The organism is Streptococcus sp. 2020WUSS089, assembly GCF_044427405.1.
Lineage (GTDB): Bacteria > Bacillota > Bacilli > Lactobacillales > Streptococcaceae > Streptococcus > Streptococcus hashimotonensis.
In genome coordinates this window covers 1-57671 of record NZ_JAOTGD010000010.1, presented here as the reverse complement: position 1 = coordinate 57671, position 57671 = coordinate 1, and the positions used below count along the sequence as shown (strand labels likewise).

The 57671-nt window shown below is 40.9% G+C and carries 60 protein-coding genes and 3 pseudogenes; 12 read left to right on the top strand and 51 right to left on the bottom strand.

Features of this window, described 5'->3' with window-relative positions; all coding sequences use genetic code 11:
* Positions 1–152 precede the first annotated feature (152 nt).
* From ODU46_RS08040 to ODU46_RS08025, 4 genes are read right to left on the bottom strand one after another with little or no spacing between them, the layout of a single operon-like run.
* Positions 153–440, bottom strand: a complete 288-nt coding sequence (locus tag ODU46_RS08040) for a DUF1905 domain-containing protein (protein WP_398579482.1) — start codon at positions 438–440, stop codon at positions 153–155.
* Between the two features lie 8 nt (positions 441–448).
* Complete coding sequence (locus ODU46_RS08035) at positions 449–1102, bottom strand: DNA alkylation repair protein (protein WP_398579481.1); 654 nt, start codon at positions 1100–1102, stop codon at positions 449–451.
* The gene (locus ODU46_RS08030) at positions 1092–1601 is read right to left on the bottom strand and encodes a GNAT family N-acetyltransferase (protein ID WP_398579480.1); all 510 of its coding nucleotides are present in this window, start codon (positions 1599–1601) and stop codon (positions 1092–1094) included. The genes ODU46_RS08035 and ODU46_RS08030 overlap by 11 nt, the downstream gene beginning before the upstream one ends.
* Positions 1602–2219 carry a DUF5052 family protein gene (locus ODU46_RS08025; RefSeq protein ID WP_024395172.1) on the bottom strand — a complete coding sequence of 206 codons (618 nt, stop codon included), beginning with the start codon at positions 2217–2219 and terminating at the stop codon, positions 1602–1604.
* Positions 2220–2487: 268 nt separating this feature from the next.
* Between ODU46_RS08025 and ODU46_RS08020 the strand changes: the two genes are divergently transcribed.
* Entirely contained in the window at positions 2488–3219 is a 732-nt protein-coding gene (locus tag ODU46_RS08020; RefSeq protein WP_228380983.1) for a PrsW family glutamic-type intramembrane protease, read from the top strand.
* Positions 3220–3488: 269 nt separating this feature from the next.
* Here the strand turns inward: ODU46_RS08020 and ODU46_RS08015 are convergent.
* A pseudogene (locus ODU46_RS08015) lies at positions 3489–4805 on the bottom strand (FAD-containing oxidoreductase).
* Between the two features lie 215 nt (positions 4806–5020).
* Between ODU46_RS08015 and ODU46_RS08010 the strand changes: the two are divergent.
* Positions 5021–5830, top strand: coding sequence for a PrsW family glutamic-type intramembrane protease (locus ODU46_RS08010; protein WP_114866538.1), 810 nt, complete (start codon positions 5021–5023; stop codon positions 5828–5830).
* Positions 5831–5873: 43 nt separating this feature from the next.
* Here ODU46_RS08010 and ODU46_RS08005 read toward each other — a convergent pair whose 3' ends face one another.
* On the bottom strand, positions 5874–7544 hold the full coding sequence (locus ODU46_RS08005; protein ID WP_398579479.1) for a formate--tetrahydrofolate ligase: 1671 nt from the start codon (positions 7542–7544) through the stop codon (positions 5874–5876).
* Positions 7545–7843: 299 nt separating this feature from the next.
* Here ODU46_RS08005 and ODU46_RS08000 point away from each other — a divergent pair, with 299 nt between their 5' ends.
* The 4 genes from ODU46_RS08000 to ODU46_RS07985 all read left to right on the top strand — a co-directional run bounded on the left by ODU46_RS08000 (position 7844) and on the right by ODU46_RS07985 (position 11445).
* Positions 7844–8539, top strand: coding sequence for a phosphopantothenate--cysteine ligase (locus tag ODU46_RS08000; RefSeq protein WP_161942353.1), 696 nt, complete (start codon positions 7844–7846; stop codon positions 8537–8539).
* Entirely contained in the window at positions 8532–9080 is a 549-nt protein-coding gene (gene coaC, locus ODU46_RS07995) for a phosphopantothenoylcysteine decarboxylase (protein WP_136628477.1), read from the top strand. The genes ODU46_RS08000 and coaC overlap by 8 nt, the downstream gene beginning before the upstream one ends.
* Positions 9067–9636: an ECF transporter S component gene (locus ODU46_RS07990; RefSeq protein ID WP_336380560.1), complete on the top strand. Its 570-nt coding sequence runs from the start codon at positions 9067–9069 to the stop codon at positions 9634–9636. The genes coaC and ODU46_RS07990 overlap by 14 nt, the downstream gene beginning before the upstream one ends.
* A 90-nt stretch (positions 9637–9726) precedes the next feature.
* Entirely contained in the window at positions 9727–11445 is a 1719-nt protein-coding gene (locus ODU46_RS07985) for a phospho-sugar mutase (protein WP_395329206.1), read from the top strand.
* A gap of 449 nt (positions 11446–11894) precedes the next feature.
* On the opposite strand, the gene ODU46_RS07980 is transcribed toward ODU46_RS07985, so the two are convergent.
* The 42 genes and pseudogenes from ODU46_RS07980 to ODU46_RS07775 all read right to left on the bottom strand — a co-directional run bounded on the left by ODU46_RS07980 (position 11895) and on the right by ODU46_RS07775 (position 48993).
* Positions 11895–12497 (bottom strand): hypothetical protein, encoded by a 603-nt coding sequence (locus ODU46_RS07980; RefSeq protein WP_024411247.1) that lies wholly within the window; start codon positions 12495–12497, stop codon positions 11895–11897.
* A gap of 225 nt (positions 12498–12722) precedes the next feature.
* Positions 12723–13622: an AraC family transcriptional regulator gene (locus ODU46_RS07975; RefSeq protein ID WP_024412812.1), complete on the bottom strand. Its 900-nt coding sequence runs from the start codon at positions 13620–13622 to the stop codon at positions 12723–12725.
* Between the two features lie 525 nt (positions 13623–14147).
* Positions 14148–14762 carry a hypothetical protein gene (locus ODU46_RS07970; RefSeq protein WP_202848239.1) on the bottom strand — a complete coding sequence of 205 codons (615 nt, stop codon included), beginning with the start codon at positions 14760–14762 and terminating at the stop codon, positions 14148–14150.
* Positions 14763–15013: 251 nt separating this feature from the next.
* On the bottom strand, positions 15014–15187 hold the full coding sequence (locus tag ODU46_RS07965; RefSeq protein ID WP_002779755.1) for a cysteine-rich KTR domain-containing protein: 174 nt from the start codon (positions 15185–15187) through the stop codon (positions 15014–15016).
* A gap of 51 nt (positions 15188–15238) precedes the next feature.
* Entirely contained in the window at positions 15239–17158 is a 1920-nt protein-coding gene (gene tet(O), locus ODU46_RS07960; protein WP_014636291.1) for a tetracycline resistance ribosomal protection protein Tet(O), read from the bottom strand.
* A gap of 366 nt (positions 17159–17524) precedes the next feature.
* Positions 17525–17899, bottom strand: coding sequence for a TnpV protein (locus ODU46_RS07955; protein WP_001129922.1), 375 nt, complete (start codon positions 17897–17899; stop codon positions 17525–17527).
* Positions 17880–17963 (bottom strand): annotated as a pseudogene (locus ODU46_RS07950) (helicase); the annotation flags it as partial. The gene ODU46_RS07955 and the pseudogene ODU46_RS07950, both read right to left, overlap by 20 nt.
* The gene (locus tag ODU46_RS07945) at positions 17951–18148 is read right to left on the bottom strand and encodes a relaxase/mobilization nuclease domain-containing protein (protein ID WP_024407616.1); all 198 of its coding nucleotides are present in this window, start codon (positions 18146–18148) and stop codon (positions 17951–17953) included. The pseudogene ODU46_RS07950 and the gene ODU46_RS07945, both read right to left, overlap by 13 nt.
* 18 nt (positions 18149–18166) lie before the next feature.
* Positions 18167–19342, bottom strand: a complete 1176-nt coding sequence (locus ODU46_RS07940) for a recombinase family protein (RefSeq protein WP_398579485.1) — start codon at positions 19340–19342, stop codon at positions 18167–18169.
* 14 nt (positions 19343–19356) lie between these two features.
* A pseudogene (locus ODU46_RS07935) lies at positions 19357–20367 on the bottom strand (recombinase family protein); the annotation flags it as partial.
* A gap of 222 nt (positions 20368–20589) precedes the next feature.
* Positions 20590–22059: a LysM peptidoglycan-binding domain-containing protein gene (locus ODU46_RS07930; protein WP_024412679.1), complete on the bottom strand. Its 1470-nt coding sequence runs from the start codon at positions 22057–22059 to the stop codon at positions 20590–20592.
* Positions 22060–22065: 6 nt separating this feature from the next.
* The gene (locus ODU46_RS07925; RefSeq protein ID WP_014636353.1) at positions 22066–22461 is read right to left on the bottom strand and encodes a holin family protein; all 396 of its coding nucleotides are present in this window, start codon (positions 22459–22461) and stop codon (positions 22066–22068) included.
* The gene (locus ODU46_RS07920) at positions 22439–22807 is read right to left on the bottom strand and encodes a hypothetical protein (protein ID WP_024412680.1); all 369 of its coding nucleotides are present in this window, start codon (positions 22805–22807) and stop codon (positions 22439–22441) included. The genes ODU46_RS07925 and ODU46_RS07920 overlap by 23 nt, the downstream gene beginning before the upstream one ends.
* Before the next feature lie 5 nt (positions 22808–22812).
* Positions 22813–23019, bottom strand: coding sequence for a hypothetical protein (locus tag ODU46_RS07915; protein WP_105143033.1), 207 nt, complete (start codon positions 23017–23019; stop codon positions 22813–22815).
* Positions 23020–23031: 12 nt separating this feature from the next.
* A complete protein-coding gene (locus ODU46_RS07910) occupies positions 23032–27513 on the bottom strand; it encodes a phage tail spike protein (protein ID WP_398579478.1) in 4482 nt (1493 codons plus the stop codon).
* A complete protein-coding gene (locus ODU46_RS07905; RefSeq protein ID WP_029180492.1) occupies positions 27513–28235 on the bottom strand; it encodes a phage tail protein in 723 nt (240 codons plus the stop codon). The genes ODU46_RS07910 and ODU46_RS07905 overlap by 1 nt, the downstream gene beginning before the upstream one ends.
* Complete coding sequence (locus ODU46_RS07900; protein ID WP_099809780.1) at positions 28232–31090, bottom strand: phage tail tape measure protein; 2859 nt, start codon at positions 31088–31090, stop codon at positions 28232–28234. The genes ODU46_RS07905 and ODU46_RS07900 overlap by 4 nt, the downstream gene beginning before the upstream one ends.
* Before the next feature lie 182 nt (positions 31091–31272).
* Positions 31273–31692: a hypothetical protein gene (locus ODU46_RS07895; protein ID WP_024407624.1), complete on the bottom strand. Its 420-nt coding sequence runs from the start codon at positions 31690–31692 to the stop codon at positions 31273–31275.
* A gap of 10 nt (positions 31693–31702) precedes the next feature.
* Positions 31703–32272, bottom strand: a complete 570-nt coding sequence (locus tag ODU46_RS07890; protein ID WP_024376948.1) for a major tail protein — start codon at positions 32270–32272, stop codon at positions 31703–31705.
* Between the two features lies 1 nt (position 32273).
* The gene (locus ODU46_RS07885; RefSeq protein ID WP_044688770.1) at positions 32274–32600 is read right to left on the bottom strand and encodes a hypothetical protein; all 327 of its coding nucleotides are present in this window, start codon (positions 32598–32600) and stop codon (positions 32274–32276) included.
* A gap of 6 nt (positions 32601–32606) precedes the next feature.
* A complete protein-coding gene (locus tag ODU46_RS07880) occupies positions 32607–32975 on the bottom strand; it encodes an HK97 gp10 family phage protein (protein WP_398579477.1) in 369 nt (122 codons plus the stop codon).
* On the bottom strand, positions 32968–33306 hold the full coding sequence (locus ODU46_RS07875; protein ID WP_099809781.1) for a head-tail adaptor protein: 339 nt from the start codon (positions 33304–33306) through the stop codon (positions 32968–32970). The genes ODU46_RS07880 and ODU46_RS07875 overlap by 8 nt, the downstream gene beginning before the upstream one ends.
* On the bottom strand, positions 33306–33563 hold the full coding sequence (locus ODU46_RS07870; RefSeq protein ID WP_044688773.1) for a head-tail connector protein: 258 nt from the start codon (positions 33561–33563) through the stop codon (positions 33306–33308). The genes ODU46_RS07875 and ODU46_RS07870 overlap by 1 nt, the downstream gene beginning before the upstream one ends.
* A gap of 2 nt (positions 33564–33565) precedes the next feature.
* Complete coding sequence (locus ODU46_RS07865) at positions 33566–34771, bottom strand: phage major capsid protein (RefSeq protein ID WP_044763609.1); 1206 nt, start codon at positions 34769–34771, stop codon at positions 33566–33568.
* An 18-nt stretch (positions 34772–34789) separates the two neighbouring features.
* On the bottom strand, positions 34790–35485 hold the full coding sequence (locus ODU46_RS07860; protein WP_024416040.1) for a head maturation protease, ClpP-related: 696 nt from the start codon (positions 35483–35485) through the stop codon (positions 34790–34792).
* Entirely contained in the window at positions 35478–36761 is a 1284-nt protein-coding gene (locus ODU46_RS07855; RefSeq protein ID WP_099832202.1) for a phage portal protein, read from the bottom strand. The genes ODU46_RS07860 and ODU46_RS07855 overlap by 8 nt, the downstream gene beginning before the upstream one ends.
* Positions 36762–36901: 140 nt before the next feature.
* Entirely contained in the window at positions 36902–37273 is a 372-nt protein-coding gene (locus ODU46_RS07850; protein ID WP_099832203.1) for a type II toxin-antitoxin system death-on-curing family toxin, read from the bottom strand.
* Positions 37270–37527, bottom strand: a complete 258-nt coding sequence (locus ODU46_RS07845; RefSeq protein WP_018374772.1) for a type II toxin-antitoxin system Phd/YefM family antitoxin — start codon at positions 37525–37527, stop codon at positions 37270–37272. The genes ODU46_RS07850 and ODU46_RS07845 overlap by 4 nt, the downstream gene beginning before the upstream one ends.
* A 70-nt stretch (positions 37528–37597) precedes the next feature.
* The gene (locus ODU46_RS07840) at positions 37598–39190 is read right to left on the bottom strand and encodes a terminase large subunit (RefSeq protein ID WP_099832204.1); all 1593 of its coding nucleotides are present in this window, start codon (positions 39188–39190) and stop codon (positions 37598–37600) included.
* Positions 39187–39660: a phage terminase small subunit P27 family gene (locus tag ODU46_RS07835; RefSeq protein WP_003058374.1), complete on the bottom strand. Its 474-nt coding sequence runs from the start codon at positions 39658–39660 to the stop codon at positions 39187–39189. The genes ODU46_RS07840 and ODU46_RS07835 overlap by 4 nt, the downstream gene beginning before the upstream one ends.
* Before the next feature lie 50 nt (positions 39661–39710).
* Positions 39711–39929, bottom strand: a complete 219-nt coding sequence (locus ODU46_RS07830) for a hypothetical protein (RefSeq protein WP_099832205.1) — start codon at positions 39927–39929, stop codon at positions 39711–39713.
* A gap of 13 nt (positions 39930–39942) precedes the next feature.
* Positions 39943–40155 (bottom strand): DUF4314 domain-containing protein, encoded by a 213-nt coding sequence (locus ODU46_RS07825; protein ID WP_099832206.1) that lies wholly within the window; start codon positions 40153–40155, stop codon positions 39943–39945.
* The gene (locus ODU46_RS07820; protein WP_099832207.1) at positions 40136–40405 is read right to left on the bottom strand and encodes a hypothetical protein; all 270 of its coding nucleotides are present in this window, start codon (positions 40403–40405) and stop codon (positions 40136–40138) included. Before ODU46_RS07820 ends, ODU46_RS07825 begins: the two co-directional genes overlap by 20 nt.
* A 96-nt stretch (positions 40406–40501) precedes the next feature.
* Positions 40502–41755, bottom strand: a complete 1254-nt coding sequence (locus tag ODU46_RS07815) for a site-specific DNA-methyltransferase (RefSeq protein WP_398579476.1) — start codon at positions 41753–41755, stop codon at positions 40502–40504.
* Positions 41727–42188 (bottom strand): hypothetical protein, encoded by a 462-nt coding sequence (locus tag ODU46_RS07810; RefSeq protein ID WP_014638126.1) that lies wholly within the window; start codon positions 42186–42188, stop codon positions 41727–41729. The genes ODU46_RS07815 and ODU46_RS07810 overlap by 29 nt, the downstream gene beginning before the upstream one ends.
* Positions 42189–42486: 298 nt before the next feature.
* Entirely contained in the window at positions 42487–42852 is a 366-nt protein-coding gene (locus ODU46_RS07805) for an HNH endonuclease (protein ID WP_398579475.1), read from the bottom strand.
* 1 nt (position 42853) lies between these two features.
* Complete coding sequence (metK, locus tag ODU46_RS07800) at positions 42854–43891, bottom strand: methionine adenosyltransferase (RefSeq protein ID WP_398579474.1); 1038 nt, start codon at positions 43889–43891, stop codon at positions 42854–42856.
* Positions 43892–43938: 47 nt separating this feature from the next.
* Positions 43939–44121, bottom strand: coding sequence for a DUF6900 domain-containing protein (locus ODU46_RS07795; RefSeq protein WP_024412697.1), 183 nt, complete (start codon positions 44119–44121; stop codon positions 43939–43941).
* Between the two features lie 194 nt (positions 44122–44315).
* Positions 44316–44792: a hypothetical protein gene (locus tag ODU46_RS07790; protein ID WP_024412698.1), complete on the bottom strand. Its 477-nt coding sequence runs from the start codon at positions 44790–44792 to the stop codon at positions 44316–44318.
* Positions 44785–46161 (bottom strand): SNF2-related protein, encoded by a 1377-nt coding sequence (locus ODU46_RS07785; protein WP_024412699.1) that lies wholly within the window; start codon positions 46159–46161, stop codon positions 44785–44787. Before ODU46_RS07785 ends, ODU46_RS07790 begins: the two co-directional genes overlap by 8 nt.
* Complete coding sequence (locus ODU46_RS07780; RefSeq protein WP_024412700.1) at positions 46142–46423, bottom strand: VRR-NUC domain-containing protein; 282 nt, start codon at positions 46421–46423, stop codon at positions 46142–46144. Before ODU46_RS07780 ends, ODU46_RS07785 begins: the two co-directional genes overlap by 20 nt.
* A 284-nt stretch (positions 46424–46707) precedes the next feature.
* Positions 46708–48993 (bottom strand): phage/plasmid primase, P4 family, encoded by a 2286-nt coding sequence (locus tag ODU46_RS07775; RefSeq protein ID WP_099832213.1) that lies wholly within the window; start codon positions 48991–48993, stop codon positions 46708–46710.
* Between the two features lie 277 nt (positions 48994–49270).
* Here ODU46_RS07775 and ODU46_RS07770 point away from each other — a divergent pair, with 277 nt between their 5' ends.
* The 5 genes from ODU46_RS07770 (at position 49271) to ODU46_RS07750 (ending at position 53560) form a co-directional block, all read left to right on the top strand.
* On the top strand, positions 49271–49405 hold the full coding sequence (locus tag ODU46_RS07770; protein ID WP_398579473.1) for a hypothetical protein: 135 nt from the start codon (positions 49271–49273) through the stop codon (positions 49403–49405).
* Positions 49380–49703, top strand: coding sequence for a hypothetical protein (locus ODU46_RS07765; RefSeq protein ID WP_018374789.1), 324 nt, complete (start codon positions 49380–49382; stop codon positions 49701–49703). Before ODU46_RS07770 ends, ODU46_RS07765 begins: the two co-directional genes overlap by 26 nt.
* On the top strand, positions 49696–50817 hold the full coding sequence (locus ODU46_RS07760) for a DUF2800 domain-containing protein (RefSeq protein WP_018374790.1): 1122 nt from the start codon (positions 49696–49698) through the stop codon (positions 50815–50817). Before ODU46_RS07765 ends, ODU46_RS07760 begins: the two co-directional genes overlap by 8 nt.
* 4 nt (positions 50818–50821) lie before the next feature.
* Positions 50822–51370 (top strand): DUF2815 family protein, encoded by a 549-nt coding sequence (locus ODU46_RS07755; RefSeq protein ID WP_018374791.1) that lies wholly within the window; start codon positions 50822–50824, stop codon positions 51368–51370.
* Between the two features lie 234 nt (positions 51371–51604).
* A complete protein-coding gene (locus ODU46_RS07750; RefSeq protein ID WP_398579471.1) occupies positions 51605–53560 on the top strand; it encodes a DNA polymerase in 1956 nt (651 codons plus the stop codon).
* A gap of 38 nt (positions 53561–53598) precedes the next feature.
* On the opposite strand, the gene ODU46_RS07745 is transcribed toward ODU46_RS07750, so the two are convergent.
* The gene (locus ODU46_RS07745) at positions 53599–54168 is read right to left on the bottom strand and encodes a hypothetical protein (protein WP_398579470.1); all 570 of its coding nucleotides are present in this window, start codon (positions 54166–54168) and stop codon (positions 53599–53601) included.
* Between the two features lie 396 nt (positions 54169–54564).
* A complete protein-coding gene (locus tag ODU46_RS07740) occupies positions 54565–56451 on the bottom strand; it encodes an XRE family transcriptional regulator (protein ID WP_024376919.1) in 1887 nt (628 codons plus the stop codon).
* Between the two features lie 129 nt (positions 56452–56580).
* On the opposite strand from ODU46_RS07740, the gene ODU46_RS07735 reads away from it, so the two are divergent.
* Positions 56581–56883 (top strand): helix-turn-helix transcriptional regulator, encoded by a 303-nt coding sequence (locus ODU46_RS07735; protein ID WP_029743928.1) that lies wholly within the window; start codon positions 56581–56583, stop codon positions 56881–56883.
* Positions 56884–56916: 33 nt separating this feature from the next.
* Here ODU46_RS07735 and ODU46_RS07730 read toward each other — a convergent pair whose 3' ends face one another.
* Positions 56917–57597, bottom strand: a complete 681-nt coding sequence (locus tag ODU46_RS07730) for an IS6-like element IS1216 family transposase (RefSeq protein ID WP_029180466.1) — start codon at positions 57595–57597, stop codon at positions 56917–56919.
* Positions 57598–57671: the final 74 nt, after the last annotated feature.

Here is a 57671-nt window from a genome sequence, read left to right as displayed (position 1 = left end):
CCGATGAGAATAGAAGGTTCACACAACTATTCAAGGTCCGCTCCTGCGTTTCAATTAAATGAAGACCTCCCTAGCGTCGAAAGTGACAAAGTCACTACTCGGCTCATCGCATGAATCTATTCTACCATAATTTCAAGGATTTGCAAGCCTGATTACTCCATTCGTTCTTGAATGGTTACTTGTACTCTATCACCAGCCTGTTTTCCAATAGCCGCTCGAATAGCTTTTTGTATACCAATAATGTAACAGATAGTGCCTGCTTCATCCTTTACTCCCATATTGACAATGGAGCCATCATAGGGTTGACCATCAAATCTGGCATGAACTTTTACTCTCCCCTTGCCAAACTCTTCTCGTATATCATAGGGAAAGATGACATAGGCTCCACCCTTGTCTGGTACCGGATGGATAAGGGCTTCAAAATCATAGACTTTAGACATGGCTCCTCCTAGATGTACTTACTAGCCTCACGAATGGACAAACCTGCCATTTGGGAACGGTATGTGTCAAGGAAAGCCCGTACCCAGTCAGGATTGGTCTTAGAATAATCCCGCAAACTCCAGCCAATCGCCTTGTTGATAAAAAATTCAGTCTGATTGAGATTATTGATCAGGATTTGTTCCAACAGTTCCGTATCTGTCTTTTCTTTTTGCAAAAGTTGGTGGTCAATGGCAATTCGCCTCAACCAGAAATCATCATCCACACTCCATTCCAAGATTGTCTCCTTGGCCTCTGGATTGTCCAACACAATCTTACCAACTAACTTGTCCAGTCCGTCAATGCTATCCCACCAAGACTTGGTCTGAGCCAGCTTTTTCAAGCGGAGCAGGTCAGCGAAGACCAGGTCTTTTTTCTTGGTGACCAGGTAATCAATGGCGATATATTGAAATTCACGATAGGGCTTAGACCAGCAAGCCTCTACAAAATCCCAATCAATTCCCGGATCCTTAAAATCTTTGAAGAATTGCCTAGCAACTTTCCGTCGATCAGGTGTCCGAACACCTAGAAAGTCAAAGTGATTCTTCATATAGGCTTTCATGGGTTGAGCTTGACTGGCATCCGCCACAGCCAACAAGCGTTTTTCTAATTCTTCAATCTTCATTTTGCTTACCTACAAGAGATTTTTGAAGCCAGACAATATCATGCCATGTATCAAATTTATAACCAACTTTTTTGAAATGAGCTACCTGTTCATAGCCCCTCTTCTCATGGAGTGCTATAGAGGCTGGGTTTGGTAGGGCAATGCAGGCTAAGAAATTTTTAAAACCACGCGCGGTCAGTTCCCTTTCCAAAGCATTGTAGAGAAGAGTTCCAATTCCTTTTCCACGTGCTTCTTGCTGAATATATACAGATAATTCCACCGTCCAATCGTAAGCCGCACGGGCATAGTAGGTTGAAGCATAGGCATAACCTACAAGAGCTCCCTCTTCAACTGCGACTAGATAGGAAAACTTCTCCAAGGTCTTTTCAATTCGACTTGCAAAGGCTTCGACAGTCGGCACTTCTGTTTCAAAGGTAATAGCGGTCTTTTCTACATAAGGAGCATAAATTGCCACAAGGTCTGCAGCGTCCTCTATCCTTGCGGAACGAATATCTATCATTTAGTTCTCCAATAATTCTCTATCATAAATTGTATAATCACAACGGTAGATAATTAACCGTTTGCCATCAATCAAGAGTTCAGAAGTCTTAGGTGCATCAGATGCATAAAGAGACACTTTATCACCTACATAAGTAGCAAGCGGTGTTCCGTTTTGCGAACGAATCAAAACCACCTTTGCCTTACCTGTAAAATCATTTTTGAGACTAGATACCATACGGTTAACAAGCGGAATTGCACGATCGTAATTTGCAATATCTACTGTGGTCTGATATTTCGCATACAAGTCTTCCAAACCTTCTTCTGCTGCAATCAAAGATGAGCCTACGTGGTCAATTTCGTAATTCCCAAGTGTCACCTTCAAAACCGACGAATCCGCATTGGAATAGCCTTCGGCATCCACCGAGTCAAATTCCTGATTCCGCGAAATCGATAAGGACTTACCAGACATTTCATCTATCAATTGAGAATTTTCATCATAAGTCCGTACCGTCATCTCCAAACCAATCCATTCTTCCTTGGTATTTTTCCACCAGTTAGCAATCGACTGACAGGCTGATAAACTGACAAGGCTCAAGCCAAGAACAACAGATAACATGATTTTCTTTTGCAATTTCATATAATAGTCCTCCAACATATTTTACTTATTATATCATGGAATGCAAAAACCGAGAAAAAATAGATAGACCTGAGATAATAAAAAGATGGCTATGATAAACTATAGCACGGTAGGGATAGGTGACATCTACTAAATTAATATAAAGGAAGTCATTTTTATGAAACAATTCTGTGCTAAACACAAAATGAAGCTACTTATTTTTTTAGCCGTTTGGAGTTTTTTCTCTGGCTGTAAAGTTCTTCTTACCTTTTTTGGGAAACCAGATGGAATGGACGGAAAATATCCCCTCTTCTTTCTAACTATTTCCTTAGTTGCACTTTATGTCCTCCCTATGATTCTTATCATTCGTTATATAGCGAAACGTTTTGATATTTCTAAAAAAGTTATCCATCTCAGTTGGATTTTGGGTATAACAGCTAGTTTTTACTTCTCTGGTATTGGTCAAACACTTTTAGGAGCTTTTTGGTTATTCATCGTCAAACCACCTCAAACATTTATCCAAAACTGGGGAGCAGCTGTCACCGCCCCCTTCCACGAAGAATTTGGTAAGGGTCTAGTTGTACTACTCGTACTCCTATTGCTCAAAAAACTTACTCTAAAAAATGCCGTAGTCAGCGGTATGATTGTAGGTTTGAGTTTCCAAATTATTGAAGACGGCCTCTATGTCTTCCAACAAATCTTTAAATCTAAAGCAGATGGCTTCGCCACTCTTATCGAACGTATGCTTCACGCTGGCGGAACTCACTGGGCCTTCTCCCTTGCATTCGCAGTCGGTTTGGTCGCTCTCGTCTCAAAAAATAGTGGCATGTCTAAAAAACAAGGACTTTTCTGGATGCTGATGGCTGTCTTAGCACACTTTTTCTTGAATACTCCATTCAACGAAGGACTAACATCTAACTCTGGTGAAATAACCGTTCTCATGCTCTGCTTTAGCTTCTGCGTGGCACTTGCTGCATTTTTCAAAGTAGACCAAATCGAAACGACTCAGCACCACCAGTAACACATACTAAAACAAGCCTGCATTGACAGGCTTTTATTATGTTACAAACCAAGTATTCGAAATGGTTGTTGATTCATCAATATCTATTACCAATCTTTATCCCCTTCCAATCTGTCCAAGAAATCGCAGATAATTATAAAAAACCGCCCCTTACAGGCAGTCACGATTCATCAAAGAAAAATGGTCACTCGATGATCTTGATACTAGTCTAGGAAACGAAGCCGCAGATTATACTTGAGTATATGCAGACAGCTTCCCTCCCTAAAGTATTAAAAATTAAAAACATCATTCAAATTCTCAGCCATAGTCGGATGGGTGAAAATCTGCGTTTTGAAGTAGGTATAAGGAATCTTATTGTCAATGGCCATAGCAATCAAGTTAATCAGCTCCTCTGAATTGCGACCAAAGAGAGTCGCCCCCAAAACAAGCTTACTTTCCTTATCCACGATAACCTTGAAAATACCTTTGAGGTCATTATTGACATGGGCACGCGGCATATTGGCAACAGGCAGTTCATTGGCAATGTAGTCGTAACCTGCTTCCTTGGCTTCCTTCTCGGTCAGACCGACACGAGAAAGCACAGGCGTGATAAAGACACTGGTCGGAATAGACTTACGTTGGCTCAAGTTATAAGTTCCAGTCCCAGTCAACTTGCCGAAGACGATACGGAAGTCGTCTAGGGATGTGTAAGTGAATTGTGGACCGCCATTGACATCGCCCACTGCATAGACACCTGGAACTGTCGTTTCGCAGTAGTCATCCACCTTGACAGCACCATTTTCCAAAAGCTCAATCGCTGTATTTTCCAAGCCCAAGTCAGCAGTGTTTGGCACACGACCTGTCGCATAGAGGACAGCGTCAAAGACTGCCGTTTCGCCATTGACCGTCACGGCAACTTGATCGCCCGCAGCTGCTACTTGCTCGATTTTCGCACCCAAGACGAAGGTCACGCCAGATTCTTCCATATACTCCTTGGCTAACTTAGCAACCACTTCCTCTTCTCTTGGTAAAATAGCAGAGCTGGCTTCATATATCGTCACCTGACTGCCGAGTTTGCTGTAGAGTCCAGCAAATTCCAGACCGATGTTACCTCCGCCGATAATAGCCAACTTGTCAGGACGAGTTTCCAAGTTCTGAATACCTGTACTATCATACACGTGAGCTGTATCCAACAAACCTGGAATTGGTAGCACGCGCGACTTAGCACCTGTATTGATAATAATCGTTTCCGCAGTCAGTTGGAGGGATTCCTCACCAGCTGACACTTCCACAACATTATCCGCCACAAAACGCGCGTGTCCTTGATACAAACTAGCACCACTGCCTTTCAAGACTGCCTCGTTTTTGTTCCGCAGGCGAGTAGTGACGGTCTCTTTTTGTTCCATGACCTACTCGAAAGTCCAGTTTTTATCTGCTGCTACCAAGAGGGTCTTGGTTGGAATACAGCCAATATTGATACAAGTCCCGCCAAACATAGCAGGATTTTCCTCTACTAAGGCAACCTTCTTCCCAGCCGCAGAAAGCTTACCTGCCAAGGTCTTTCCTGCCTTGCCAAAACCAATGACTACTAAATCATATTGTTCCATAAAATACTCCTTTCATTTTTTCAACATTAGTCTATCAAAAAAGAAAATTTTTGGCACAATTCTGCTACGGCCTATTATGGAGGCCTAGTTACAAGAAAAAACATTACAATAACCGAGAAGGCTTAGATAAAAAATAGGCAGATTATAGACAAAACGTACTCATTTTTGATACAATGTATTCATACACCAGTTTATTAATACAGAAAGGTCAAACTATGAAAGAAAAATTTCAAATGTGTAAAACCTATCTTCCAGTCGTCTTAGCAACGATTGGATTTGTCAACGGTTGCAAAATTATCTTTGGAGAATTCGGTAAGCCAAATGGTATGGAGGCTAAATATCCTCTCTTTCTCCTCACAATTTCCTTGGTCGCTATTTACATCATCCCCCTACTAATACTGACATATTCCTTAGCTAAACGCTATAACATCTCAAAACAAGTTATAGGTCTTAGCTGGCTTTTAGGCTTAACAAGTAGCATCTCGTTTTCTGAACTTGGACATACAGCTATTGGATATTTCCTACTCGAAATTGTTAAAGCTAGTGATAATTTCCTAAATGACTGGGGCGCAGCTATTTCAGGTCCATTGGCAGAAGAAATCGGTAAAGGGCTAACTGTTCTACTTGTACTGCTTATTTGTAGAAAAATGACACTAAAAAATGCATTGGTAAGCGGAGTGATTGTTGGATTAGGTTTCCAAATCGTGGAAGACATCACCTTTGTTTTTAGAGATATGTTCATGAATAAGTTAGACGGCTTTGAAACCATTCTTGAACGCGTTGGTCAAGCTGGTTGGGCCCATTGGGTTTTCACGCTTCTCTTCGCCATTGGTTTAGTAGCCCTTCTCACGAAAAATACAGGCATATCAAAAGCACAGGGAGTATTTTGGATTGGTGCAAGCTTTGGAATCCATTTCCTCTTTAATTCACCATTCAACACTGGTATCTTCCAGACGGTGTTTCCTATCTTGAGTATTTTACTTGGCTTACTTGCCTATCAAACGGTTGAGAAACTATCTGAATAGATAAAAAATCCGCCTTTGAGCGGATTTTTTATATTCATTCTTGTTAGAACAAGCCGATAGCCGTCCCGTCTGCTGCCACATCCATGTTGAGAGCTGCGGGAGCTTTTGGCAAACCGGGCATGGTCATGACATCTCCAGTCAAGGCAACGATAAAGCCTGCACCTAATTTTGGCACAAATTCACGGACTGTAATGTCAAATCCTGTTGGTGCACCAATGGCAAACTGATCATCTGAGAAGCTGTATTGGGTCTTGGCCATGCAGACTGGCAACTTATCCCAGCCATTCTTAGCAAATTCAGCCAGCTGGTTACGAGCCTTCTTCTCAAAGACAACGCCTGTACCACCGTAGATTTGTGTAACAATCTTGGTCACTTTTTCTTCCAAACTATCCTCAGCCTTGTAGAGGCGTTGGTAGTTTGCTGCTTGGTTATCAATAGTAGCAACAACTGTTTCAGCCAGTTCAACACCACCATCAGCGCCATTTGCCCAAACACTTGCCAACTCGACAGGTACGCCAATTTCAGCACAAAGTTCTTTCAAAGCTGCAATTTCATCAGCTGTATCTGAGACGAATTCGTTGATAGCAACCACCGCTGGAATACCGTACTTCTGGATATTTTCAACGTGACGCTTCAAGTTAGAAAAACCAGCTTTGACTGCCTCTACATTTTCAGCAGAAAGTTCTGCCTTAGCTACACCACCGTGCATTTTAAGCGCACGCAGGGTCGCTACAATCACCACTGCATCAGGAGCCTTAGGTAAGTTCGGCACCTTAATATCAAGGAACTTCTCTGCTCCAAGGTCAGCCCCGAAGCCTGCTTCTGTGACGGTATAGTCGGCCAATCGCAGAGCGGTTGTTGTTGCCAGGACTGAGTTGCAGCCGTGGGCAATGTTAGCAAATGGACCACCATGAACAAAGGCTGGCGTGCCATAGATGGTTTGGACAAGGTTTGGTTTAATAGCGTCCTTCAAAATAAGGGTCAAAGCACCTTCCACCGCCAAATCACGCACGTAGACAGGACTGCGATCGAAACGATAACCGATAACAATATTTGCCAAACGTTCTTTCAAGTCATTGATGTCCGTCGCCAAGCACAAAATCGCCATGACTTCAGAAGCTACGGTAATATCGAATCCATCTTCACGCGGAATACCATTGAGCGGACCACCCAAGCCAACTGTTACCTTACGAAGGGCACGATCGTTGAGGTCCACAACACGTTTCCAGATAATACGACGTTGATCAATACCAATCACATTCCCCTGATGGATATGGTTATCAATCAAGGCTGAAAGGGCATTGTTTGCTGTGGTAATGGCATGCATGTCGCCTGTAAAATGCAAGTTGATGTCTTCCATTGGCAATACCTGAGCATAGCCACCACCTGCAGCTCCACCTTTAATCCCCATGACAGGTCCCAAAGAAGGCTCACGGAGAGCAATCATGGTTTTCTTGCCAATTTTAGAAAGAGCATCTGCCAAACCGATAGTAATAGTCGACTTACCTTCTCCAGCTGGCGTTGGGTTGATAGCTGTTACTAAAATCAACTTACCAGGCGCATTTTCCTTGACGGCATTGATTTTATCGAAAGACAATTTTGCCTTGTATTTTCCATAAAGTTCAATATCATCAAAGCTGATACCAACTTTTTCAACGATTTCTGTGATTGGTTTCAAGGTTACACTTTGTGCAATTTCAATATCTGTTTTCATGAGAGCTCCTAATTTCCTTATTTTTTATGGACATTATACCATACCACAACTTATTTTCGCATATTTTTTACTATTTATTCACTAACGTACGGAATTTTCAGAAAAACTACAGGTTCCCTTACTTAAACAGATACAAATTTTTAAAAACTGTATTCTCATCATATCATAGCTCTATACTTCCGTCTAAGACTGATCCTTATATTTTTTATTAGTGTTATCATTTTCCAATGTCACAGATTTATTAGCAAATGAGTTAGTGCAAACTTTACGAAAAATAGAAATTCTAGTAAAATATGAACATGAAACTATTGATTACATCAGGCGGAACAAGCGAAGCTATCGATCAAGTCCGCGCTATTACAAACCATGCTTCTGGAAATCTTGGAAAAATCATTGCCGAACAAGCCTTGAAACGTGGTCATGAAGTTACTCTTGTGACTACAAGACAGGCTGTCAAACCAAATTCTCAGAAGAATTTAACCATTATCGAAATCACAAATGTTGATAGTTTGAAAGAAACATTAGAACCTTTAGTCAAAACCCATCAGGCCCTGATTCATAGCATGGCTGTATCCGATTATACACCTGTTTATATGACTGGTTTAGATGAACTAAGAGCAACTGAAGACATCTCTAGCCTACTAAAAAAACAGAATACAGAAAGTAAGATTTCATCCAAGGATGACTACCAAGTTCTTTTCTTGAAAAAAACTCCCAAGGTCATTTCCTATGTAAAAACATGGAATCCAGCTATCACACTCTTTGGCTTCAAACTATTGGTTAATGTTCCTAAGGAGGAATTATTTGCCGTAGCTCGCCAAAGCATTGAGCGAAATGGCGCTGATTATATACTTGCTAATGACTTGAAGGATATTGGAGAAAATCAACATATTGCCTATTTAGTTGATAAAACAAGGGAAATTCAAGCACAGACAAAAGATGAAATTGCTCAGCTCATTTTAAATACCCTAGAAAAAGGAGAACAAAATGGCTAATATCACACTTGCCGTTACTGGCTCTATTTCAGCCTACAAAGCAGCTGACCTAACCAGTCAATTTACCAAGCTCGGTCATCAGGTTACAGTCCTCATGAGTCGCTCTGCTATGGACTTCATCACACCTTTGACTCTCCAATCCTTGTCAAAAAATCTGGTTCACACAGATGTCATGATTGAAGAAAATCCTACTCTTATCAAGCATATCGATATTGCCAAAGAAACAGACTTATTTTTACTTGCCCCTGCTTCTGCCAATACGATAGCTAAATTAGCTAATGGTATGGCTGACAACATTATTACTGCAACAGCCCTGGCTCTGCCAATTGGTACTAAAAAACTGCTGGCACCTGCTATGAATACTAACATGTACCTCAATCCTGCTACCCAGAAAAATATCAAAACCCTCATAGAGTATGGTTTTGAGGAAATCAAACCGCGTGAAGCTCTGCTTGCTTGCGGCGACTTTGGTACAGGCGCTCTGGCCGAGGTTGATGTGATTCTTAATAAAGTAATGGAGGTTCTAAATGAAAACAAATAAATCTAGGGACGTTGCGACTCTTGCAATATTTCTAACAATCATGATTGTCATTGAAGTGGTCAGTCAGATGATTTTTACTAATTTTATCTTGCCAATAAAACCGACTATTACACATATCCCCATCATCATCGCTTCCATTCTTTACGGTCCACGCTTAGGGGCACAACTGGGAGGTTTTATGGGAATAATGAGTATCATCCGCAATAGCATAATCCTTTCACCGATGAGTTATGTTTTCTCTCCTTTCGTAGAACATGGAAACTTCAATTCTATCCTGATTGCCTTAGTTCCACGTATTTTAATCGGAGTTACACCATATTTTGTTTACAAATTGATGAAAAACAAAAAGGGGCTCCTACTAGCAGGTCTTACTGGTACCTTGACAAATACAATTTTTGTCTTGACTGGTATCTTCTTCCTATTTTCTAATGTATATGCTGGGGATATAAAATTGTTACTAGCTAGTATCGTCTCATTCAATTCTATTGCAGAATTAACCATCTCCGGTCTCTTAACCATAGCTATCGTTCCAGTTTTACAGAAAGTTCAAAAATAAATATCAGAAAATCACGTGAAAGCGTGATTTTTCTTTTCAAACATGGTATAATGAAAGCGTTTAATAGAAAAATTTTTAAGGAGATATGCGATGACTTATCAAGAAACCTATCAAACATGGCTCGACTTTGCGGACCTTCCAGATTACTTGCGTGAAGAATTAGTCGCAATGGATGAAAAAACAAAAGAAGATGCCTTCTATACAAATCTTGAATTTGGTACAGCTGGTATGCGTGGCTATATTGGCGCTGGTACCAACCGAATCAACGTATTCGTAGTCCGTCAAGCTACTGAAGGATTGGCAAAATTGGTAGAATCAAAAGGTGAAGAAGCTAAAAAACGTGGTGTTGCCATCGCTTACGACTCACGTCACTTCTCGCCAGAATTTGCCTTTGAATCGGCTCAAGTTTTGGCAGCGCATGGCATCAAATCCTATGTATTTGAAAGCTTACGTCCAACTCCTGAGTTGTCATTCGCTGTACGCCATTACAATGCAATCGCAGGTATCATGGTGACTGCCAGCCACAACCCGAAAGAATTTAACGGCTACAAGGTTTACGGTGAAGACGGCGGACAAATGCCACCTGCTGATGCAGATGCATTGACCAACTTCATCCGTGCCATCGACAATCCATTTGCAGTTAAATTGGCTGACCTTGAAGCCAGCAAGGAAAATGGCTTGATTACGGTTCTTGGCGAAGAAACTGACGTTAAATATCTTGAAGAACTCAAAGACCTCAACATCAACCCTGAATTGATTGCTGAATACGGTAAAGACATGAAGATTGTCTACACACCGCTTCATGGTACGGGTGAAATGTTGGCTCGTCGTGCCCTTGCACAAGCTGGTTTTGAGTCTGTCCAAGTTGTTGAAGCACAAGCTACTGCTGACCCTGACTTCTCTACTGTCGCTTCACCAAACCCAGAAAGCCAAGCTGCATTTGCCCTTGCGGAAGAATTGGGCCGTGAAGTCGGTGCAGATGTCCTTCTTGCAACTGACCCTGACGCTGACCGTGTTGGTGTTGAAGTTCGTCAAGCTGACGGTTCATACTGGAACCTTTCTGGTAACCAAATCGGCGCTATCATTGCTAAATACATCCTTGAAGCCCACAAGCAAGCAGGCACACTTCCTGCAAACGCTGCCCTTGCTAAGTCAATTGTATCCACTGAGTTGGTAACTAAGATTGCTGAAAGCTACGGTGCTACCATGTTCAACGTCTTGACAGGTTTCAAGTTCATCGCTGAGAAAATCCAAGAGTTTGAAGAAAAACACAACCATACCTATATGTTTGGTTTCGAAGAGAGCTTCGGCTACCTCATCAAGCCATTCGTGCGTGACAAGGATGCTATCCAGGCTGTGCTTATGGTTGCTGAAATTGCTGCCTACTACCGTTCACGTGGTATGACCTTGGCTGACGGTATCGATGAAATCTTCAAAGAATACGGCTACTTTGCTGAGAAAACAATCTCTGTTACCCTTTCTGGTAAAGACGGTGCAGAACAAATCAAGGCAATCATGGCTAAATTCCGCGATAACTCACCAGCTCAATTCAACGCAACGGACATCGCAGTCTTTGAAGACTTTGCCCTTCAAACTAAGACAGATAAAGATGGAAACGTTGAAAAACTCACTACTCCTCCATCAGATGTCTTGAAATACACCTTGGCAGATGATTCTTGGTTTGCAGTTCGTCCTTCGGGAACAGAACCAAAAATCAAATTCTACATCGCAACAGTTGGTGAAACACTTGCCGAAGCGGAAGAAAAAATCGCCAACATCGAAAAAGAAATCAACGAGTTTGTTGGGTAATCATTTAAAACCAAAAAGAGTCGCTTTCGCGGCTCTTTTCTTTCTTAACTATGCGTATAGATTTTCTCGAACATAAATATACAAATATATAAATGATACAGATAATACCAAATTTTCAAAACTTGTAAAGTAGTTATACAAGAATAAAAGAGGTTACATTTTATCTAATTAGAGAAAATGGGTAATTCTCCTATGGAATCCCTTTCGTTCAAAGGTTTCTAGGCTTTTACGAGCAGAGCAACACACTCGACGTGATGCGTATTTGGGAATTCAAAGGTCCTGGGGACCTTTGAATTAGCTTGCTCAAAAACAGGAGAGCAAGCTGGACAATCTAATTGCGTTTTTTTAATAATCCCACAACTTCCACATGTGCTGAGAGCTTTCTTCTATACTAATAGACGAAAGGGATTGAAAGTTATTTTAGAATGATACTGTGGAACGGAATTTATTTACTCTTCTTTATAGTAATTACAGCAGCTATCACATAAAAATGGATAGTCATAATCACTAGGTGTACCAAAATCATAGCCGCCACAACGCTCACAGCCTGTCACCTCATTTATTTCTCCACAGTTCAAACACTTTCCTCTGTCAGTAAAAGCTTCGTCAATACATATCCAATACTCTCCACACTCTTGACATGGTAAATCTAAAATTGGATAAGAACCACCGTCTTTAATAATGGAATATTCGGAACTTCCCACCAAATCCTTATAGTCTATAAAATCACTATTTATTATATCAACCATTTTACTACCTAATCTAGACAGTTCGTGCTCTGAAACACCATCCATCTGGACCGGCATATAAGTACCTTGAAACTCATCGAATTCAACCTCTCCATTAGTATAGGACACTCTTCCAATTGATTCTGAACTTGAACTTCCATCTTTTTTATACTTTAAATATAGGAAACTTTCGGATCCTTCATAGGCGTTAATATCTGTATCAGCCTCAAAACTAATTAACTGACCATCTATTTTGTTTTCAATTTCGAATACAACACTATTTGAATTAAAATTCTTTAGTTCAGTATAATCGCTGAAATTCAAATACTCACTGAATCGGAAGGATTCTTCAATCGAATCATAAAGTCGACTAATATCTTATGACCTCCAAATTGTTCTACAATTTGATTCTACCACAAAAACGCAAAAAAGGCTGTAACCACAGTGGGTTCCCACTGTCGTCACAGCCTTTCTTTACTCTATAAATCTACCTCAGTTCCTTGCAGGAAGCGAACCGCGATTTCGCCTTTAAGTCCTATCGAGATATCGTTAAAAGGTATCAGATAGATTAACTGGTATTTTTTTAGCTTTAGTTATCGGAATCCAAAGCTCCATTTTATAATCTTTACTATCCATATCACCTTCATAATAATATTCAAAGTCAGGTTTTCCTGAATGAACATAACCATGCTCAGGGAAGAAAACTTCCAACGCATATTTCCATCCGTTATGAATACAATCCGGAACAGATCCTATTAATTCTACAACAGCATACTCCGCTTCTTCCACTTCCAAAACATCTAAGCCTATGCTTCTTGCTTTATCCACATCATTAACAATATAGCCTGCCATATAGCTAATTGTATTGGATTCTAAAACATCATGATTATCAAGGTTTAATATATCGTGGCAAACCCCAACAGATTCTCCTGTCCCAAATTTTGAGATTTCTTCATGGCTAACCTTAGAAAACAATTTCCCCCATATACCTGAACATAATGATGAATTGATGCTATTTTCATTGATCCCTGCAACTGTAAATGCTTTTTTCTTTTGAATTGTAATATTCATACTTCTTCCTCCTCTTACACTGAGTGATAATTGCACTCGTGATACTAATTTGAATGGTTTCCCGTTTCTTACCTCTGAAGGAGTAAATCCATGAAAATTCTTAAAAGCTGTTCCAAACGAATCCGATGACTCATATCCGAATTTGAAGGCAACATCAATAATCTTTTCGTCCGTATCTCTTAAAATAACGGCTGCTTCCGTCAATCTTCTGCTTCTTAAATATTCTGAGAGCGTTGTTTCGGTCAGAATAGAAAACAAGCGACTAAACATCGAGTACGAATATCCGGATAGCTGTGCTACTTTCTTTTCGTCAATTTCATCATCAAGAACTGTTTCAAGATAATCAATCGTATTGTTAAACGACTTGATAATATTCACTTCGATCCCCCTTTTCATTCGGTTTATTTTAGTATAGAGGAAGATTTCTTTTCCTACCCTACAATATCCGTACAAGTTTTATAGGTTTTATCTCTTAGAAACTTATAGTTTGCTAAGTTCGATAAACTTAGATTTTTCATAGTCCTATTTCAGCGTAAATTTTCTCTATGAATGGTGCTTTATAAGCAATATAGCTTTCTATATCGTTTGGGTAAAATTTTGCCGATAACGATTTGATACTGTTCATTCATCATTTTACCACAAAAACGCAAAAAAGGCTGTAACCACAATGGTTTCCCCCTGTAGTTACAGCCTTTGCAGACCATACCGCCCCAAAACAGGTACAACTTCAAGCCCTCATATCTAAAAAAACTGTTCTTACTTTCCTCAAGCTCCCGGATCTTCTGCTTCATCACGCTCGTAAGTGTATCAGACTGCTTCTCAAGAAGCTTTGTAGCCCTCTGTATAGCCTCTATATTCGCCTGTAACGCCTTTCTAACCTCTTGGACGGTGTTTTCCTTAACCTCATCTTTCAGGCTCCCAATCTCGCCCGATATAGCGTCTTGAAGCAATTCGTTGCTGTTCTTCAGCAGCTCTACGCTCTGCTTCAGCTCGCTGATGAGCTTCCTGTTCTGCTCTGCGTCTCTCTGCCTGTTCTGCTCTGCCCTCACTTGTTCTTGATTTGACTGCTTCATCAATTCCTCGCAGTTCTCGCTCGACATCGCCAACGCTTCTTTGAGCAGACTGTTTTCCAGCTCTGTCCGGCTCTGTCGGTTTAACTCTTGAAGCTGCTCTCTTGGACTGCTCTGCTTCTGCTGTTCGTGCATTTCTCTCAAACTCATGCTCCATACTCTCCTTTCCAAAATCCATATTGTAGTATTTTTCCAGCTTGTTATCCCTGATTTTACAAGCCTTTTCTCCTGCCTGTTCCCTGGCTAAGTCGGTATATGTGATGTACTTGTGGCTGTCCTGCCAGTCCACCCCGTACCCTCTTTCATTCATCAGCCGGATAAAGGTTTCCCGGCTGGTCGCTGTTTCCTTACAATCCAGCACCGCAAGGGCAATATCCTGCACATAGCTTTTGACCTTTCCCTGCTCTGCCTGTTTCAAAAGCTGGTAGGTGTCTTTGCTCCATGCCACCGTTTCTTCCCGGACTTCTCCAGCAAATGTCTTTCCTTTCTCCGGCACATGCAAGCCCTGTTCCCAGCTCTGCTCGTTGCACCGTTCCTTTAAGTCTTTAAGGTCGTGCTTACTCAGAGGGTAATTTAGGGTATAACAAAATAACCCACCCGAATATCGTTTTTTTTATTTGGTGAGTTTGTTCTTTCAAATACGAAACAAAAAGAGCCGATGATTCGTGAATTGTTCCACAATTTCATCGGCTCTGCGTCTTAAGCGTCTGGCTCTTTGATGACAGTTATCTTCAAGTTGTCAACTTTAATCAATCTTTCTTGTCTGCATTTTGGACAATAAAGGGGATAATTCTCCAAAACAGTGTCCTTCCTAATTTTATTACGGGTTTTGCTCCCACAAACAGGACACAATATCCATTCGCATTTCATCATAATTAGTCTCTAATCCTTTCAAATCTCATTTTATATGACTTTTGCAAGCTGTTAAGCTAACTTGTGGAACATATGCCGAACCTTATCTATACGGCTATTCGGGCGGCGGGGTTGGCAAATAAATTTACCAATAGCTGGCTGGTATCCTTTTAACTCTGTCAAGCAGACTCCCTGCCCATTTGTGAAATAAGTTAAATCGTTCCTGTATTCTTGAATACATCTAGCAGGGATTTCTCCTTTCAGAATGACCTCGTCATTCTTTATCTGAGTACTTACAATATCTGCACAATACCTTGGAGCATCATGATACGCCCGTGAGAGATATTCCTGCGGTGCATAAATTTCAAAGTGGAGATATGGCTCTAATAGTTCTGTCCCTGCTTTTTTTAAAGCCTGCTCCAATACGATAGGGGAAAGCAGCCGAAAGTCTGCGGGGGTACTTACAGGACTATAATACAATCCATATTCAAAACAGATTTTACAGTCTGTCACTTTCCATCCATACAGCCCCTGCTCGCAGCCATAAAGAACCCCCTCCATAACCGCATTTTGGAACGATTGATTTAAATATCCAAGTGAAACTCTGCTTTCATACTGCACTCCGCTTCCAATAGGGAGCGGCTCTATGGACAACCCGACAGAAGCCCAGAAAGGATTTGGCGGGACTTCTATGTGGATGGTATATTCTGCTTTTCTAAGCGGTCTTTCCATATATATAACAGTAGGCTCTTTTATTTCTGCCTCCACATGATATTTTTCCTCAAGGATGGCACAAATGACTTCCATCTGCACATTCCCCAAAAAAGAAAGTATAATCTCATGCGTTGTAGTATCCACATAATATTTTAAAAGAGGGTCGCCATCTGAAATTTCTGTAAGTGCCCCAAGCAATATTTCCCGCTGTTCAGATTTCTTTACTGCAATCGTTGTTTGGAGCATAGGGAGAGGATTTTCAATAAATTTTCTCTGCGGCAACAGCATTTCGTTCCCCAAAATACTGTTTAGCTGCAAAACATCATTTGGTAAAATTACAATATCACCAGAGCAGGCTGTATCGGATGAATATAATTCACCGTTTGTCGGAACACACATCTCTGTGATTTTTATTTTCTCTTTTTCAGATATTTTAATAACATCCCTCAAATGCAATGTTCCGCTATATATACGCACATAAACAAAACGCCGCCTTTTCTCTGAATATTCAATCTTAAAAACCTGCCCGCATAGTTCAGATTGACCTTCAGGCGTTGATGAATAAAACTTACTGGCAATCACTTCTATAAGCTGCCGAATCCCCAGATTGTTTTTAGCACTTCCGTGATAAACGGGAAATAACGTTCCGTTTTGGAATCTCCTGTTTTCTTCCTGTTCCAGTTCTGACATTTTAAACGGTTTCCCTGACATATATTTCTCTAATAGTTCATCGTTTCCCATAATTACCGCATCCCACTGTTCCATATCGTCATTGTCCGTTACATTTATATGGGGATGCTGCCCAACCTTTTGCTTCACTATAATTTCCGAAGAAAGCTTTGCTTTCATTTCTTGATATACCATTGGCAAATCAATCCCCTCTTGGTCAATTTTATTGATGAAAAAAATTGTCGGAATCTTCATTGTCTGTAGTGCATGAAACAGTATACGGGTCTGTGCCTGTATGCCATCCTTTGCAGAAACTAATAATACTGCTCCGTCTAATACGGATAAAGAACGGTATACTTCCGCCAAAAAATCCATATGGCCTGGCGTATCTATAATGTTGACTTTTACATCCTCCCACTGAAAAGATGTCACTGCTGTCTGGATAGTGATTCCCCTTTGACGCTCCAAATTCATTGTATCTGTCCTTGTTGTGCCTTTATCTACGCTCCCTGGTTCTGCAATTGCACCACTGGTATACAATAAACTCTCCGTTAATGTTGTCTTTCCTGCGTCAACGTGAGCCAGAATGCCTAAGTTAATTATTTTCATGTGATTTTCCTCCTATCAACACCCAAAAAAGGGCATAAAAATACCCAGTGATAAATACTCCTATCACTGGGTAAATAACTCCAATAGCCCCAAAACACTTATATGTTTTCGGGCATATAAAATTACATGATAAAAGTATTCTTAAACTGGGTACAAAAAACTAAGCCCCATATTAAAAGTGAAACGGGACTGCTACTTTTTGTTCCCACTATCAAATTGACAGTTTATTTAAGAATACCTTGCCGCATATTTATTAACTCCTTGTATAATACTGAATCTAATTATATTCCTTAACCCTTTATTTGTCAAGCTGACAAACTAAAGCAGAAAAAGCGGCAGGATTTCCCCCTGCCACTAATCATCTGTTTATGCAAAAATAATTTCCTTTTCCACAATCTCCCTCGCACAAGCCCTTATGTTATTGAGGCATCCTGTCCATTCTAAGGCGTTTTCTGCCTTTAGCTGTTCCGTTATGCCCTGTGCCTGTTTCATACCCTCTATGAGCCTTTCAAAGCGTTCCTGTGCCTGTCTGTTGATGTCGGCAAGGTAGGCGTTTAGCCTGCCGCTTGTAAGAAGATTGGTGTATGTAACTTTACGGTACTGTTTTAGATAATCTAAATGCCGTTGCCCCCAGATGCCTATTGCCTGTTCTTCTTCGGCGGGTACAGTTAAGCACGGTATCAAATAATCCCCTTGCCTTTCGTATTTGCCGCCCAGTTCCTCAAATAATGATTTTGCCATTGTCTGTTACCTCCACATTCTTTTTTATTTTGAATGTCCGCAAAATCCGTCCTACATCCATTGGAGCTTATGACCGTTCTCATAATTTACGGAATTGACAATAAAGTGCGTGTGTATATGCCCCTTGTCTATATGCGTGGCTATCAGAACTTCATGCCCTTTCCATGCCTTTGTATGCTCTGCCAGCTCGACAGCGTTCTTGTGAGCCTGCTCCGGGGTTATTTCCTCGTCCTCATGGTAGGATTGCACATAATGCTTACGTTTGCTTTATAAATCTACCTCAGTTCCTTCCAGTAAACAAACGGTTATTTCACCATCAAGTCCTATCCTGATATGGTCTAGCACTCGGCACATATCTGAGGGGTTGAAGTCTATCTGCTCCTGCCTAAGCAGGTCACTCAATGCCATGCTGTAGTGCTTATCCAGTAGGCGATTCTCTGCTAAGATTTTCTCCCACTTGCCATCAAGCAAATCAATGTTCTCGCTTAGTAGCTCTAATGCCTTTAGAAAAATCTGCTCGAGTGTCGCCTCATCCAAATGGCTACTGTAACACCCTTCAACACCCTTTATGCGATAGCGGTTGTTACATTGCCAAACTTTACGTTTCCCTCGGCTGGTTGCCCAATTCTTCCGTCCAAAGGCTGACCCGCAGGCTCCGCAGAACACCTTGGTGGTAAATGGGTTGTCCTCACTCTGCATGATATAAGATTTGAGCTGATGCTCATCTCGGTAGGTTTTGCGTCTAGCCATTTCCAGTTGAACAGTCTCCCAAGTCTCCTCATCAATAATGGCCTCATGGCTATTTTCTACATAGTATTGGTTAACCTGACCGTCATTTTGAACTCGTTTCTTAGTCAGAAAATCAACGGTAAAAGTCTTTTGCAATAAGGCATCACCCTTGTACTTTTCATTTTGAAGCATTTTCTGTATAGCACTTGGATACCAATTTGCCTTTCCTGTCCAACCAGGTATTTCATTGTCATTCAAATACTTAGCAATGGATTCAGGACTGTACCCCTCTAAGAATTTCTCGTATATGAATTTAACAGTTTCAGCTTGCTGAGGGTTAATGATAAGCCTACCATTCTCATCCTTGTCATAACCCATGAACTTTGTGGTATTCACGCGCACCTCACCACGTTCAAACTTTTTACGAATTCCCCACGTCGCATTCTCTGAGATCGAGCGTGACTCATCCTGTGCTAAGGAAGAAAGGATTGTAAGGAGAACTTCACCTTTGGAATCTAGGCTGTCAATATTCTCCTTCTCAAAAGTCACACCAACACCAAGTTCTTTCAACTCTCGGACGTATTTTATACAATCAAGGGTGTTTCTTGCAAAGCGACTGATCGACTTTACCAAAATCCTATCCACCTTACCAGCCCTACAATCTTGTATCAAGCGGTTAAAAGCATCACGTTTTTTGGTATTAGTTGCTGAGATGCCCTCATCCGCACCTTAATGTATTTGGAACAGCACCAAACAATTTTTTTCTTGTAAGAAACTTGTCTCTTTAGAGTCGAACCACAATGCTGACACTTTAATAACCCCGTAAATTTATAGGTTTTGTTTCTACCTTGTTGCCATCTTCTACTGTTTAGTTTTACCTGGACTGCTTGCCAATCTTCCATTGAAATAATAGCTTCATGATTATCCTCTATCAGGTATTGTTCGAGTTCCCCCTGATTCAATTTTTTAGGACCATTCACACCATCGTGAAAATACTTCTGCAATAAGACCGAACCGTTGTATTTTTCATTGCTTAACATTTGACGGATTGTGGTGTCATGCCATTTAGCACCTGTAACCGTCGCAACTCCCTTTTCATTTAACAGTTTGGCAATACGATGAGTACCATACCCTTCAAGGTAAAGTGCAAATATTTTTCTGACTATCAAAGCTTCTTCTGGATTGATAATCAACTCACCATTCTCGTCTATATCATATCCTAAGAATCGCTTGGTGTTAATGACTAGCTCTCCTCGTTGAAACTTCTTTTGAAATGCCCAACGTTGATTGCCACTCATACTCCTCAACTCGTCCTCAGCAATACTAGCTAATACTGAAAGCATCACTTCCCCTTCACTAGAAAGGGTATGAATGTTTTGTTCCTCAAAGAAAATGTCTACTCCTATTGCCTTCAGTTCACGACTAATTTCAAGAACTGTAACCGTGTTTCTAGCAAATCGAGCAATTGACTTGGTATGAATAATATCAATCATACCTTTACGACAATTTTCAATCATGGCTTGAAAATTTGGACGATTATCCTTAGAACCAGATATACCTCTGTCATGATAAACACCTACAAAATCAATATCGTCTCTATTGGAATACAGGTTTTCAAAATAATGTTTCTGATTTTCTAACGATTCTAACTGACTTCCATTAGTCGTCGAAACTCGAATGTAGGCACAGATCCTCTGCTTGTGTTTTTGTTTATTGACTCTAATCTTTTTTACGGACATTTACTCTCCTTCCTATGTAATGGCACACTATATATCACTCTAAAGGGAAAATAAGTCAAGTTATCAGACAAACTAATTCGACCTGATAAATTTATGCCAAAGTTCATGGAATACAAATATTCCTCCTACCTTACTAGGTAGGTTTGGGAGTAATTTTTCCGCACTTATTGAAAAAAAAGCAAAAAAATAAAGCCTGATGTTCCCACCAGGCTTAAGACTTAATTATGATATTCTAAACCAACCTACAACTTTACCGAGTTTAACTGTTCCAGTAGAATCGTAGAGTGAGCCATCCGCCATCCATTGCCGTTTCACACGACGAGTAATTCCACCGCCACCAATTTCTAATTGGTCATTGATACCGTTCTTATTATAGTCAGAATATCCATCAATATTCTGTTCCACACCATCAATACTTTTTCCGTCAGAATCTGTCACACAGACACCAATATGCCCATAGACCAAACCATCTGTCTCAATGACATAAAAATCACCTGCTTTAGGATTCACACCCCAAGCATCGTAGATTACTTGGAAACCATTTGATTTTGCTTTCTTCAAACAATCAATGGCATTTGTATAGGACATATTCTTGTCCGTAAGCTCTTGAACAATCTTATCCACCAAGGCAACACACTGTCCACCATAAGGGTTAGATGGAACGGTCACCTTTTGACCGACCTTGGATAATGCTGACGCAACCACACGACTGGCAACACTGGTTGGAATAGCGGTTGTTGTCCTTGAAGCTGTGTTAACCTTGAGTGTTTGCCCAACTTTCAGGATATCCGACTTCTTCAAACCATTCACCGCAAGTAGGGCATCTACTGTTAAACCAAACTTCCGAGCGATTCCATAATACGTATCGCCTTTCTGTGCTTGATAGGTCTGCTCACTATGGCCTTTAGTTGTTCCTTCTACATCCTGCTCAAGCACCCATGACTTGATTCCATCAAGTAGATAAGCTCTCTTACTGTTGGACTGGTGAATATTCTTCACTTGAAGGATTTTGTAGGTGCGCCCCTTGACCCAGTTGGCGATTTTCTGACCAGTCTGATAATGAGTCGCATGAGGCAACACCCTAAGACTATCACCAACAAGATAGACTGGTTTTGAAGGAGTTCCTGAACTCCCAACGGTTGAACTGGGTGTCGAGGGAACTATGGTCTTGACCTCAACTCCTGTTATTGCTGACACAAGACCTCTCGCAATATCCTCTTTCTTGTTCTCAAAAATCGCCATATCTTGTTCATTATCGATGAAAGCAATCTCCACCAAACGATAGGTGTATCCACGACTTGCTGCTTGATTGGCATTATATAGCCAATCTACCTTCTTAATGCCACGATTTTGGAAATAGTGTGAAAGGAGAGACAGGATAGCCATATCTTCCTTATCTGCTTCTAAGGAAGATTGAATCAAGACTTCTGTACCTTTAGCACTTCCATTAAAGGCATTGAAGTGCAATTCAGTAATCGAGTCGTATCCCTTACCAATACTAGTAATACTCCGATAATCATAAACATTTTGTTCGGTAATAAAATCAATTCGCTGTCCACTGTACTTAGACATTAACTTGGCTAATTCTCGAACCTTTCCTGCTTCTGTGATACCTAGTTTGGCATTCACTGCTCCAGGATCATAGCTTGTTCGCCCTTGGCCATGACCACAAATGACTAGATGTTTTCCCATATCTTCTCACCTCTCGTTGATTTGTTTTAAGATTGCTTGTAGTTTCTCAGGTATTGGTAAACCAATTCGAACGGTATTTTCTAGAATACTTAACCCCTCATTACTGAGATAAAAGAAAATGACCATGGTTCGAATTGTTCCACCCTGCTTGATGATTGCAGTATCAATCAGATGACCTAGTGAAACTAAAAATAAAATGGCTATCTTTTTAAAGATGCCACGAAAACCGATACTACTTGACAATTGTTTCTCTACAACTGCCGCAAAAATTCCTGTTAGATAGTCAATAATAATGAAGACAAGTAGGGCATATAAGATACCATCCAACTCTCCAAATAGACTACCAATCAAGCCTCCAATCATGGAAAATAAAATCTTATTAAGAGTTAACAGTTCCTTCATCGGTCACCTCACTTTCTACTGGGCCTTCCTGCACAATGGTAGGGTCTGACCAATCCGGTTGACCGTTCTCATCAAACCGCATCAGATAAAAACATTCATGAAATAAATCAGAAAGATTCAGAGTTAATGTGGTACTACCCCACTGATTAAACGCCCAAACTGTTTCTGTTGTAACCAACTGCCGCCTTCCATTTTTAATGGCAGGTCGCCTTACTTCTTCAAGATACATGTAAAAATCCTGCTCAGCTGTCTTACATCGGATGAACTCTCCATTCTTACGCATGTAAGCGAGAGCTGTTTCCAAATCAAATGGTTCTGTTACTTTGTCAATATTGAGTAGTGCCATAGCAACTATTCTCCTTTCTCTTCTTCAGGTTTTGTCTGAACTTCTAACAACTCCGTCAATTCCTGTTTTTCTTTCCGCAATTGACTAAGCTCCTCATCCCTTTCCACCAATTGGATGGCAATGAGGTTCTTAGCGGTAATCTCATCAGATAGCTTGGAGACAAGCTCCTGGATGGTTAATTTTAATGATTGGTTGATTTGTTCTAGATTCATCTGTGAACTCCTTTATTTAATCGTATCCCATGTCAAGATGACGTCACCTCGACCTGTGATGTTTACTAAGTGTTTAAAATTGTGATTGAATTGATGAAGTACGTCTTTCAAGCTGACATAGGTTGTCCCATTTCGATAGATGCGGATATCTCCGATATTCAAAATAGAACTTGGTCGGTCAGATGCTTTAAAAGCATCAATACTCAGTCGGTTAGGCAACGTTACAATCTCCCACCCATCTGGATTGGTATATGGAGCACTAGCTAAACGTACTTTATCACCTACCACATCAATTTGGTCAGTATCAGTACCGTTCCATGCTCTAATCCCTACAAAGCCACCGTCATTGGCATTCCAGTTGTTCCATCGATTGGAACCGATAATGGTTACACCACATGGCTTGCCGTTTGAGGTACCTGTTTCAAATGAAACCCACTGGTGAGGATAACCACTAACCTCACGAGAAATGGATGGAGAGTTTGTAAAGAACTTGATGTTTCCAAGTGACAGATTGATTTTCATGGCTCCGTTGATTGCTGACAAGATACCACCAGAAATGTTGTTGGCAGATAGTGTTACTGACTGCACTTGGGTTATAAAGGCTGATTTGGCAAATAACTGCTTAAGATAGGCTTCTGTTGCCATAAACTTGGTAAAGAAAGCTTGGTCAACCTTTAACTTATCCGCAGTGATTGCTTCTGCTCCAATTCGAGCTGCAGAGATAATACCTGTCGTAATCTTTCCTGCATCAAGACTGGCAATCTTACCGCTCGCAATTACTCCATCTTGGATATAGGTTGTGCCTGTAATTTGGACGAGTTTTCCATCAATCTTGACTGTGCCATCCTTATTGAGATTGAGCTGACTCAGGACTGTTCCTGCACTGGTCAGATTTCGAACCGACCACGCCCCTGCAAGTGTTGAAACCTGAGTTTGAATGGCATTAACTGCCGCCGTTGTCGCTCGACTTGTTTCTAGATTGCCCACTCGTGTCACAATCCCATTAGCCGTTTGGACAACCTGACTGATTTGATTGGTGTGATCTCCAATTGTTCGAGTATGACTACTTACAGTATCCCGCACTTCATGAAAGGCGGTTACCGTCGTAAAGTCGTCTAATGACGGTGTCCAGTAGTCTGGAAAAATATCACCAGTTGATACCATTAAGGCTCTCACATGGAACTTACCAGTTTTAACCCCATCAACTCTGACTTGAAGTTCAAATCCTTTAGAGTGTTGGTACATCTCTTGAGTGACGGTGGCGGTCAGTTTTATCAAGCGATAGTTGTTACCCGTTGTCAGATTGCTACTCCATTTATTATAGAAAGGGTGATACAAATTCCAGTTGGTCCATGTCCAGGCATTTTGACTATCCAAGATTGGACCTTGAAGTTTCATAGTACGAGACGTTACAGCGGGGTCAAAGGTAATCTCATCCGCTGAGACATGAACATATAAATGAACTTTTGATCCAACATAAATTCCACTACTATCCCCAAATTGCACTCTTCCTAAAGAGGCTATCCAGTTACTATTGGTATTTATCGTCTGATAAGCACTCCATCTGTCTGAAGTACCAGCTATTAAGTTGCGATGCGAAACTGAGGTAGGGATTCTGCTTTCCGTTTGACTGATTCGCTGGGTAAAACTATCATAGGTGGTTCTAACCAAATTCTGCATACTAGTTGTCGTCGCATAGGGCTGGAGAGAACTGCTGGTTAGATAGCCACGACCCATAATATTTGAATCGACCTGTGACTTGGTTTGGTAGCCTTTTGAGTTAATTGCAGATTCAACTTGCGTACTCGTCAGTCGTTGTTCGATTTGCCCAGCCTGTGTTCGGATAGTGGTTTCCGCACTTGCTACTCGACCGCTCAAATTATTAAAATCCGTCTTTGCGACTTTCTGTGAGATGGCATCATTGGCAATAGTTAGCTCAGACTTGGTCTGACTAATCATTGTCGCATTGCTAGTTGCTTTTGAAAGGGCTGCTTCTGCCGTAGATTTCACACCGTCCACAAAGGTCTTGTCAGCTTTAAGTAAAATGGACTGGGTCGTTTGATTAATACTTGTCGTATGATTCTCAACTGTACTCTTGAGATTGTCATAGTCCATTTTAGATACTTTACTAGCCACATCACCCAACAATTGCCTGATTTGGGTTTCAGCATTCATCATTTTATTCTCAGTATGAGTAAGCTTTGTAGACAGCTGAGTTTGGCCCTCAGCTGTCTGAGTAATTAGTGTTCTGGTTTGACTGAGATCTGTGATTAAGTCTTCAGGAGCAGGTGACCAGTCAGTAGGCATAGAAGAAAGTTCAAACTTTGGTCTTCCAGCTAAGGCATTTCCTCTGACTTGCACAAAAAGATTGAGCTTTGCTACACTAACAACCGATACACCATCAGGAATACGAACCGTTCGGTATATTCGCTCGCGAGGTTGGGTTGCTGAAACAACTTTATAGCAGTTTAGATAGAGAGGATTGCCATTGGATAAAGTCAAGCGTAGCTCGCATCCTATCCTAGACTGTCCTCTTTCATCAGGCGACAGATTTTCCCCCTTGATATCAACGCTGATCGTCACAAACTTTCCTGCCTGAGCATAGTCGATAAAGTCCGAAGCACTATCTAGAAACTTACTCCCGGATGTAATATAAGTATCACTTTTTAGTATGTAATTTCGACCACCAAAATCAACTGGAATCTTAGCTACGGTCTCTCGAATCTCAGTTGTTATCCGATTCCCCAATTGCGTAATCGTTGACTCTGCAGTTTCGATTCTCTGTTTTGCTTGGTTAAAATCGCTAGTCTTAACACGCTGGGAAATTTGGTCTGCTTGCGTTTGAATCATGGATTCTGCACTAATTACTCGACCAGTCAGACCATCCACCAGTTGCTTACTCGCAAGTAGTTTTATATCCTCCTTGGTTTGTGTGAGATTGGTAGTGACAGTTGCCAACTGTCCACCTATCAGTGATTTTGCTACATCAACCAATCGACTCGCCTCAGAGATAGCTTGTGATTTTGCTGTCGCAATTTTTAACTCTGTTTGACTACGCTCCGTCGAAGTCAAGCGGTTAGCTTCTTGAATCGCATCGAGCTTGGCTTGTTCTGCCCTTCTGAGAGCTTCAGTTGCCCCAGTTTGAGCCTGTACTGCCTTTTGTTTGGCTTCTGTGGCTAGGTTGGTATTTACCCCAGCCTTTGCCAATAAATCACGAGTTGTGCGTTGCTGTTCCTCTTCTTGTTGCAGCATCTGTTGGTGAATAGAAGAAAGCTCACTATCAATGCTAGCCTTTAATCGATCCGCATAGACCTCCCCATGACTTTGAGCCTGAAGGATTGCATTATCAATGGCTACTTGACGTTTCTCAAATTCTGCATCAAAGGCTCTGTTGGCATTCTCAATGGCAATTTCAACGGCAACATCCTCACTCCGCTTATTCCCTTCAAGGAGATTATTTGCTAGGGTAGTCAAGCTTCCGCCAGTTTTACCTGTACCGATACTTGCCTTATCATCAAACGTGATAGAGCGGTAATTCTTAGCTAGAGGATCATAATCATAAGCAAGGGCTTTCTTCCTCACATCAATGCCGTGTAGCTTGCTTTTTAAAGTCACTGTATCGCCTAGATGAACTGTTTGACCATCTAATTCAAATGCCTCAATGATGATGGCATCTTTGGGCTTATCAATACCCTCTAAGCGAAACTTGCTACTAGCCCACTCTATTAACTCTTGACGAGTTCTGACACTATTATTTGTATAGGTCACTTCATTGATGAAAGGATAAGAGTTTATCAACGGACTGTCTACAGTTACTTGAAGGACAGCTTCCCTATCCTGACCCTCTTGTTTAAAGCTTGAAGTGGCATGGATACGAGTGATAATCTGTGAACTTTCTTTCGTTCGCTGATACTTTTTCAAATTGTAGTGAGTAGAGATAACAACTCCACGGTCCTGTCCTCGCTCACTCTTAATTGATAAGGCAAGGTTATCTCGAACCAGTTCTCCCTCCCAAGTTCCAAGGATAGAGTGTTTACCATCCATCAGGCTGGAGTACAGCGTCTGTTCCTTGTCCGTTGTATAGGTTCTATTCTTGACAATGTCACTGGTAAAAGAAAAATCTCCAAGTGGAGACTTGCTTGCCATGACCATGCTTGATAGTGCTGTTGCACAAGGTACCTGTTCACACCTAAATGGAGATACCAACCTAGTCATGACGTCATCTGATATGTGATAGGCCACAACTTCAAGACTGGTGTCTCCTTCAATGACTTTCTTAATCCGAAACAACTGGTGTCCCAATACTGGAACTGGGCTACGAACGAGGTAGTCCTCTTTTAACTCTCGAAATAGTCCGCTGTCTGTGATTGGATAGGTAAAATTTAGGACAAAATCCCCATTCAAGGTTTCTTTAACGCTTGCCTTTATGGTCTCTGGGAGTGGTTTCCCATGCCATTTTGCCGTTCGAACGGTTTTGTCTAATAAAGATAGCACTAAGCCCACCCCCAATTCATTTCTATTGTTAATGATGTAATGCCAGCACCTAAGACAACTCCAACCGAGTCATTTCTGGCCGCATCAATGGAAATAAAATCGCCAGACCATTTTACAGGCTGACCTCTTTGTGTCTTAAAACTTGGCTGACTAGGATTATTATCCATAATGAGTGTTTCTTGTAATCGCTCCAAGCGGATGACATCATCCCCAATCGTAAAGCTAGTTTCACTAGTCGAGTTGCCACTTATGGTAATCTTTGGAAAAGCAATGGCTGAACCTTGACTTCTAAAAGTACCACTAGTCCTAAACACCTGCGAGGTCGTCGTTTTGAACCACTTGGTTGGGTGACAAGAAAATGTAACCTTAAACTCATACACCCCCAGCTTATCCTTTTGAACTGGAGTATGGTGTACCTTGTAACACCAAAAGCGTATGGTCTTGAAACTAGCGTTCTCAAGCCAAAATCCTTCTTTCAAAAATAGCTTCAAAAAGGATAATAACTGTTCTTCACTAGGTTTTACAAGATAGAGGGTGTAGCTCAGTTCCATGACACTTCTGCGAGGATTGGTTTGAAGAACCGCTCCTGACAGGCCTTGGTGTTCTATCAATTGCGTCTTACTTTCACTTACTGTGATTGAAGGACTATCTTCCACGATTACCTTAAAAGGAAAAGAACTCGTGGACACTCCACCAATGGTTAATGCATTATGTTTAATCATGGTTTCACTCCTCTCAATCCTTGTTGACGTTCTAATTCATACACTAGTTTTTCTCCAACCATCTCCGCTAGTCGGTGAAGGTCAGTTTCTTCTCTTATCGTATTTCCAGTAATGGTGATGTGAATGGTTGGTAAATTGCTTGTCATGGTCTTTGCGATTCCTCGACCAATTGCACCCAATGTTTGTTCATTCAAGGGCAAGACTGCTTCTTTTCCAGCCTCACCTCCAACCATTAGGCTATTGCCATTCATTCCAAATGCAGTGGGCTTGGTTAAAATTCCACCTTTGGCATACCAATCAATGGAGATTCTCGGAATACCGCCCTTCAACCAATCGAGTGGATTGGCAGAACCTGATACTCGAAAATGAGGAAGGGGAATATGTGGCCATCTGATTTGGAAGTTAAAAAGATTTTTAATGGCATTGATGGCATTACTCACGGCATCTCTTGCACCATTGATAGCACTTGAAATGGTATTTTTCACACCGTTCCAAACAGATGAAACTGTATTGGATATCCCATTCAGAATATTGGATACGGTACTACTGATACCATTCCATATGGTTGATACTGTTGAACCAATCGCAGACATAACACTGGAAATTGTCGACTGAATAGCTGACCAGATAGATGAAATGACAGAACTAATGGCAGATAGTACATTTGAGATGGTATGCTTGATACCTGTCCAAGCAGTTGAGATGTACTGGGCGATGAAATTGAGGGCTAAGGAAATAAGGGACTTGATGCCCTCCCATGCTATCGACAAGACCTGTTTGATGGTTTCCCAAGCGCCAGTCCAATCACCAGTGATAACCTGCATGACTGCCTTGATGATACCAAGTACCACATTGATAGCAGTCTCGACCACAATCTTTATCATCTCCCAAGCGGCTGTGATGATGAGTTTGATATTCTCCCAACTTGCTTGGATGAGCGGTCCAAGAATAGTCATCACCGTTTGAATAACCGTATTGATGGCATTCCATACCGTGGTTGCAGCATTTAGAATCAATTGCTGGTTTTCAGTCCACCATGTGGTTAGCGTTCCCCAGATGGACATAACAAAACTAGAAATCTGCTGGATGATCATGGACAGAAAGGCATAGATACTATTCCAGATTTCCGTCACAGCCGTTCGAAAGCCTTCGTGATTCGTCCAGAGTTCTTTTAACCCAACAATCAGTAAGGTAATGGCAGCTACAATACCAACAATAATCCCCACAATCGGCAAAAATGCCGTTATCATTCCAACAACGGTTGTCCCCATAGCGGCTGCCGCAACCTGTAAGCCCAAGAAAATAGGAAGTAACATACCTACCACGGCTAAAATACCTGTGAAGATAATGACGACTTCCTTGATGGGACTGGATAAGTTGGTAAACCAAGTCGCTAGTTGACTAATAATGTCTGCCAAACTTTGGAAGACTGGAATAAGGATCTCCAGAATCGGTTGACCGATTGCTGCTAGAGCATTAGTTCCAGACTGTCTTAAGTTACCCAGAACGTTTTCCAGTCCATCTGATTCCCTTGCAGCTTGTCCCAAGGCTCCAGAGAGTTCATTGCCGTCCTCTACCATTTGAAGGAGGGTTAACTGCTTCTGAGCTTCTGATAGTTCATTGAAGGACTTTCCATAGAGCTTGTTCGCCGCTGCATTACGAGTGGTTTCTGTCGCAGAAATACCTAGAGCTGCGTCATTTTCATAGTTTCCTTTGAGGAAGGACTGCAGGTTTTCGGTGACTTCTTCGATGGATTTGTCGTAAAATGCTGCCCCATCAGCCGCTGCTCTGGTGGCACGAGTGGTCAGATCCAAAGCCTGAGCCGTATCCATTCCAGAGGTTTTGGCAAAGGAAGCCATCTGAGTGAAGGAGCCTTGAAGACGCTCTGGAACAATGTCCATCTCTTCCCCAATCTTATTGAGGGCATCCTTAGCAGCATTCTCCATATCCCCAAATACTGTAGAGAATTGGGCATTGCTGGCTTGAAGTTGAGCTGCCGCAGACATGGACTCTGTTCCGACTTCGAAGATTTTCTGAGAGATGTCTGCTAGCTTCTCACTGGTTGCTTGAAGTGCCTCAGCCCGAATGGTGTCAGACATGGCTTTCATACCATCTTGAGCACCATCGGCAGAGGATTTGGTCTCATCCATCTCGTTGTTCAAGTTATTGAGAGCGGTCTTTGCTTGGTTCAACTCAGCCTCCATCTTATTGGCTTCAATGGAATTCTCACCATATTCACTCTTTGTCAGGGCTAGTTGCTTTTCGAGATTGGAAATTTGTTTAGAAACAATTTCTGACTGTGCTCCGATCTTTTGTTGGGCTATGGCATTGCGTTCTGCTTCGGAACTATTGGATGACAAAGCACTTTCTTGTAACTCAAATTGAGACGTGACCTTGTTCATCTCACTTGCTAACTGCCCCTGCTCCACTTGGAGTTTATCTAATTGTTGAGCCGCTGAACTACTTGCTCGACCGTGATTCTCAAGTGTTGATGACACATCAGCTAACTTAGTTTCATAGGACGTTAGCAGCCTTTGAGTAGTTTCCACCTCACGTTGAAAGGCACGGTACTGGTCTGCCCCAATATCCCCAGCCTTAAATTGAGCTTCCACCTGTGATTGGGCTTGACGGAGCGTTGCCAATTTTTCTTTGGTTGTCTCGACTTGTTTTGCCAAGACTTCCTGCTTTTGAGTAAGGAGGGTGACATTGCCTGTATCAAACTTGAGAGCCTTATCAATTTGTCTTAGTTCTTTGGTAGCTTCAGATGCTTGTTTGTTCACACCCTTTAGGGCATCTTGTAAGGGTTGGGTATCGCCACCAATTTCAATTGTAATCCCCTTTATGTTTCCAGCCATAGTCCCTCCTTTCTACCATCAGAAATTATCAAAATCAGCTTGAGTTGCCGGGCGTGTTTGAGAAGTTTCTCGAGTACGCATCTCCACATAGTCCGTTTGATAGTCAAGTGCCATTCCAATAGAGATATGTTTTAAATCGTCAATGGTCAGACCAGTCTCCTTACAACAGGAGAAATAACTCTCTACTGTGAAGATTTCTTCACTCGCTGTTTCTGTTTCATCTGCTTTTTTCTGGTTGACATCCCTTGGTTCAACATATTCATCAAGACAGGGGCTACTTCCTGAACTGGAAATTCCTCCAATTCCATGAAGAAATCCACAAAAGGTTTCACACGAGGATTGGCAGATTTGGCAAAAACCCAAAAAAGACGATGGAAAAAGGTCATATCAAAGTCAGATAAGATAGACACATCAACCTGACTTGCCTTGAGTTCTTCCCCTTCCTCCAGCTGGTCTAGCTTATCCAAGATAGCTTGACTATTGACCATAGAAAAGAGATCTTGGAAATAGTCCTTACCAAACTGCTCTTTATAAGCAATTGGTGTGTAGGCATTGGTTGCTAACTCGTAGGTTGTTCCTGCTATGGTAATACTTTCTCTCATTGCCTACTCCTTACTTACGAGGTTCAAAAACTGCCTTGAACCAGTTTTGACGAATCTCATCACTCGTTTCCTCCGTTGTTCGTCGACGTACAACCTTATCAAGAGGGCGAGGACTGGCAGTAAAGGTCAACTCTACCTCATTGATATCTGAACCAGACTTGGTTTTTGAACCAACTGTCGGTCGAGATGCGTAACAATAATATAAAACGTGTAATGTTTCTTTTTTATCCCCTTCAAAACGGAACATCAACGCAAAATTTTTCTTTTCGCTGTTTGCGATTTCTGAAATGGTATTTGTCGTCGCATCCAACTGTTCTCCAAGGACTCGAGTCAAAAATTCTTGCGTTAGAAGAGCAACTTTTAGCGTTCCTTCATAACCATCGTTTGACTCAGTAGTATAAAAATTGATATTGTCTGCCTTATAAGAACCCTTGTCGCCTGTTGGTTCTAGGGTTAATTCTGCAGCACCACGAAGGCGTTCTACATTGCCGTATGTCAACGCACCATCAGAACCTTCGCTTGTAACTTCTGCCCAATGGACATCTTGTAGTCCAAAGGTGACCTTATTCTTTTCAGCCATATTATCCTCCATGTAATGTGATGTAATAGGTTATTTGATAGAGTTTCTCAGATGAGATATAGGTCTCTACTTTTTCAAAATAAATAAGGTGGCTGTCAAATAATGACTCCACCTTTTGTTCAGTTGCTAAATCTTTCTTAGTAGTATAGAGTTCCACTTGCAGATTATTCTGCTTATGATAGGTCCAATTGTCTGCACCATGATTTTCTGATTCAGTCACTAAATAAACCAGATACGGTGGTCTTGGACGACTCCCTTCTTCAAAATGATGGTAAGCGAGGGGGAGCTGTAATTCTTTGAGAATGGAGTACATTTCGCTCAGTAACATGTCTTATCACACTCGCTTTCTCAGCTTTTCTTCTAAGGTTCGTATCGCTTGTTTCTCAACGGGAGCGATATGCTTAATTCCCTCAACTCGCCCGCCAGAGCTTTTTGCATGACCATTTTCTAATAGATGCGTCAGGCCTGGCGTTCGATTATGAATGGTTTTGGTTAAATCTGTACTGGTATCAATCGTTGCTTTACTCTTCCACCCTTTGGCATAGGAACCACTCTTTCTAGGTGACATTGCTTTCAAGGTTTCAATGGATTCATCTGTGACTTCCTCTACAACTTCACGCATCACCTCTGTTGTATCCTCAACAAATTCTGCCAGCTCATTTGCGATGGCAGTTTCTAGTGCATCTAGTTCAATTCTAGTCATAACTCTCCTCCCTAATGGCGACGATGTAAATTAGTTGTCGTGGCACTGTATCTCCATCAATCGACTCAATCTCATAGGTTTGACCACGAAATTGAATGCGAGTCGTTAAGGAATGAAGTCCAAGAATTGCCTTTTCATACCTGAGGGTGAACTGGACTTTCTCTTGATCCAGTTTCGTCACACTACCGTCCCTTTCGGTCAAGGTGAGAGGACGACAAGAGCACCACCGTTCAAATAAAGGGAGCCATGTCGAAGTTTCATTACCAATCTCATCTTGAACAATCTGTCGAACATGAAATGACAAGCGTTCTCTCAGAGGTGCAATCTTCATCAGAACACATCCTTTCGTTCAGCCAACAACAAGTGATAGAGAGTCTCCTTCAACTCCTTATGATTTGCATCTTCTCTATGTTCATAAAGATAGGCAACCCCATATAGGATTGCCGTCTTTAGAACATCTGAATAGGTCGATTGACGCAGAATATCTTCACAGAGTTGTTGACAGGTTTCAAGCAACTGCTCAATCAGCCCATCCTCATCCTCGTGTTCCACTTTAAGATACTGTTTTGCTTCTGCTAAACTAACCATGACTACTTAGCCTTTACTGTTAGTGTCTTCACGGCTTCAGGTAGGACTAACTTGCCATCAACACGTTGTGAAGCAAGAAAACCAATCTGTCCATTATTGGCATAGAGTTCGTTCAGACGTTTGAAGGTACGTCCCTGACGGTCCGCAATCCAATAATATGAGAAATCACCAAATGCAATGGCCTTGTTTCCTGCTTCAGGAAGTGGAGCAAAGGTTGATGTATAGTATGGACGATTTAGAATCAAATCTGGTTGTCCAGCTTGAGTGGATGGCTGCCAAATGTAATTGCCATTATTATCTTTGAGTTTACGGATAGCTTTGACAGTCGTATCATGTAAAATCCAAACTGCGTTCTTACGATATGGTGCTGGTAGAGAATGATACAATTCAATCATGTCATCAAAGGTAATATCCTTTGTAGCAGTCGTTGGACCTGTAACTTCTGCCTGAGTAAAGATACCTGTCGGTTTCTTAGAACCATCACCAATCAAGAATGCCTTTTCTTCTTCCGTTCCAATACGACGAGCAAATTCAGCTGTCATATAGGACTCAAGGTCAAAGACTGAATCGTTAAGCAACTCTTCTGAAATACGAATGGCAGTACCAATCTTATGAGAGTCGAGTGTCACCTGACCAAAGGTTTCTTCTGTTTCTGGATATAAACCATTTTCATCCATCCATGAGGCTGATCCATGTCCAGTCACAACAGGAATCTTTCGCTCACCACTAGATGTTTTGATAACAGTCGCAAGGCTACGGAAGAAATTCTCTTCTTGTAATCCTTGAACTAGTTTCTTCTCATACTCATCAGGAACCAGATGACCACCTTCGGTATCTTCCCCAACTCGAAGGACGTCTTTAACATCAAAGAAGTGACGCTTACGGACACTTGTCCAAAATGTCTTGGCATAGCTATCTGAAGCCACACCCTTCTTTTCCTCTTCAGTAGTCTTGTCATTCAGAACTGTAGTGGGCTGCCCAATTAGAGCCTGTGAGGCTGGTTGAGAAAGTTCAAGGTCAATCTTTTCTTGTCGCTCCAACCGGGCAATCTCTTGATTGTAGAGGTTGATTTTTGCTTCCATGTCATCATAGCGTTTAGAATCCTCCTCTGATACCAGTCCATCTTCTGAGCGAACAGAATCAAGGAAGGTTTTTGCTTGTTGCCAAGCTAGGTTACGTTTTTCTTTCAATTCAAGTAATTTAGACATCAGTTCATTTTCCTTTCGTTATTTAAGCAAATTCAATCGTTTTTCCAACTGATTGATCGGGATTGTTTTCTTTGGTTGTTGGACTCCAAGTTTCGCCTGCATTTTGACAAGTAAATCTTGTTGGGCAGCAGTTCGACTGAAAGAATAACTCTCAGTCTCCATTCTATGTTCCTCTTGTTTGTCAAAGAGAATCTTGTCTGCAAAGCCCAGTTCAACAGCCTTTTTGGCATTGAACCAAGACTCTGAGTCCATGAGGTGTGATAGCTTGGTTCTTGAAAGTCCTGTTCTTAGTTCATAGGCATTGATGATGGATTCCTTAATTTCTCCCAACATTTCAATGACTTTCTGCATATCTTTGGCTTCACCTTGTGCCACTGTCCAAGGATTGTGTATCATCATCATGGCTACTGGACTCATAGAAACCGTTGTACCTGCCATTGCAATGACACTAGCAGCACTTGCGGCCAATCCATCAATCACTACATGGACATCACCTTTGTAATCCATCAACATGTTATAGATTTGAGCAGCCGCAAAAACATCACCCCCTGGACTATTAATCCAGAGGGTGATGTCTCCGCTTCCTGCATGTAAATCATTTTTAAATACTTGTGGCGTGACTTCATCGCCAAACCACGTCTCTTCAGCAATCTGTCCTTCAATACGAAGTGTTCGACCACTATCATCTTCTGTAAAATTCCAAAACTTATGCATCCATATCCTCCTCATATTGAGTTTCTTGTTCTAACGTTGCTTGTTTCATAAAGCCACCCGCATCCTTCAGTTTCGTCATATTGCCGTTTATCAAGTAGAGATTGCCTCCTTCCTCATCTGAAAGGAGATTCAAGTCCTCAAGTTCACGAATATCATTCGTCGATAGCCAGCCATTTTGTCTCCCAATCGCATAGCCGTTCATACGACTCTGATAATCGCCACGAAGAAGACCATCTACATTGAACTTCACAAAGTAGGTTTTCTTTTCTTCAGGTAAAAAAAGAGACCTCTTGAAAGCCTGTTCGAGACGAACTACCCAAGGGTCTAAGGTGTATTTAACAAATTCTAGAGATTGTTGCTCAATGTTTGAAAATGAGGATTTCTCCAAGTCACCAACCATATGAGGTGGAATGCGATAGAGCCTTGCAATTTCATTGATTTGAAATTTTCTTGTCTGAAGAAACTGAGCTTCTTCAGGTGGTATGCCTACTTGAGTGTATTTCATCCCTTCCTCAAGTACTGCCACCTTATGTGCATTGGTTACCCCATTATAGACTGCATTCCATGAATCTCTCACACGTTTTGGATCTTTGAGAATACCTGGGTGTTCCAAAACGCCACCTGGATTTGCACCATTTTTAAAGAATGATGCTCCATAGTTTTCCGTAGCCAATGTCATACCGATAGCATTTTTGGCAAGGGCAATTGGAGAATAACCGATCAAGCCATCAAAACCCAGACCAGGAACGTGGAGAACATCTTCTGCTCTCAAGATAGCATCACCCTTTTCCTTAAAGTTAGGATTTTCTTCTGACTGACGCTTGTATTTGTAATAGAGCTTTCCGCTTTCGTCCCGTTGAACAGACATCTTATCTGGTAAGAGTGGGTAAAGACTGATTACCTGTCCACTCCTATCTCGGATAATCTGGACATAGGCATTGCCCCATATCAGAAGATGGGTCATCAAGGTTTCTCTAAAGACAAAGGATGACATCTCAGGGTTAGGTTCATCATGTAAGAGAAAATAAAGGGGATGTTCCACCTTCTTCTCCTTTCCAGTTGCCGTTCTCTCATATACATGAATGGGTAATGAAGCAACTGCTTCAGCTAAGATACGGACACAAGCATACACAGCTGTCGTCTGCATAGCTTTAAACTCATCCACATTCTCCCCACTGGTCGTTCGTCCAAACAGATATGAGAAGTCCTGACCTTCATAACTATTTCGTGGTTTATCTCTAGCACGCTTACGTCCCAGTAAATCTAGTAATCCCATACTTCCTCCTTTTGAGTACGAAAAAAGCACCTCAATTGAAGTGCTTTTCGTTTATTCTTAGATGGTTTTCATCTCTCCTTCTTCAAGAAGATACCATGTTCTATCACTTTCTTGAAGTTATATCCTCAATAAGAAAAGTTTTAATGATTCCGAATGTATTCTAATATTGCATCATAATCTAATTCTGATGAAGCTACTCCAAGCCCTAGCTTCACTACTTCTTCATCAGTCTGATTTAATACAATGCCATTTAATTTTAGGAAAATAATCATGACAAACACTCCAATTCGCTTGTTCCCATCAAGGAAGGCATGATTATTAACTAGCGAATAACAAAGTCTAGCAGCCTTTTCTTCAATACTTGGATACTTCTCAACACCAAAATAAGTACTAAAAGCTGAAGATAGTGAAGATTCTATTAAACCAACATCCCTAACACCACCTAACCCCCCAGTAGCTTGAATTAACCTAGTGTGTAATTCAATAACCTGTTCAACAGTTAATACTTTCATTTTGCCAATTCCTTAAATGCATCAAGATGGCGTGATAAAACTGAAGTCGCGACTTCATCCAAAGTTGATTGTTCAACAACCGTAGGGGTTGCCTGTTCCTCTTTAATTAGACTCTGATAGTCCACTAATACATACTTTGGTGTGTTATTTTTCAATATTACTGCAGTACCATTCGTATCGACCATACGAGCTACCTTAGAAAAGTTTTGATTTGCTTCAGAAATAGAGACTAAGTTTTCAATATTGATTTGCATTGTAATATCCTCCTTTTCTCTATTCTACCACTTTTTAGGATATATTCAACCTATTTAGGTTATTTTCATCCTAAAAACTCAATATACCACGTTCATCATAGACACTCCCTTCATCAGTTTGATGACGAATACAACGGTCCAGTCCCATTATGAGTGCTACAATACCGTCAATTTTCTCGACTGACTTTTCCTTATCTGGCTTGATATTGCCAGCGGGGTCTTGTCTCATGACTACGTTTTGTCCCATCCATTTCAGAACAGGATGCCCACCATGTTGAATCTTGCCTTCCATCATTAGTTTATAGAGTTCCTTAGATGGTGGACTCATATCCTTGTATCCCTGACCAAAAGGCACCATGGTCAAGCCCATCCCTTCTAGATTCTGAACCATCTGCGTCGCATTCCAACGGTCATAGGCTATCTCCTTGATATGATAGATTTCCGATAAGTCTTCTATAAATTTTTCGATAAAACCATAGTGAACAACATTTCCCTCCGTAGTTTTGATGTAGCCCTGACGCTCCCAAACATCATACAGAACATGGTCACGTCGACATCTCAGTTCCAGTGTATCCTCAGGTAGCCAAAAGTATGGCAGTACGATATAATTTTCCTCTTCAAATCTAGGAGGAAATACCAAGACAAAAGCTGTTATATCGGACGTACTAGAAAGGTCTAGCCCTGCATAGCAACTACGACCCTTGAGGTTTTCATATTGAATAGGAGCATTTCCCTTAGCATAAACATGTTCTGGAATCCAAGCAACACTGGAACTTGTCCACATATTTAGACGGAGCTGCTTAAAGACATTTTCTTCAGCAGGATTGTCAAGTGCCTGTTGGTACGCTTCTCTAACACGGTCAATCCCAATAGTATGCCCTAGTGAAGGGTTGGCTCTTCTCCAGTTTGCTTCATCATTCCAATCATCTTCATCGGATAATCCATAAACCACTGGATAGAATGATGTGTCCTTCTTTCTACCATTCAGAATATCCAATGCTTTAGTATGCAATTCATAACAGATGGAGTTCCTATCCGTTCCAGCTGTTGTGATAATAAAAAAGAGAGGTTGTTCCCTTGCGTCTCCTGATCCCTTGGTTAATACATCATACAAATGTCGATTTGGCTGAGCATGGATTTCATCAAAGACCAAGCCAGATACGTTTAGTCCATGTTTTGTCCCAGTCTCTGCTGAAAGAACTTGGTAAAACCCAGCGTTAGAATAATTTACAATACGCTTGGTAGCACCCATTATCTTAGAACGCTTTTCCAAGGGGCGACTCATCTGCACCATCTGCTTGGCTACATCAAATACGATTGACGCTTGGTTTCGGTCACAAGCCGCACCATAAACTTCTGCACTGGCTTCATTATCAGCATAAAGCAGATAAAGAGCGATAGCTGCTGCTAGCTCAGACTTGCCATTCTTCTTTGGAATTTCTATATAGGCTGTTAGGAATTGACGGTTGCCATCCTCCTTGACAATTCCAAATAGGTCACGGACAATCTGTTCCTGCCACGGTAACAAATCAAATCGCTTTCCTGCCCACTTCCCTTTGGTGTGAGAAAGGTTATTGATAAATGTTACTGCCCTATCAGCCTTTGCCTTATCATAGTGTGAGGTTGGAAGCATGAATGGACTTGGTTCATAATGATAACTCATAAAATTCCTCCTAACAAATCTTCCATTTCATCACCAGTCCCAACTTCCGAATCCATCGTAGCTAATCGGTTTCGTGCCGAAGGTGTCAAACCAAATTGTTCACAGAACTTAAGCATGATTTTGAGATTAGTCTGGCTGATAGAGACTTGAGGGACTTGTTGGAGATAGCCATTCGGGGTTTTGATAATGGATCCATGCTTGGAAAGGAACTCTTCTGCCTCTTTCCAGCGAGCGTAAGCTTGACAATATCCTGCAAATGCAGTCATGTCCATTTCGGTTAAAATTCCCATCTGTTCGAGAATTTTTCCCATCCGTTTCCACTCCTTCTTTGCATCATCTTCAAGCCACTGCGGGCAACGTGGGGCTTTTTGTTTAGGTTTGACTTCATTTGTAGGAAGTGGTCGCTTACCAGGATTTCCCTCAAGTATTTTCATATTCGTTGGTTTTGGTTTTCGCCCCCTGATTGCCACAATCTCACCTCCTTTAGAGTAATAAAAAAGAACTCAATTCGAGCTCCTTCCTAAAGTTCATTAAAGTTATCAAGAACAGCCTGACAAACTGTTCTATCAATATCATCCATGCAATCTATTTCGTTCCCATATCTATATTGCTTGATATATTCACCATCACGTTTTATTGTCAGAATTCTAATCCAAGCACCGTCAATATTTCTCGAGTCTGTTGTATCTTCACGGAGAAACTCACAAACGTAATGTTGGTCTCCAACCGTTCGAGTCATAATTTCCCACTTCTCACAATACCTTTTCTACGACATCAATTCCATACAAAACATTTAGGCAACTGCCGTTTTCCCACTTAACTAAGAGAGAGCCAATGTCGTCCACTCCAATCACAGTTCCAATCGTTCCTTTAGGAACTGGATGTGGGTCATCCATTCTAACTAATCTAACCTTCGTCCCAACAGGATATATTGTTTTTAGGTAGTTAAACATTTTTGCGTCCATGCCATTCTCCAAACATATCGAATGCCCATTTAACAGCGTGACCAAGATCCGTAACAATTATTGATTCCTTGTATATGCGGTTAAGTCGGCATTCAAATAGTTCAAATTCTTCAAGGCTGTCAACGATTTCGTAAATCTCAACTACTGTTTCTTTGTTTCCTTTGGATGCAACGATAACCCATTCCTTGTAAGGAATGATGCTTGCGGTTGTTGGGTAGATTTCATAGAGTTTTTCAAGTGTTGTTGTCATTCTTTTGTTCTCCTCTTCTTTTGTTGTGTACATATTAACTCTAAAGGAGATTTATATCCAGTCATTTATGGAATATTTTGAAGATATATTTGATAATTATTCGTTTGCCAATATGGAAGTCGCTTCAGCAAAGGTCAAAGTCTGTCCATCACGCAATACCGTCACGTTTTCATTTCCAATTGACTCTATATAACGTTTGACAATGACATCCACAAACTTCTCATCCAACTCAATGCCGTAACAAACCCTTCCAGTTTGGTCTGCGGCCATTAGGGTCGAACCAGAACCAAGGAATGGATCAAGAACAAGCGTTCCTCGCATCGATGAATTTTGAATAGGATAGGCCATGAGCGGACTTGGTTTCATTGTTGGGTGGTCTTTACTAGATTTTGGACGGTCATATTCCCAAATGGTTGTTTGTTTACGGTCACTGAACCATTGATGTTTACCCTTTTGTTTCCAGCCAAAGAGACATGGTTCATGTTGCCACTGATAGGGACTACGTCCAAGAACTAAGGAGTTCTTCTTCCAAATGCAACACCCACTGAGGTAGAATCCCGCCTCTTTAAATGCCTTTCGGAAGTTCAGTCCTTCTGTATCCGCATGGAATACATAGATTGAACCATCAGACTCCATATGTTTTTCTACTTGAGTGAACATATCAAAAAGAAACTGGTAAAAGTCACTATCAGGCATATTGTCATTGAGAATCTTTCCAGCTGTTTCTTCTACATCAACATTATAGGGAGGGTCTGTCACAACCAAATTTGCCTTTTTATCACCTAAAAGTTGGTCATAAGTTTCAGCTTTCGTAGAGTCTCCACAAATCACTCGATGCTTACCAAGTTGCCAAATGTCCCCTCGTTTTGAAAAGGTGGGTTTCTTCAATTCCTCTTCAACATCAAAGTCATCATCTGATAGGTCTTTATCATGAACATTCGACAGGATATCGTCAATTTCTGGTGGTTCAAAACCAGTCAGGTCGAGATTGAAATCCGATTCCTGTAAATCCAAAAGCAAGTCCGCCAAAAGTTGGTCGTCCCATTGACCGGTGATTTTGTTAAGGGCAATGTTCAGTGCCTTTTCATCTTCTTTGGATAAATCGACAATGACACATTTGGCGGTTTCATAGTCTAAGTCCTTCAATACAGTTAATCGTTGATGGCCACCAATTACCGTCAAGTCTTTATTGACGATGATGGGGTCAACGTAGCCAAACTTGAGTAGACTTTGCTTAATCTTTTCATACTCCTTATCACCCTTTTTAAGTTTTTTTCGAGGATTGTAGGAGGCTGGGTGTAATTCAGACAATCGAATTTCTCTAATTTCCATTGTTGGTTGGCTTGTCATTGGTTTCTCCTTTATAAAAGCGTGATTGAATGTAACACGAATGGCTACAAAATTTCCTATTTGGATTGGCATAAGATAAAAATGACCTGCCACATTGCTGGCAAGTCAAATCTTCATATGCAGTTTTTGATTTGTCGTGTTCGTCAGAATGAGTGGCCCACCAGACTTTACGACATTTATCCGAACAGAACTTCTTTGGTCTTCCTATTTTATGAATTTTAAGTGTTTGATAACACTGTGGGCAACGGAGTCCGTCATTCTGGTCGGCTTTTGCCATTTGCTTTGTCGCCGCTCCATGACCAAGCAATGCTGGATTTCGTTTACAGTATTTTTTAACAGAATCTCTAGACAGTCCTGTAGCCTTACCGATTAAGCCATAGCCAAGACCTTCTGCTCGCATTTTCCAGATTTGTTTGCGTTGACTTTCGTCCATTTGTTTTCCTTTCCAGCAAAAAAGGACTAAAAACAACTATTTTCTACATTGTTTCTAGCCTTTTTCACTATTTTATTACCAAAATGACATACTTGGGAACGCTACATCCCCACATTAGAAACGTGATAACGGTGGGAAGGAACGTCAAAATGAAGCGATTTTAATGTACCCGCTTGCGAATTTTGCGAAATTGCACGTTTGAGGGGGCGTCGGTCTTAGTCTCCCAAGGGTTTAGAGATTCCATCCCCCCTCCCCCAAAGGGTTAAAAATTGGATACTATTGTAACGAAACTCCAAGACTAAAATCGATACGTATACTCCACATATCGGTCAGTCGTCATGGTCTTCCTATCATGACAAGACTTACAAAGTGCTTGCCAGTTTGATTGATTCCAAAAGAGTTCTTGGTCACCTCGGTGGGGTGTGATATGGTCAACCACTGTTGCTTTGGTTAATCGACCTTTGACTTTACATTCAACACAGAGTGGATGAACTTTTAAGTAACGAAGTCGTGCTTTATTCCACTGGGTATTGTATCCTTTGGCTTTGGTTGACTTGGCATCCAGTTGATGGTTTCCCTTATGGTTGTCACAATACTTGTGACCATAGGATACTAAGTTAGGACAACCATTTTGTTTACAAGGTGTGCTTGGTCTTCTTGGCATTTTACTTCTCCCAAGGAAGATTTTCTTTCGTGAAATGTCCGAAGCAAGATGTTTTGGTGTAGTCTACATTCAAGAGATGAAGTTCCTTAATGATACCTCGTGGTGTTAAATCATATCGCTCACGAATCATTCCTTCCAGTTGTTTTGCGGTGTAGCGACTGGTACCAAAGGTTTCTACATACACCGACACAGGTTCTGCAACTCCAATGGCGTAGGCTAATTGTACTTCACATCGTTTCGCATACCCTTCACGAACAATATCCTTAGCAATCTTTCGTGCCATGTATGCGGCTGAGCGGTCCACCTTGCTGGGGTCTTTTCCAGAGAAAGCACCGCCACCATGATGTGCGAAACCACCATATGTATCCGCCACAATTTTACGTCCAGTTACTCCTGCATCCGCAAATGAGCCACCAAGAACAAAACGTCCAGTTGGATTGACTAGAACTTTGAAATCTAGATTCTGACGGTAGCGAAGTGCTACTGCCATCATGGCTTCCGTCACAATTCGTTTCACTTTGGCAAGATCAGCCGTTTCGGTATGTTGGATGGAAACTAAGAAGGTGTCAATCCGTTTCTTCTCATAGTCATAGGATACCTGTGCTTTTGCATCCTTTCCAAGTAAGGGGTGACCAAGTGAAATCAGTTTCTCAAGGACTCGAGTTGCTAAGACATAAGGAAGTGGCAGGTACTCAGGTGTTTCATCTGTCGCATAACCAAACATCATTCCTTGGTCACCAGCACCACCATTATCAACACCTTTGGCAATATCAAAACTTTGGAGTCCAAGTAGGTTAGTTACCCGAACATTCTTCATACCAAGTGGCTCGACAACCTGTCGAACAATGTTCTCGAGATTAAAGTTATGTCTTGTCGAAATTTCACCAGCTACTATAACCTGGTTATCCTTGATTAAGGTCTCAACTGCCACTCGACTTGATTTGTCAAACTTGAGACACTCCGTCAAAATGGCATCTGAAATCTGATCACAGATTTTATCTGGGTGTCCAACCGACACCTGTTCACTAGAAATAATCATAATTCCTCCACGCAAAAAGCCCAACCTTTATGAGGCTAGGCTTTACTTTATTTTACTGATTGTTGTCCTGCTTCGTAGGCTCGTTCGAGTGCTTTTTTAATTCCCCAAACTGGAATGTCGTAGAAATCAAGGTTATCGCTCCAGCGTTGTTCCAAGGTTTCAACTTGTAATTCCTCTTGAGCAATCCTTGTAAAAATCGCATCCAGTTTTTCTTGTTGGCGTTTTGTCATTGTATTGTTCTCCTCTTCTTTTGTTGTGTACATATTAACTCTAAAGTGGAGATATATCCAGTCATTACTGGGTATTTTTTATCTTTTTTGACACTTACAATTCTACCACAAATTTTGACAAAGTGAGGTCAATGTTAGGTCACACTTAGTGTAGGGGTAGGTTACTGGTAGGTCAAGGGTAGGTCAGGGAGAGGTTACTTTTCCAAAGAAAATCCCATTTTCATATACACTTCCCTAACATGGTCTAAGACCTTACGTCGCCAATTTCTAACAGTACTTCGACTAATATGAAACTCTCTCATCAAGCTATCCCAATTACTATCTGACTTAAGCATGGATTGCGCAAAATCATACAAATCTCCCTTTAGAAATTTTAAAGCCATCTCAAAATTATCAAGGTCATTAGCCAATCGGATATACCGCTGCGATAAATCCGCCAATTGTTCCTCATTTTCTTGAATCATCTTCTCACGAAAATTCAGTGCAATCATCTCTGACCGTTGATTAGTAGGTGTACTTTTAACTCTAGGTTCATCAGATTTTTCAAAAACGAGTGAACCAATAACCTCATTTTCTGTCACTGGTTTGAAATGTTCCAAACGATACTTTAACATCTCCAAGTCACTTTTGAGTTCATTGTAATTCGTCAGTATGTGCTCTGCCTTATCCATCTGCCCCTCCTACTTGTGCTTTAACAGCTGCAATCAGCCGTTCTTGTTGTGCATCTTTATTTTCTAGTGCCTTGAGGATTTCCTCATCAATCGTTCCCTCAGTCACAATGTGTTGGATAATAACAGTCTCAGACTCTTGTCCCTGTCGCCAAAGCCGTGCATTCGTTTGTTGGTATAGTTCCAACGACCATGTTAAACCAAACCAGACCAAGTGGTGACCGCCTTTTTGGAGGTTCAAACCATGACCTGCTCCAGCTGGATGAAGTAAGCCAACTGAAACATTACCTTTATTCCATTCACGAATATCTTCTTCTGTTTTCAACACCCGACTCTTTACCTTGAGTTTTTCTAAACGACCCAGAATCCGAGCCAAGTCATGTTTGAACCAATAGGCAACTAAGACAGGTTCTCCATTCGCGGATTCGAGGATATCCTCAAGGGCATCTAGTTTCTGTTCATGTAATGCCACAACCGAATGATCATCAGAATATACGGCTCCATTGGACAACTGAACTAACTTGCTCGTAAGGCTTGCAGCATTGGCAGCAGTTACTTCTAGTCCATCTAACTCTGACAATACATACTCTTTCTTAAACTGAATGTATTTTTCTTTTTCCTTTTCTGTCATGCGCACCAGTTTCTTGGTAGAGATCAATTCAGGCATATCCAGATAATCTAGGGCTTTCATGGAAATGGTAATATCACTAATCTTGTCTTGAATTTGACACTCCGCATAATCCATGGGGATGTATTCATAGACAATGTTTCCGTTGCGACGACCTTCTTCAAAGTAGCGACTACGAAACTCACCGATGAAGCGACCAAGACGTTCTCCTCCATCAATGACTTTAAACTCTGCGAACAAGTCCATCAGTCCATTAGAACTCGGTGTTCCTGTTAGTCCAACAATACGTTTCATGTAAGGACGCATTGCCATAAAGGCTTTGAAACGCTTGGACTGCCAAGACTTGAAAGAACTCAATTCATCAATCACTACCATATCCCACTTGAAATAGGGACTACATTGTTCCACCAGCCAAGGTAGGTTTTCACGATTGACGATATAGATATCCGCATCTTTCTGAAGAGCTACCATTCGTTGCTTGGGAGTACCAACTATTTTCGAATACCGTAAGTGACGCAACTCAGACCATTGCTCAATCTCATCACTCCATACTGTATTTGCGACTCGAAGCGGGGCAATAACCAAAACCTTTGTGACTTCAAATCGGTCAAACATCAATTCATTCACTGCAGACAAGGTTGTAGCCGTCTTTCCCATCCCCATGTCTAGGATGACTGCTGCATGAGGGTGACCCATGATGAAGTCCTTGGCGACTACCTGATAGTTATGTAATGTCAATTTCATCTAGCACTTCTCCAATCATCTCAATGCGGTCAATGACATAGACCTTAAAGCCTAATCGCTCGAATAGTTTATGTCTTGACCCTTGTAACTTCCTTGGCTTTTGGTCAGGAGCCTTCACTTCCGCCAAGCCAAACTTGCCATTGGGTAAAAACACCAACCTGTCTGGCACACCAGAAAAAGATGGAGATACCCACTTAGGACAAATCCCTCCTCGAGCTTTCACAGACTTCACCAAAGCTTGCTCAACGTACTTTTCTCTCATCGTTCTAAATCCTTTCGTCAAATTGAAGTGTGTAGGTCTAGTGCAGTCATTTCCAAAACTCCCCTTATAGGCTTTTTTTATAGTAATTTTTGCTTATAGGATAGTTTTAGAAAAGACCATAATAGACCTACACAAAATCAAAAAATGTCACTCATGTTGGTCGTTTTAAGCATTTATCTGAAACCTCATTCAAAATAAGTTCCAACCTTTCAGTCAACGACCTACACACCTAAAATAATCAAATACCTCTATTGTGGAAGTAAGTTGGCTAAAAATGTTGGTCATTAATCTAAGAAATCATAGCCATCATCAACCAATTTCAAACCAAGAATGAAGTTACCTTTACTTGTCCGTTTTCGTTTAAAACCTGCCTGATCAAGAGCAGAATAAAAATCGGTCGTACTGCGTGTGTACTCCATGTTTTTGGCGCAATAGGCACGATACTGACTGTAAAGTTCTCCTGATTTTTCTGACAACTGATCACCAACTTGACAACAATCGCTAAGAAAATGTCCCAACCAGTCATTGGCTTCTCGGTAAGCTTTGACGGAAGCTGATACGGCAGTTGGTACTTTTGTTTTGAAGTTCGCTTTGATGGCTTTTTCTGCACCTTCTATAATCCAAGACATGATTGCTGGTGCTGCATTGTCGTACAGATAATCCGCAAAGTTTTTGATGTCAGAGCGACCAGTGATTTTGGCGTTAAACGGGATAACAACCAAACGTCGCCAAGTTCCATCATCGTTCGCCCCTACTTTAGGCAGATGGTTAGTGTAAAGAACCAGCGTGTGTGAGGGCACGAAGTGGAATGGATCCTTGTACTTCTTCTCTGCTTGGATTTCATCTGTTGAGGTAATCTGCTTAACAACCGCAGTATTGAGTCGCATCCCTTCTGCCATTTCAGAAGCAATGACCAGACGTTTCCCTTTAAGCTCAGCAAGCTCAGGACTGACATTACGCTTGTTTGACATAGTTAAGGCATCCGCAGATAATTTACCTGAATAGCTCCCTAGCACACGAGCGATGGTATTCCAAAAAGTAGACTTGCCGTTCGCTCCGCCTCCATAGGCAATAATCATGTGTTCCTGATAGACCTTACCGATAGCTGCCATACCAATAATTTCTTGAACATAGTCAATCAATTCTTGGTCATTACAGAAAAAGGTGGCTAAAGTTTCCTGCCATAATCCCATTCCCTGATCACTAGGGGAGACTGCGGTTATTTTTGTTATGTAATCTTCAGGATTGTGTTCTTGTTGCCCATTTATTCCTTTTCGTAAATCATAGGTAGCCTCTGGGGTATTGAGTAATAAGTCATCACTATCTAATTCTGACAATTCTACTGAAAGCATTGGTTTAGCTGTATTATAGACAGCCATCAAATTCTTATAGTCACGATGTTTCATGACAAATTTATGAAACTCTTTGGCAGCTAGATAGGCTTTTAAATACTTCAATTGAAGTGGAGTTTCAACTGCTTTTTCTAGATGTTTTCCTCCAGCCTTAATGGTCAATTCATCAATACCTGAAGACTGAAGTTGTTTTTCTGCAGTTTCCAAGAATGCATTCGCTTCAGCAAGTTGTTCATCGGTAAAGTGTACAACTGCACCTAATGCCAACTGTTTATTCTCACGCCAGTGAGTTCCGTCATAGTAAAGATAGTCCGTTGCATTGGTATATGCGAGCCTGTTCGCATACTCTCTAGCAAGAACTCCCGCTTCCCCAACATCAGAGTAATCATCTGGTTTTAATGTTTCTCTATTGAAAGCGTCGGGAGCCACGTAGCCTTTAGATGTTTTTATAGTTCTATTGTAGAATCGCACAGCACTACCCCAGATGGTATCTAACTCTGCTTTATCAAGTGGCGGTACACATTTCTGAGCCTGTTCATCAAAGCCATCTCTTGATTCTTGCGTTACTCCTAAACGTTTTAGAATTTTTGCTGCAAAGACTGACATGGTAGAGTTACGACTGCCTTGCTGGATTGGACCATTTGGTGGCGTATAGAAGTCTGCATCGAAATCTTCCCCGTCATCAATAGACACAGCTTGAAACAAATCTTCATCAATAGTTAGCCATGAATCATGCCATATAACCTGTGCATTGGGATTTCCAAAGAAGAATCGTGCCGCATCCTTGGCATTATCATCAAAAAACTTGTATTGATTACAAAGTTCTTCCTTCATTGCTACATAGATGTCTTTATCCGCTACCTCTTCAATCTGAAAATAGATGTGAAACTTCGGTCGAGGTGCTTTGCCACCTTTAGCCTTCAAATGACTTCTACTGGTGACCAAGGCAAAATTGTAATCCGCAAAGATTTCTTTTAATCGTTCTACAGTTATCCATTCATCAGGATTTTCTGTGTGATCATTATCAATATCCATGACTAACACATCTGACTTGATAAAGTTGACATTGGAGCGAGTATTTTGGACAAAAAGACCTGCCACATGGTCGAATTGAGCTACGTTTTGTAAGATAGCTTTATCAGTGATAGTTACCATATTTGGATAGACCGTAGTTGTTTGTATTCCTGTCTGTCCAGAATGAGATAGGGTAAATTTCATTTGATATGCCTCCGTCTTTAGTTTTTAAATTAGGAAACTTGCTTCCTACCTTACTAAGTAAGAAACAGAGATGATTTTCCGCACTTCCGAAAATTTTATTAGAAAAATAAAAGTTTCCTATTAAATGCACAGGAAACTTTTTTATGTTCAAAAAATTATAGTGAGAAGCGGAAAAACATCTCTTAGATCTACTTAGTAAGATGTAAGGGATAAAAATATTCCTTACAAAACGGAAAAATCATTCGAAACCTTACTTAGTAAGATAGGAGGACCCAATATGGCAAACGAACCATACATCAAACCTGATGAAGACGTAGCTGATACTCTCATAGCTATCAGCGTCATCTCAAAACTACTCGCTAAAAAAATTATGGAGGAAGAAAGTAATGAGCAAAATGAAAGAACTGAATAGACTAATTCATGATATGGAAGAAACCGCAAAGTACTACCTTCGATTGGTGGATGAGTTCAAAAAACTCCTATCTACTGATGATGAAACAGTTCCTGAACCAATATCACCCAAATCTGAACCACAAAAGGAAATTCAATTGGAGGATGTCCGTGCAGCCCTTGCGACCAAAGCTAAAGACGGGTTTAAAAATGAGGTTCGCGCTCTTCTAAATACTTACGGTGCTTCTTCTCTATCAGCTCTTGACCCTAAACACTTTGCGGCAGTCCTTGAAGAAGCTGGAGGGATTGGTAATGACTAACCATGCCATTCTATCCGCATCTGCTTCACACCGATGGTTGAACTGCCCACCATCTGTTCGTCTCACCGAAGATTTACCAGACACAACTTCTGATTTCGCTCTTGAAGGGACGGATGCCCACGAGTTGTGTGCTTATCTAGTCGAGAAAGCTTTAGGTAGGAATGCGCGTGATCCGACTAAGGATTTAGCATTTTACAATCATGAAATGCAGGATTGCGCTGAAGAATACCGCAACTACGTCATGGAACAAGTCGAGAAAGCCAGAGGCTACTCTCGTGACCCTACAGTTCTTATCGAACAACGACTGGACTTTTCTAAGTGGGTACCTGAAGGATTTGGAACTGGGGATTGCATCATCGTGGCGGATGGACTTCTTCAGGTAATTGACTACAAGCACGGGCTTGGTGTTCTAGTTGATGCAGACCACAACTCTCAGATGATGTGCTACGCTTTAGGAGCTCTTGAGATGTTTGATGGACTTTATGATTTTGATAAAGTCACCATGACTATCTTTCAACCACGAAAACATAACATATCTACCTTTGAGATAGAAAAGACAGAGTTGCTTGAATGGGCTGAAAATGAACTCGCTCCAAAAGCTGAACTTGCATTCAAAGGTGAAGGGGAGATGCAGTCTGGTAAACACTGCCAGTTCTGTAAACTAAAGAATATCTGTCGAAAGCGTGCGGAGGATAATTTGGCTCTTGCCAAGATGGAGTTTGCGAATCCAGATACCCTTGATAACGAGGACATTGCAGAGATTTTGCCTAAACTAGATTTGTTGATTTCATGGGCAAACGACATCAAAGCTTATGCATTAAATCAAGCAACAGATGGACATCCTATCCCAGGATATAAACTGGTTGAAGGTCGCTCTGTTCGTAAATTCTCAGATGAGTCAGCTGTTAGCCAAGCTGTGATTGAAGCTGGCTATGACCCTTATGAGAAGAAACTACTAACCATTACAGCCATGACTAAGTTACTTGGCAAGAAAACCTTTAATGACCTCCTTGGTGGTCTCATAATAAAACCAAGTGGTAAACCAACACTCGTTCCAATTGACGATACCCGTCAAGAGATGAACCTAGCAAAAAATGAATTTAAAGAGGATTAACTATATGACAACTAAAGTAATTACAGGACCAAACACTCGCTTCAGCTACTTAAATGCCAATGAGCCAAAATCGATTAACGGTAGTATTCCCAAGTACAGTGCCTCACTCATCATCCCAAAAGAGGATACTGTCACCATTAACAAAATCAAGGCTGCTATTGAGCAAGCATACAAAGAAGGTGAGTCAAAACTCAAGGGCAACGGTAAATCTGTACCCGCATTATCTACTCTGAAAACACCGCTTCGTGATGGTGACCTTGAACGCCCTGATGATGAAGCATACAAAAATGCTTACTTTGTGAATGCCAACTCTCCACACAAACCTGGGGTGGTTGACGGCAATCGTCAAGAAATCATTGATACATCAGAATTGTATTCAGGCATCTACGGACGTGCTTCTATCACCTTCTACGCATTTAATTCCAATGGCAATAAAGGGATTGCTTGCGGTTTGAATAACTTGCAAAAATTGCGTGATGGGGAACCCCTCGGAGGACGCACTCGTGCTGAGGATGATTTTGCGACAGAAGACGATGATGACTTTTTGAACTAGAAATGGAGAATTAGATTGATGATGTATACTATTTTAACTTGTACTATTATGGGCCTCTGGGTGCTTATCGGACTATACTTCGGGTATATGACCATTAGAGATGATATTCGAAATGAAATGGAACGAAAGGCAAAGCAAAATAAAGAAAAACTTAGCCAAACACCACTCAGTCGAAAAAACAAATAGAACTTTAGGTGGCAGTACTTCTGTCACCTTTTTCAGAAAGGACGTACTATGCCAATTAGAGAACTCAGCATTGACATCGAAACTTATTGTGAAATTGACTTACGAAAATCTGGTGTCTATCGCTATGCGGAGGATAACAGTTTTGAAATCCTTTTATTTGCGGTATCTGTCGATAATGGACCAGTTACTGTATATGACTTAACTAAAGAGAAATTTCCACAAGATATCCTTGAGGCCTTGGTGAATGATAGTGTCATAAAATGGGCATTCAACGCTTCATTTGAGCGAATTTGCATATCCAACTGGCTCAAGAAATATCATCCTGAATTCTTATCAGATGGATTTCTCTCGCCTAATTCATGGCGGTGTAGCATGATTTGGTCCGCATATTTAGGACTCCCACTTTCCTTAGAAGGGGTTGGAACAGTTCTCAAACTCAAAGACAAAAAGATGAGAGAGGGGGCTGACCTCATTCGCTACTTCTGCGTACCTTGTAAGCCTACCAAAGTCAATGAGGGACGAATTCGCAACTTTCCACATCACGCGCCTGACAAGTGGGCTACATTTATCGATTACAACAGACGTGATGTTGAGGTCGAATTGGCCATCAAGGAACGACTGAAAAACTTCCCAGTACCTGATTTTGTTTGGGATGAGTACCTCCAGGATCAGATTATCAACGACCGAGGTATTGGCATAGATGTTGATTTTGTTAAAGCAGCAATCAAAATTGATACAGAGAGCAAAGCTCAAATCCAAGAGGAACTGAAAGCTTTAACAAGTCTAGAAAATCCCAACTCTGTTCTACAGATGATTGGCTGGCTACGTGAACATGGAGTAACTACAGATTCACTCGACAAAAAAGCGGTGAAAGAACTTCTCAAAATGGTTGATCATACGACTGCTCAAGTTCTTAAACTTCGTCAGCAAGCCGCCAAATCAAGTGTATCCAAATATCAAGCCATGATGAACTGTGTTTGTAAGGACGGTCGAGCAAGGGGGATGTTTCAATTTTACGGAGCTAACCGTACAGGTCGATGGGCTGGCCGTTTGGTACAGCTTCAGAATTTACCACAGAACCATCTTCCTGACCTAGAGGAAGCTAGAGAACTTTTCAGAACAGGTGACTTAGAAGCTACTGAGCTACTCTACGACACACAAGATACCTTATCTCAACTTATCCGAACGACCTTTGTCCCTAGTAAAGGAAAGAAATTCATTGTTTGCGACTTTTCAGCTATCGAAGCTCGAATCCTGTCCCACTTGGCAGGGGAGAGATGGCGTAGTAAGGTATTTGAACTGGGAAAAGACATCTACTGTATGTCCGCTTCTCAGATGTTTGGAGTACCAGTTGAAAAACACGGACAAAATTCTGAATTGAGACAAAAAGGGAAAATTGCGGAACTTGCTTGCGGATATGGTGGTTCAGTCGGTGCACTCAAAGCCATGGGAGCAATTGATATGGGACTATCGGAGGAAGAACTCCAACCACTAGTGAACTCTTGGCGACAAGCAAATCCCAATATCGTTCTCTTATGGTGGGATGTCGATAATGCTGTAAAGACTGCTGTAAAGGAACAAATTCCAACATCTACTCACGGTATTCAATTTGAAGTAAGAAGTGGCATTCTATTCATTACACTCCCATCTGGTCGTAAATTAGCATATATTAAACCAAGAATTGGAGAGAACCAGTTCGGTGGAGAGTCCGTCACTTATGAGGGAACTGGAACTGCTAAACGTTGGGAGAGGTTAGAAAGTTATGGTCCAAAATTTGTGGAGAACATTGTACAAGCTATCAGCCGTGACATTCTTGCATACTCTTTGAAACAACTGAAAGAGTTTAAAATTGTAGGACATGTACATGATGAAGTAATAATCGAATGCCCAATGGAACAAAAACTTGATGAGATTGCATTATTAATGGGGATTGCACCAGACTGGATGTCTGATATTAACCTTCGTGCCGATGGATACGAATGCATATTCTATCAGAAAGATTAGCAAAAAATCGCCACCTCACAATTGAGATGGCGATTCTGTTATTTATTTAATTCTTTGTAAAGCTCAAACCCTTCTTTCTTAGTATTATTGACTTTTTTATAGCCTGCAGATTTCTGAACTCCTAGTTTTTCAAAGATTTCCTTATTCTCATAACCATCAAATAGCATTTCCAAAATTTCTGGTGCTTGAAAGTTTGATTCTGCAAGTTTTGATTTCAAAAACTCAAATTGATCCATGAATAGATAAAGCTCAATCCCATCATCAATAACTGGTAAATCTTGTTTCTCTGTGAATGCTTCCCAGGATGAAACTTTAGGGGCATTTTTACTCGGCTTACGAAAATCTTTGAGATAATCATTAACTGAGTTGTCATACCACCAGACCATCTGTTCATAGTCCTCTTCTGCGACTGGAACAAAGGCAGTTAGTATTGAAATACCCATGATACGACATTGACGAAACGTGCCACGTAGCAAACCTGAATGATGTGAAGTCATGTAGTAATCCTGTACAAACATAGGTGCTAGTACTTCACTTTCAGTTGGATGTACTCCAGTTGATGAAGATTGAGCTTGGCAGTAGTTGAAAAAGTTGACATTGATTGTCATGATTGATTGGCTTTCCAGTTAATACCGAAAGCACACATGACAAATCAAGGCATGCAAAAAATATTCTTGACCGCATAGTTACTTTCCTCTATGTTATCGGTCAGCCAATTTCACAAGCTGAAATAGTTTCCCACCATCTCTACATCTGAAATTATGGTCATCGTCATGACTCCGTATTGACAGAAGGTGTTCTTGATAAGTCTAGTATAGTACCATTGAACGAAATGGTACACAGCAAAAAATGAGGGGTAGAACAGCTTCCCTCATTCAATAAAATCGTTAAAATCAGTGTTTTTGAAACTTCCTTTCACATACTTAACTTGATGACCTCCACTCTCAAATACACGCATAACAAACAAAAAAACACCCCTCAAAATTTGAAGGGTGTCGTTAAAATTATTTTTCCCAAAATTCAGGAATCTTCATCTCTATCAACTTCTGGTTGCATTCATAAGCTCCCAAATGATAGTAATATCTCAGCAACATCTTATAAGCACAATGAGTCGGCATCTCATCTCTAAATGTTGTACCACTCTTTTCAATCAACTTAAAGCTAAAGTCAGGATATAGCTTCATTCCAAGAGTAATCCCCATCATCTTTTCCAGTTTCCTACTCGCATCTCTTTGAGTTTCAAAACGCTGAATAGTAGATAAACTAACACCTGATGCCTCAGCAAGATCTTCTTGAGTGATGTTTTTGCGTGTACGATGGTAGATAAGCATGGCACAAAAGCCACTCGGCATCTCATCATTGATTCTGACTACCTCTTCAAATATTCGTCCACTATCTAGAATTATTGAACCATTAACAATATTGGTGAACTCAGAGAAATCCACCTCTATTTCAACCGTCGATTTTCCACGATACATCACATACTCATTAAAGATAGTGATCGATATAGACTTATTTTTATCTGTCTTATAGAAAATATCAAACAATAGGCAACACTCATCCATATGTTTGTATGCATAGTCTGTCATTTCGTAAATACCGTACTCCACCATGTTCACATATTGAGGATCATTCAAGCAAAAATGGTTATCCACATAAACATATCGACCTGAATCCATCAACTTCCTAAACTGTTCATTCTTCCAACTCAACAGACAAGCGTTGGGAAAGGCAATAGTGAAGCTTTTGTTTTCAGTCATAGCTTTAAGTTCACAACCATAGCTTCGTAGATATTCATCTCCAACGAAATTATAAATGCCTTCAAATTCATGATAGCCCAATTGTTGTAACCGAATTTTAGCCGCTAGGCGAGAGACCTGAAAGAATTCTGCGAGGTCATCTATGATTCTTTCAAACATGGTTAATTTCTCATCACTAGCATATTTTAAGGAGTAGTCTGTAAAGAGTTGATTGACCTTTTGCCTTGTCATGGACTTAGGCATCAGAATTCTAGCAGCAATTCCATTTGCCTGCCACTCCATCCAGTCATAGTCTCTCCACTCTGATGAACTAGAGATAGTGTTATCTCTTAGACTACTACTTCGTTTATGATTCTGATCAAATAGCATTTTATACTCATTATGATGACGATGGAGCAACCAGTGAACTGATTCATGGACTATTGTATTATTATAACTCCCTTGATTACGCAAGCAGATAACTTCGGGATCTACTAAAATAGTCTTTTTCTTCACGAGTCTTGATTCTGGAGTATCCTCATCATAAAATAGAACTTCTGTATCTTTGAAGACCATCTCTCCAAAAATGGAACTATCCTCTGTTAACTTACCCTCCATCTTAGTCAATCCGATATTGGCAAGATAGCCATCAATCGGCAAAGCCATGGGAGCTTCTAGTGCTTGAGGGTAATATTGCTTCAAAATTCCTTCCGCAATCTCATCCATATCCTTAGCTTTAATGTATGGAACAAATTCTGGACTAAGACCTAATTCACTATTATCATAATCTTTTGGATCAAAGGGATTAACCTGAAGAACTGTAAAATTATGTATTCCTTCATTCAACTCATACTCAACCGTCATTCTTAACCACAGATTGGCACTATCTATTTCATAGCCATACTTCGTCTGCCCCTTAATTTCAAGAGAAGCAATGACCTGAAGTTCAGAAACAATTATTCCGTCTCTAACTTTACGAGACAAGACTTTCTTTATCGCAAAATCATCCAACTTCTTAAAGTTTGGGTCTTCAACAGTATGTGACTTGACCGATATATAGGAACGGTGGTGGTAAATATAATTATCTACTGCTTTGAAAATATCGTTATAATAGTTTGATTGAAGCAATTTTTCGAATGAATTAAACGCCATATCCTGTTCTCCTAAAACATAGTGCTATCGAGATTTGAATTACAAACATACCTACTCTTTACTCTTGCTTTATATTATACACTATGATATAATTTTGTCAATCTATAAAATGACAAAAGGGGTGAGAAAATGTTTTCTGCCAGTAAGTTAAAAGAATATCGATTAACCAATCATCTATCCCAAACAGCTATCGCAAACGAACTAGGGGTCACAAGAGCCACACTGTCTGCTTGGGAGACAGGCAAAACTGTCCCTAATAAGAAACACCTCAAAGAACTGGCTCAAGTCCTCCATATAGAAGCAAGTAACCTTCAAGAAGAACATCCCCACCTCACCCTCTACAAACAACTCAACAAGACAAACAAAAAGAAGGTCGATGAGCTAACTCACAACCTTCTCATGGAACAAAAGGGTTCTGTTGCAAAGTTTTAAATAAAGAATAAAATCCCTTACGGTATCTATGATTTAAGCTGGGATTCCCAATAATACCTTGATTTCAGTACAGACCGAAAACCCGAAGAGAGTGCCTTCTTTTCGGGTTTTCTTATATAATCCTCGGATGGCTTCCATGCCTTTAATCGTTGTAGAGGCAGTGCGTAAACTTCGATAGAATTTATTGCGTCTCTTTACTGGACGATGGTCTTGTTCAATCAAATTATTCAGGTATTTAATGGTACGATGTTCTGTCCCTTGATAAAAGCCGTATTCTTTTAGTTTCTTAAAGGCACTTGTAATAGAGGGGGCTTTATCTGTGACTACAACCTTCGGTTCATCAAACTGCTTCACTAACCGCTTAAGAAAAGCATAGGCTGCTTGTGTGTCCCGTTTTTTACGTAACCAAATATCCAAGGTTAAACCATCTGCATCGATGGCTCGATACAAATAATGCCATTTTACTTTAATTTTGATGTACGTTTCATCCATTTTCCATGAATAAAAGGATTTTTTATTTTTCTTTTTCCAAATTTGATAGAGTAGTTTGCCATATTCTTGCACCCAACGATAAATCGTCGTATGAGAAACGTTAATGCCACGATCATATAAGATTTCTTGAACTTCACGATAGCTAAGGTTATAACGAAGATAGTAGCCCACGGCTACAATAATCACATCCTGCTGAAATTGCTTTCCTTTAAAATGATTCATCGTCATTCCTCCTGCTATCTTTTTCTATTATTCTACCTTATTTGATAGTAGATTTAAAACTTTGCAACAGAACC

What these genes read in the sequence shown, in the direction of transcription:
- ODU46_RS08040 (WP_398579482.1), bottom strand. Translation starts at nt 440, where the DNA reads ATGTCTAAAGTCTATGATTTTGAAGCCCTTATCCATCCGGTACCAGAC.
- ODU46_RS08035 (WP_398579481.1), bottom strand. Translation starts at nt 1,102, where the DNA reads ATGAAGATTGAAGAATTAGAAAAACGCTTGTTGGCTGTGGCGGATGCC.
- ODU46_RS08030 (WP_398579480.1), bottom strand. Translation starts at nt 1,601, where the DNA reads ATGATAGATATTCGTTCCGCAAGGATAGAGGACGCTGCAGACCTTGTG.
- ODU46_RS08025 (WP_024395172.1), bottom strand. Translation starts at nt 2,219, where the DNA reads ATGAAATTGCAAAAGAAAATCATGTTATCTGTTGTTCTTGGCTTGAGC.
- ODU46_RS08020 (WP_228380983.1), top strand. Translation starts at nt 2,488, where the DNA reads ATGGACGGAAAATATCCCCTCTTCTTTCTAACTATTTCCTTAGTTGCA.
- ODU46_RS08010 (WP_114866538.1), top strand. Translation starts at nt 5,021, where the DNA reads ATGAAAGAAAAATTTCAAATGTGTAAAACCTATCTTCCAGTCGTCTTA.
- ODU46_RS08005 (WP_398579479.1), bottom strand. Translation starts at nt 7,544, where the DNA reads ATGAAAACAGATATTGAAATTGCACAAAGTGTAACCTTGAAACCAATC.
- ODU46_RS08000 (WP_161942353.1), top strand. Translation starts at nt 7,844, where the DNA reads ATGAAACTATTGATTACATCAGGCGGAACAAGCGAAGCTATCGATCAA.
- coaC (WP_136628477.1), top strand. Translation starts at nt 8,532, where the DNA reads ATGGCTAATATCACACTTGCCGTTACTGGCTCTATTTCAGCCTACAAA.
- ODU46_RS07990 (WP_336380560.1), top strand. Translation starts at nt 9,067, where the DNA reads ATGAAAACAAATAAATCTAGGGACGTTGCGACTCTTGCAATATTTCTA.
- ODU46_RS07985 (WP_395329206.1), top strand. Translation starts at nt 9,727, where the DNA reads ATGACTTATCAAGAAACCTATCAAACATGGCTCGACTTTGCGGACCTT.
- ODU46_RS07965 (WP_002779755.1), bottom strand. Translation starts at nt 15,187, where the DNA reads ATGATGAAATGCGAATGGATATTGTGTCCTGTTTGTGGGAGCAAAACC.
- ODU46_RS07955 (WP_001129922.1), bottom strand. Translation starts at nt 17,899, where the DNA reads ATGGCAAAATCATTATTTGAGGAACTGGGCGGCAAATACGAAAGGCAA.
- ODU46_RS07930 (WP_024412679.1), bottom strand. Translation starts at nt 22,059, where the DNA reads ATGGGAAAACATCTAGTCATTTGTGGTCATGGCCAAGGGCGAACAAGC.
- ODU46_RS07925 (WP_014636353.1), bottom strand. Translation starts at nt 22,461, where the DNA reads ATGAAGGAACTGTTAACTCTTAATAAGATTTTATTTTCCATGATTGGA.
- ODU46_RS07920 (WP_024412680.1), bottom strand. Translation starts at nt 22,807, where the DNA reads ATGGCACTACTCAATATTGACAAAGTAACAGAACCATTTGATTTGGAA.
- ODU46_RS07915 (WP_105143033.1), bottom strand. Translation starts at nt 23,019, where the DNA reads ATGAATCTAGAACAAATCAACCAATCATTAAAATTAACCATCCAGGAG.
- ODU46_RS07905 (WP_029180492.1), bottom strand. Translation starts at nt 28,235, where the DNA reads ATGATTAAACATAATGCATTAACCATTGGTGGAGTGTCCACGAGTTCT.
- ODU46_RS07900 (WP_099809780.1), bottom strand. Translation starts at nt 31,090, where the DNA reads ATGGCTGGAAACATAAAGGGGATTACAATTGAAATTGGTGGCGATACC.
- ODU46_RS07895 (WP_024407624.1), bottom strand. Translation starts at nt 31,692, where the DNA reads ATGAGAGAAAGTATTACCATAGCAGGAACAACCTACGAGTTAGCAACC.
- ODU46_RS07890 (WP_024376948.1), bottom strand. Translation starts at nt 32,272, where the DNA reads ATGGCTGAAAAGAATAAGGTCACCTTTGGACTACAAGATGTCCATTGG.
- ODU46_RS07885 (WP_044688770.1), bottom strand. Translation starts at nt 32,600, where the DNA reads ATGTTACTGAGCGAAATGTACTCCATTCTCAAAGAATTACAGCTCCCC.
- ODU46_RS07880 (WP_398579477.1), bottom strand. Translation starts at nt 32,975, where the DNA reads ATGACTAGAATTGAACTAGATGCACTAGAAACTGCCATCGCAAATGAG.
- ODU46_RS07875 (WP_099809781.1), bottom strand. Translation starts at nt 33,306, where the DNA reads ATGAAGATTGCACCTCTGAGAGAACGCTTGTCATTTCATGTTCGACAG.
- ODU46_RS07870 (WP_044688773.1), bottom strand. Translation starts at nt 33,563, where the DNA reads ATGGTTAGTTTAGCAGAAGCAAAACAGTATCTTAAAGTGGAACACGAG.
- ODU46_RS07865 (WP_044763609.1), bottom strand. Translation starts at nt 34,771, where the DNA reads ATGTCTAAATTACTTGAATTGAAAGAAAAACGTAACCTAGCTTGGCAA.
- ODU46_RS07860 (WP_024416040.1), bottom strand. Translation starts at nt 35,485, where the DNA reads ATGCATAAGTTTTGGAATTTTACAGAAGATGATAGTGGTCGAACACTT.
- ODU46_RS07855 (WP_099832202.1), bottom strand. Translation starts at nt 36,761, where the DNA reads ATGGGATTACTAGATTTACTGGGACGTAAGCGTGCTAGAGATAAACCA.
- ODU46_RS07850 (WP_099832203.1), bottom strand. Translation starts at nt 37,273, where the DNA reads ATGAAAGTATTAACTGTTGAACAGGTTATTGAATTACACACTAGGTTA.
- ODU46_RS07845 (WP_018374772.1), bottom strand. Translation starts at nt 37,527, where the DNA reads ATGCAAATCAATATTGAAAACTTAGTCTCTATTTCTGAAGCAAATCAA.
- ODU46_RS07840 (WP_099832204.1), bottom strand. Translation starts at nt 39,190, where the DNA reads ATGAGTTATCATTATGAACCAAGTCCATTCATGCTTCCAACCTCACAC.
- ODU46_RS07830 (WP_099832205.1), bottom strand. Translation starts at nt 39,929, where the DNA reads ATGACTCGAACGGTTGGAGACCAACATTACGTTTGTGAGTTTCTCCGT.
- ODU46_RS07825 (WP_099832206.1), bottom strand. Translation starts at nt 40,155, where the DNA reads ATGGACGCAAAAATGTTTAACTACCTAAAAACAATATATCCTGTTGGG.
- ODU46_RS07820 (WP_099832207.1), bottom strand. Translation starts at nt 40,405, where the DNA reads ATGACAACAACACTTGAAAAACTCTATGAAATCTACCCAACAACCGCA.
- ODU46_RS07815 (WP_398579476.1), bottom strand. Translation starts at nt 41,755, where the DNA reads ATGACAAGCCAACCAACAATGGAAATTAGAGAAATTCGATTGTCTGAA.
- ODU46_RS07810 (WP_014638126.1), bottom strand. Translation starts at nt 42,188, where the DNA reads ATGGACGAAAGTCAACGCAAACAAATCTGGAAAATGCGAGCAGAAGGT.
- ODU46_RS07805 (WP_398579475.1), bottom strand. Translation starts at nt 42,852, where the DNA reads ATGCCAAGAAGACCAAGCACACCTTGTAAACAAAATGGTTGTCCTAAC.
- metK (WP_398579474.1), bottom strand. Translation starts at nt 43,891, where the DNA reads ATGATTATTTCTAGTGAACAGGTGTCGGTTGGACACCCAGATAAAATC.
- ODU46_RS07795 (WP_024412697.1), bottom strand. Translation starts at nt 44,121, where the DNA reads ATGACAAAACGCCAACAAGAAAAACTGGATGCGATTTTTACAAGGATT.
- ODU46_RS07790 (WP_024412698.1), bottom strand. Translation starts at nt 44,792, where the DNA reads ATGGATAAGGCAGAGCACATACTGACGAATTACAATGAACTCAAAAGT.
- ODU46_RS07785 (WP_024412699.1), bottom strand. Translation starts at nt 46,161, where the DNA reads ATGAAATTGACATTACATAACTATCAGGTAGTCGCCAAGGACTTCATC.
- ODU46_RS07780 (WP_024412700.1), bottom strand. Translation starts at nt 46,423, where the DNA reads ATGAGAGAAAAGTACGTTGAGCAAGCTTTGGTGAAGTCTGTGAAAGCT.
- ODU46_RS07775 (WP_099832213.1), bottom strand. Translation starts at nt 48,993, where the DNA reads ATGAAATTTACCCTATCTCATTCTGGACAGACAGGAATACAAACAACT.
- ODU46_RS07770 (WP_398579473.1), top strand. Translation starts at nt 49,271, where the DNA reads ATGGCAAACGAACCATACATCAAACCTGATGAAGACGTAGCTGATACT.
- ODU46_RS07765 (WP_018374789.1), top strand. Translation starts at nt 49,380, where the DNA reads ATGAGCAAAATGAAAGAACTGAATAGACTAATTCATGATATGGAAGAA.
- ODU46_RS07760 (WP_018374790.1), top strand. Translation starts at nt 49,696, where the DNA reads ATGACTAACCATGCCATTCTATCCGCATCTGCTTCACACCGATGGTTG.
- ODU46_RS07755 (WP_018374791.1), top strand. Translation starts at nt 50,822, where the DNA reads ATGACAACTAAAGTAATTACAGGACCAAACACTCGCTTCAGCTACTTA.
- ODU46_RS07750 (WP_398579471.1), top strand. Translation starts at nt 51,605, where the DNA reads ATGCCAATTAGAGAACTCAGCATTGACATCGAAACTTATTGTGAAATT.
- ODU46_RS07745 (WP_398579470.1), bottom strand. Translation starts at nt 54,168, where the DNA reads ATGACAATCAATGTCAACTTTTTCAACTACTGCCAAGCTCAATCTTCA.
- ODU46_RS07740 (WP_024376919.1), bottom strand. Translation starts at nt 56,451, where the DNA reads ATGGCGTTTAATTCATTCGAAAAATTGCTTCAATCAAACTATTATAAC.
- ODU46_RS07735 (WP_029743928.1), top strand. Translation starts at nt 56,581, where the DNA reads ATGTTTTCTGCCAGTAAGTTAAAAGAATATCGATTAACCAATCATCTA.
- ODU46_RS07730 (WP_029180466.1), bottom strand. Translation starts at nt 57,597, where the DNA reads ATGAATCATTTTAAAGGAAAGCAATTTCAGCAGGATGTGATTATTGTA.